At 44.1% G+C, this 57,671-nt stretch carries 56 protein-coding genes (2 of these 56 cut by a window edge); 38 read left to right on the top strand and 18 right to left on the bottom strand.

Going from position 1 to position 57,671, the window contains the following annotated elements; genetic code table 11:
- Positions 1 to 1,258 carry the 5' portion of an amino acid permease gene (locus tag DQQ10_RS21045; protein WP_112748899.1) on the bottom strand. 443 nt of this gene lie to the left of the window's left edge, so only the first 1,258 of its 1,701 coding nucleotides appear in the window; its start codon is at positions 1,256 to 1,258; its stop codon lies off the left edge, out of view.
- A 180-nt stretch (positions 1,259 to 1,438) separates the two neighbouring features.
- Between DQQ10_RS21045 and DQQ10_RS21040 the strand changes: the two genes are divergently transcribed.
- The 7 genes from DQQ10_RS21040 (at position 1,439) to DQQ10_RS21010 (ending at position 7,229) form a co-directional block, all read left to right on the top strand.
- Entirely contained in the window at positions 1,439 to 2,107 is a 669-nt protein-coding gene (locus DQQ10_RS21040) for a 3'-5' exonuclease (RefSeq protein WP_112748898.1), read from the top strand.
- Positions 2,108 to 2,312: 205 nt separating this feature from the next.
- Entirely contained in the window at positions 2,313 to 2,720 is a 408-nt protein-coding gene (locus DQQ10_RS21035; protein ID WP_112748897.1) for an endonuclease domain-containing protein, read from the top strand.
- Positions 2,721 to 2,940: 220 nt separating this feature from the next.
- Positions 2,941 to 3,750 (top strand): LiaF transmembrane domain-containing protein, encoded by an 810-nt coding sequence (locus DQQ10_RS21030; protein ID WP_112748896.1) that lies wholly within the window; start codon positions 2,941 to 2,943, stop codon positions 3,748 to 3,750.
- Between the two features lie 51 nt (positions 3,751 to 3,801).
- Positions 3,802 to 4,146, top strand: coding sequence for a DUF4288 domain-containing protein (locus DQQ10_RS21025; RefSeq protein ID WP_165824040.1), 345 nt, complete (start codon positions 3,802 to 3,804; stop codon positions 4,144 to 4,146).
- A 19-nt stretch (positions 4,147 to 4,165) separates the two neighbouring features.
- Complete coding sequence (locus DQQ10_RS21020; protein ID WP_112748894.1) at positions 4,166 to 5,212, top strand: sensor histidine kinase; 1,047 nt, start codon at positions 4,166 to 4,168, stop codon at positions 5,210 to 5,212.
- A gap of 2 nt (positions 5,213 to 5,214) precedes the next feature.
- Positions 5,215 to 5,958 (top strand): LytR/AlgR family response regulator transcription factor, encoded by a 744-nt coding sequence (locus DQQ10_RS21015; protein WP_112748893.1) that lies wholly within the window; start codon positions 5,215 to 5,217, stop codon positions 5,956 to 5,958.
- A 17-nt stretch (positions 5,959 to 5,975) separates the two neighbouring features.
- Complete coding sequence (locus DQQ10_RS21010; RefSeq protein ID WP_112748892.1) at positions 5,976 to 7,229, top strand: TCR/Tet family MFS transporter; 1,254 nt, start codon at positions 5,976 to 5,978, stop codon at positions 7,227 to 7,229.
- On the opposite strand, the gene DQQ10_RS21005 is transcribed toward DQQ10_RS21010, so the two are convergent.
- On the bottom strand, positions 7,223 to 7,840 hold the full coding sequence (locus tag DQQ10_RS21005) for an IMPACT family protein (protein WP_112748891.1): 618 nt from the start codon (positions 7,838 to 7,840) through the stop codon (positions 7,223 to 7,225). The genes DQQ10_RS21010 and DQQ10_RS21005 overlap by 7 nt on opposite strands.
- Before the next feature lie 102 nt (positions 7,841 to 7,942).
- On the opposite strand from DQQ10_RS21005, the gene DQQ10_RS21000 reads away from it, so the two are divergent.
- The gene (locus DQQ10_RS21000; protein ID WP_112748890.1) at positions 7,943 to 8,761 is read left to right on the top strand and encodes a head GIN domain-containing protein; all 819 of its coding nucleotides are present in this window, start codon (positions 7,943 to 7,945) and stop codon (positions 8,759 to 8,761) included.
- 98 nt (positions 8,762 to 8,859) lie between these two features.
- Positions 8,860 to 9,504: an MgtC/SapB family protein gene (locus DQQ10_RS20995; protein WP_112748889.1), complete on the top strand. Its 645-nt coding sequence runs from the start codon at positions 8,860 to 8,862 to the stop codon at positions 9,502 to 9,504.
- Between the two features lie 29 nt (positions 9,505 to 9,533).
- Here the strand turns inward: DQQ10_RS20995 and DQQ10_RS20990 are convergent, their stop codons facing one another.
- The 13 genes from DQQ10_RS20990 to prfB all read right to left on the bottom strand — a co-directional run bounded on the left by DQQ10_RS20990 (position 9,534) and on the right by prfB (position 26,617).
- Positions 9,534 to 10,484 (bottom strand): arabinan endo-1,5-alpha-L-arabinosidase, encoded by a 951-nt coding sequence (locus DQQ10_RS20990; RefSeq protein ID WP_262511775.1) that lies wholly within the window; start codon positions 10,482 to 10,484, stop codon positions 9,534 to 9,536.
- A 24-nt stretch (positions 10,485 to 10,508) separates the two neighbouring features.
- Positions 10,509 to 12,470, bottom strand: a complete 1,962-nt coding sequence (locus DQQ10_RS20985; RefSeq protein WP_221409765.1) for an alpha-L-arabinofuranosidase C-terminal domain-containing protein — start codon at positions 12,468 to 12,470, stop codon at positions 10,509 to 10,511.
- A gap of 29 nt (positions 12,471 to 12,499) precedes the next feature.
- Complete coding sequence (locus DQQ10_RS20980; RefSeq protein ID WP_394341993.1) at positions 12,500 to 14,059, bottom strand: alpha-N-arabinofuranosidase; 1,560 nt, start codon at positions 14,057 to 14,059, stop codon at positions 12,500 to 12,502.
- Positions 14,060 to 14,318: 259 nt separating this feature from the next.
- Complete coding sequence (locus DQQ10_RS20975) at positions 14,319 to 15,008, bottom strand: NUDIX hydrolase (RefSeq protein ID WP_112748886.1); 690 nt, start codon at positions 15,006 to 15,008, stop codon at positions 14,319 to 14,321.
- A gap of 51 nt (positions 15,009 to 15,059) precedes the next feature.
- Entirely contained in the window at positions 15,060 to 16,748 is a 1,689-nt protein-coding gene (locus tag DQQ10_RS20970; protein ID WP_112748885.1) for a sodium/sugar symporter, read from the bottom strand.
- A 40-nt stretch (positions 16,749 to 16,788) separates the two neighbouring features.
- Positions 16,789 to 18,285: an L-arabinose isomerase gene (araA, locus tag DQQ10_RS20965; RefSeq protein ID WP_112748884.1), complete on the bottom strand. Its 1,497-nt coding sequence runs from the start codon at positions 18,283 to 18,285 to the stop codon at positions 16,789 to 16,791.
- Between the two features lie 61 nt (positions 18,286 to 18,346).
- Positions 18,347 to 20,371, bottom strand: a complete 2,025-nt coding sequence (locus DQQ10_RS20960; RefSeq protein WP_112748883.1) for a glycoside hydrolase family 127 protein — start codon at positions 20,369 to 20,371, stop codon at positions 18,347 to 18,349.
- Positions 20,361 to 21,059 carry an L-ribulose-5-phosphate 4-epimerase gene (locus tag DQQ10_RS20955; RefSeq protein ID WP_112748882.1) on the bottom strand — a complete coding sequence of 233 codons (699 nt, stop codon included), beginning with the start codon at positions 21,057 to 21,059 and terminating at the stop codon, positions 20,361 to 20,363. Before DQQ10_RS20955 ends, DQQ10_RS20960 begins: the two co-directional genes overlap by 11 nt.
- Position 21,060: 1 nt before the next feature.
- The gene (locus DQQ10_RS20950; RefSeq protein ID WP_112748881.1) at positions 21,061 to 22,761 is read right to left on the bottom strand and encodes a ribulokinase; all 1,701 of its coding nucleotides are present in this window, start codon (positions 22,759 to 22,761) and stop codon (positions 21,061 to 21,063) included.
- A gap of 141 nt (positions 22,762 to 22,902) precedes the next feature.
- Positions 22,903 to 23,571 carry an HAD family hydrolase gene (locus tag DQQ10_RS20945; RefSeq protein WP_112748880.1) on the bottom strand — a complete coding sequence of 223 codons (669 nt, stop codon included), beginning with the start codon at positions 23,569 to 23,571 and terminating at the stop codon, positions 22,903 to 22,905.
- Between the two features lie 61 nt (positions 23,572 to 23,632).
- A complete protein-coding gene (locus tag DQQ10_RS20940; protein ID WP_112748879.1) occupies positions 23,633 to 24,316 on the bottom strand; it encodes a lysoplasmalogenase in 684 nt (227 codons plus the stop codon).
- A complete protein-coding gene (locus DQQ10_RS20935) occupies positions 24,313 to 25,470 on the bottom strand; it encodes an MFS transporter (protein ID WP_262511774.1) in 1,158 nt (385 codons plus the stop codon). Before DQQ10_RS20935 ends, DQQ10_RS20940 begins: the two co-directional genes overlap by 4 nt.
- Before the next feature lie 48 nt (positions 25,471 to 25,518).
- Positions 25,519 to 26,617, bottom strand: a protein-coding gene (gene prfB / locus DQQ10_RS20930; protein ID WP_112748877.1) for a peptide chain release factor 2 whose coding sequence is annotated in 2 segments (ribosomal slippage) — positions 25,519 to 26,556 and positions 26,558 to 26,617 — 1,098 coding nt in all. Because the reading frame shifts where the segments join, the coding sequence is not laid out codon by codon here.
- A 42-nt stretch (positions 26,618 to 26,659) separates the two neighbouring features.
- Between prfB and DQQ10_RS20925 the strand changes: the two genes are divergently transcribed.
- From DQQ10_RS20925 to DQQ10_RS20795, 27 genes are all read left to right on the top strand, one after another.
- Positions 26,660 to 27,475 carry an outer membrane beta-barrel protein gene (locus DQQ10_RS20925; RefSeq protein ID WP_112748876.1) on the top strand — a complete coding sequence of 272 codons (816 nt, stop codon included), beginning with the start codon at positions 26,660 to 26,662 and terminating at the stop codon, positions 27,473 to 27,475.
- A gap of 123 nt (positions 27,476 to 27,598) precedes the next feature.
- Positions 27,599 to 27,946 carry a hypothetical protein gene (locus tag DQQ10_RS20920; RefSeq protein ID WP_112748875.1) on the top strand — a complete coding sequence of 116 codons (348 nt, stop codon included), beginning with the start codon at positions 27,599 to 27,601 and terminating at the stop codon, positions 27,944 to 27,946.
- A gap of 95 nt (positions 27,947 to 28,041) precedes the next feature.
- Positions 28,042 to 28,686: a DedA family protein gene (locus tag DQQ10_RS20915; RefSeq protein ID WP_112748874.1), complete on the top strand. Its 645-nt coding sequence runs from the start codon at positions 28,042 to 28,044 to the stop codon at positions 28,684 to 28,686.
- A 97-nt stretch (positions 28,687 to 28,783) separates the two neighbouring features.
- Positions 28,784 to 29,608 (top strand): MotA/TolQ/ExbB proton channel family protein, encoded by an 825-nt coding sequence (locus DQQ10_RS20910; RefSeq protein WP_112748873.1) that lies wholly within the window; start codon positions 28,784 to 28,786, stop codon positions 29,606 to 29,608.
- A 24-nt stretch (positions 29,609 to 29,632) separates the two neighbouring features.
- Entirely contained in the window at positions 29,633 to 30,229 is a 597-nt protein-coding gene (locus DQQ10_RS20905) for an ExbD/TolR family protein (protein WP_112748872.1), read from the top strand.
- A gap of 19 nt (positions 30,230 to 30,248) precedes the next feature.
- On the top strand, positions 30,249 to 30,764 hold the full coding sequence (locus tag DQQ10_RS20900) for an ExbD/TolR family protein (protein WP_112748871.1): 516 nt from the start codon (positions 30,249 to 30,251) through the stop codon (positions 30,762 to 30,764).
- Positions 30,761 to 31,561, top strand: coding sequence for an energy transducer TonB (locus tag DQQ10_RS20895; RefSeq protein WP_112748870.1), 801 nt, complete (start codon positions 30,761 to 30,763; stop codon positions 31,559 to 31,561). Before DQQ10_RS20900 ends, DQQ10_RS20895 begins: the two co-directional genes overlap by 4 nt.
- On the top strand, positions 31,558 to 31,806 hold the full coding sequence (locus DQQ10_RS20890; RefSeq protein ID WP_112748869.1) for a hypothetical protein: 249 nt from the start codon (positions 31,558 to 31,560) through the stop codon (positions 31,804 to 31,806). Before DQQ10_RS20895 ends, DQQ10_RS20890 begins: the two co-directional genes overlap by 4 nt.
- Positions 31,799 to 32,740, top strand: a complete 942-nt coding sequence (locus DQQ10_RS20885; protein WP_165824038.1) for a PstS family phosphate ABC transporter substrate-binding protein — start codon at positions 31,799 to 31,801, stop codon at positions 32,738 to 32,740. Before DQQ10_RS20890 ends, DQQ10_RS20885 begins: the two co-directional genes overlap by 8 nt.
- Positions 32,741 to 32,771: 31 nt before the next feature.
- Positions 32,772 to 34,442 carry a tetratricopeptide repeat protein gene (locus DQQ10_RS20880; protein WP_112748867.1) on the top strand — a complete coding sequence of 557 codons (1,671 nt, stop codon included), beginning with the start codon at positions 32,772 to 32,774 and terminating at the stop codon, positions 34,440 to 34,442.
- Positions 34,443 to 34,659: 217 nt separating this feature from the next.
- Complete coding sequence (locus tag DQQ10_RS20875) at positions 34,660 to 35,364, top strand: MotA/TolQ/ExbB proton channel family protein (protein ID WP_112748866.1); 705 nt, start codon at positions 34,660 to 34,662, stop codon at positions 35,362 to 35,364.
- Positions 35,361 to 35,756, top strand: a complete 396-nt coding sequence (locus tag DQQ10_RS20870) for an ExbD/TolR family protein (protein ID WP_112748865.1) — start codon at positions 35,361 to 35,363, stop codon at positions 35,754 to 35,756. The genes DQQ10_RS20875 and DQQ10_RS20870 overlap by 4 nt, the downstream gene beginning before the upstream one ends.
- 511 nt (positions 35,757 to 36,267) lie before the next feature.
- Positions 36,268 to 36,639 carry an NADH-quinone oxidoreductase subunit A gene (locus DQQ10_RS20865; RefSeq protein ID WP_112748864.1) on the top strand — a complete coding sequence of 124 codons (372 nt, stop codon included), beginning with the start codon at positions 36,268 to 36,270 and terminating at the stop codon, positions 36,637 to 36,639.
- Positions 36,640 to 36,641: 2 nt separating this feature from the next.
- Positions 36,642 to 37,199: an NADH-quinone oxidoreductase subunit B gene (locus DQQ10_RS20860; RefSeq protein WP_112748863.1), complete on the top strand. Its 558-nt coding sequence runs from the start codon at positions 36,642 to 36,644 to the stop codon at positions 37,197 to 37,199.
- A 65-nt stretch (positions 37,200 to 37,264) separates the two neighbouring features.
- Positions 37,265 to 37,765 carry an NADH-quinone oxidoreductase subunit C gene (locus tag DQQ10_RS20855; RefSeq protein WP_112748862.1) on the top strand — a complete coding sequence of 167 codons (501 nt, stop codon included), beginning with the start codon at positions 37,265 to 37,267 and terminating at the stop codon, positions 37,763 to 37,765.
- Between the two features lie 9 nt (positions 37,766 to 37,774).
- Positions 37,775 to 38,983: an NADH-quinone oxidoreductase subunit D gene (locus tag DQQ10_RS20850; RefSeq protein WP_112748861.1), complete on the top strand. Its 1,209-nt coding sequence runs from the start codon at positions 37,775 to 37,777 to the stop codon at positions 38,981 to 38,983.
- A gap of 9 nt (positions 38,984 to 38,992) precedes the next feature.
- Positions 38,993 to 39,532: an NADH-quinone oxidoreductase subunit NuoE gene (nuoE, locus tag DQQ10_RS20845; RefSeq protein ID WP_112748860.1), complete on the top strand. Its 540-nt coding sequence runs from the start codon at positions 38,993 to 38,995 to the stop codon at positions 39,530 to 39,532.
- Between the two features lie 40 nt (positions 39,533 to 39,572).
- Complete coding sequence (gene nuoF / locus DQQ10_RS20840; RefSeq protein WP_112748859.1) at positions 39,573 to 40,931, top strand: NADH-quinone oxidoreductase subunit NuoF; 1,359 nt, start codon at positions 39,573 to 39,575, stop codon at positions 40,929 to 40,931.
- 131 nt (positions 40,932 to 41,062) lie between these two features.
- Positions 41,063 to 41,428 (top strand): four helix bundle protein, encoded by a 366-nt coding sequence (locus DQQ10_RS20835; RefSeq protein ID WP_112748858.1) that lies wholly within the window; start codon positions 41,063 to 41,065, stop codon positions 41,426 to 41,428.
- Positions 41,429 to 41,490: 62 nt separating this feature from the next.
- A complete protein-coding gene (locus tag DQQ10_RS20830; protein ID WP_112748857.1) occupies positions 41,491 to 42,495 on the top strand; it encodes a 2Fe-2S iron-sulfur cluster-binding protein in 1,005 nt (334 codons plus the stop codon).
- Positions 42,492 to 43,532 (top strand): NADH-quinone oxidoreductase subunit NuoH, encoded by a 1,041-nt coding sequence (gene nuoH / locus DQQ10_RS20825; RefSeq protein ID WP_112748856.1) that lies wholly within the window; start codon positions 42,492 to 42,494, stop codon positions 43,530 to 43,532. The genes DQQ10_RS20830 and nuoH overlap by 4 nt, the downstream gene beginning before the upstream one ends.
- A gap of 38 nt (positions 43,533 to 43,570) precedes the next feature.
- The gene (locus tag DQQ10_RS20820; RefSeq protein ID WP_112748855.1) at positions 43,571 to 44,137 is read left to right on the top strand and encodes a NuoI/complex I 23 kDa subunit family protein; all 567 of its coding nucleotides are present in this window, start codon (positions 43,571 to 43,573) and stop codon (positions 44,135 to 44,137) included.
- 62 nt (positions 44,138 to 44,199) lie between these two features.
- On the top strand, positions 44,200 to 44,652 hold the full coding sequence (locus DQQ10_RS20815; RefSeq protein ID WP_112748854.1) for an NADH-quinone oxidoreductase subunit J family protein: 453 nt from the start codon (positions 44,200 to 44,202) through the stop codon (positions 44,650 to 44,652).
- Positions 44,653 to 44,684: 32 nt separating this feature from the next.
- Positions 44,685 to 45,002, top strand: coding sequence for an NADH-quinone oxidoreductase subunit NuoK (nuoK, locus tag DQQ10_RS20810; protein WP_112748853.1), 318 nt, complete (start codon positions 44,685 to 44,687; stop codon positions 45,000 to 45,002).
- On the top strand, positions 44,996 to 46,927 hold the full coding sequence (nuoL, locus tag DQQ10_RS20805; protein WP_112748852.1) for an NADH-quinone oxidoreductase subunit L: 1,932 nt from the start codon (positions 44,996 to 44,998) through the stop codon (positions 46,925 to 46,927). The genes nuoK and nuoL overlap by 7 nt, the downstream gene beginning before the upstream one ends.
- A gap of 39 nt (positions 46,928 to 46,966) precedes the next feature.
- Positions 46,967 to 48,439, top strand: a complete 1,473-nt coding sequence (locus DQQ10_RS20800) for a complex I subunit 4 family protein (RefSeq protein ID WP_112748851.1) — start codon at positions 46,967 to 46,969, stop codon at positions 48,437 to 48,439.
- 1 nt (position 48,440) lies between these two features.
- Positions 48,441 to 49,814 (top strand): NADH-quinone oxidoreductase subunit N, encoded by a 1,374-nt coding sequence (locus DQQ10_RS20795; RefSeq protein ID WP_112748850.1) that lies wholly within the window; start codon positions 48,441 to 48,443, stop codon positions 49,812 to 49,814.
- A gap of 62 nt (positions 49,815 to 49,876) precedes the next feature.
- On the opposite strand, the gene DQQ10_RS20790 is transcribed toward DQQ10_RS20795, so the two are convergent.
- From DQQ10_RS20790 to DQQ10_RS20780, 3 genes are read right to left on the bottom strand one after another with little or no spacing between them, the layout of a single operon-like run.
- Entirely contained in the window at positions 49,877 to 50,629 is a 753-nt protein-coding gene (locus DQQ10_RS20790; RefSeq protein WP_112748849.1) for an SDR family NAD(P)-dependent oxidoreductase, read from the bottom strand.
- A 30-nt stretch (positions 50,630 to 50,659) separates the two neighbouring features.
- The gene (locus tag DQQ10_RS20785; RefSeq protein ID WP_112748848.1) at positions 50,660 to 52,828 is read right to left on the bottom strand and encodes an alpha-glucuronidase family glycosyl hydrolase; all 2,169 of its coding nucleotides are present in this window, start codon (positions 52,826 to 52,828) and stop codon (positions 50,660 to 50,662) included.
- Between the two features lie 21 nt (positions 52,829 to 52,849).
- A complete protein-coding gene (locus DQQ10_RS20780; RefSeq protein ID WP_112748950.1) occupies positions 52,850 to 53,875 on the bottom strand; it encodes a LacI family DNA-binding transcriptional regulator in 1,026 nt (341 codons plus the stop codon).
- A gap of 295 nt (positions 53,876 to 54,170) precedes the next feature.
- On the opposite strand from DQQ10_RS20780, the gene DQQ10_RS20775 reads away from it, so the two are divergent.
- Both DQQ10_RS20775 and DQQ10_RS20770 read left to right on the top strand, forming a co-directional pair.
- Complete coding sequence (locus tag DQQ10_RS20775; protein ID WP_112748847.1) at positions 54,171 to 57,296, top strand: SusC/RagA family TonB-linked outer membrane protein; 3,126 nt, start codon at positions 54,171 to 54,173, stop codon at positions 57,294 to 57,296.
- 11 nt (positions 57,297 to 57,307) lie between these two features.
- On the top strand, positions 57,308 to 57,671 hold the beginning of the coding sequence (locus tag DQQ10_RS20770) for a RagB/SusD family nutrient uptake outer membrane protein (RefSeq protein ID WP_112748846.1). It continues 1,439 nt past the right edge of the window; the window shows 364 of its 1,803 coding nt (coding positions 1–364); its start codon is at positions 57,308 to 57,310; its stop codon lies off the right edge, out of view.

The following is a 57,671-nucleotide window of genomic DNA, read 5'->3' as shown; positions in this document are numbered from 1 at the left end:
CTGTCATCAAACCAATCTCCATGAACAACGATGGTATGGCGACAATAATCCCTGTCATCAACGTAGAGAATGATGGCGTTTGAAATTTAGGATGAATCTTAGAAAATTTCTGTGGTAACAAACCATCACGACTCATGCTCATCCAAATGCGTGGCTGTCCAAGTTGAAATACCAACAACACACTCGTTGTTGCTACAACAGCACTGATCGAAATAATGTAACTGATCCAATCTTGTCCGACGAGTTCAAAAACATACGCCAATGGATCAGCAACTTTCAACGATGTGAATGGCACCATCCCTGTTAACACAAGCGTAATAAGAATGTACAACACGGTACAAATCACCAGCGAGTAAATCATCCCACGTGGTAAATCACGCTGTGGATTTTTACATTCTTCAGCCGTAGTCGAGATCGCATCAAATCCAATATACGCGTAGAACACGGCCGACACACCTTTCAACACTCCTTCAAATCCGTTGGGCAAGAATGGACTCCAGTTGCCGGGATTCACAAAGAAAAATCCGACAACGATCACAAAGAGTATCACGAGAATTTTAAAGATCACCAGGAAGTTCGTGGTCTTCTTGCTTTCCTTGATTCCAATGAATGTGAGAATACTAATGAGTACGACAACGACAAACGCAGGAACGTTAATGAAGATGTGCTTGCCTGCAATCACCGGCGCACTATGCCATGCTTCTTGCGCAAAGAGCAAACTTTTGTCCAACACTTTTCCATCGCGCAACGCTGCTTCTACTTCGGCGTAAGCATTTTTAGCAGTGGTCGGATCTGTAGTAAGCCACGCTGGTAAATGTACACCGAAGCCTTCGAGTAAATTGTTAAAGTACCCGCTCCATGAAATTGCCACCACAATATTGCCGATGGCATATTCAAGAATAAGTGCCCATCCGATAATCCAAGCGATCAGTTCTCCGAAAGAAACATAAGCGTAAGTGTACGCGCTCCCTGCGATAGGCACCCGACTGGCGAACTCCGCATAACAAAGTGCCGAGAACCCACAGGTAATGGCCGTTATAATAAAGAGGAGCGAAATGCCAGGGCCGCCGTTAAATGCAGCCGTACCAATCGTCGAAAAAATTCCGGCGCCTACTACCGCCGCGATTCCCATCGATGTTAAATCCTTGACGGTGAGTACCTTTTTTAATCCTTGCCCGCCGTGACCATGGTCCGTTTCCTGGTGAGGATCTTTGAGAATAGTATCAAGAGATTTTTTGCGAAATAGGGACTTAGACATCAGCTTAGGTTTAAGAGGGCCTCAAAATAGTAAAAAACCACAGGATTTAAACTCCTCCGCCCTCCTCTCGCTTACTTAAAAAGTTTTAATGTTATCCCAACGAGTTCACGCCATGATTTTTTCCTTAACTTCATGCATCGATGGCAATTTGATTTTTTCATCTGGTAATTGGATTTTTTAATGACTTCGACCAAGGATCATCACGATAGTGTAGACCAGCATGACCGCGCAGGGCTCAAAACGAATATTACGGCAGAAGAATTAACAGCGCTGCCCCTTAAAGCATTTTCCGGAAAGGTGCAGGTAGTTACTGATCCCACCAATTTCGCGAAAGTCGCACAAGAACTCTCCAAACACACCGTCATTGGTTTCGACACCGAAACGCGTCCGAGCTTTACAAAAGGTCAATCCTATAAAGTAGCATTGCTACAATTGGCCGTGCCTCATAAAGTTTTTTTGATCCGTCTTCATCACACCGGCATCGATGAGCACATCGTTAATATTTTCGAAAACCCCGGCATCATCAAAGCTGGCGTTGCTATCCGTGACGACATCAAGGCCCTACAAAAAATAAAACGCTTCCACCCTACCTCTTTCGTCGAACTCGCCACCATGTCGAAAGAAGCGGGCCTCCAAGTCGAAAGCGTAAAAAAACTCACTGGCCTACTACTCGGTTTTCGCATTTCAAAAAACGCGCAGACCTCCAATTGGGAAGCGCCCACACTCACAGAGAAACAAATCGAGTACGCCGCCACCGATGCCTGGGTATGTCTGGAGGTGTATAAGAAATTGTTGGCGATGGGAAAGAAGAAGCCTGGAGGTTGGAGTCAGGAGACAGAAGAGAATTAAGCAGTAAGTAGTAAGAAGTAGAATATTGGGGCGTTTCCCGCCGCGGCGGGCCGCGCTATCCGCTGCAACTCCGGCATCCCACATGCCACCACGCTTCGGGGTTTCCGCTGCTATCGCTAACGCAATAACCATCCTTACGATCCTCATACCTACCCATATTTGCCTATCTTTCAAAACCGTTAGCTGTCATTTAATCACCCGTTGCATGAAACAAAGACGTGTCATTATCCCTTATGACAAACACCTCAAGAAGTATGCGAGAAAACTGAGGAACAATTGCACTGCCTCCGAGGCTTGGCTCTGGCAATTTCTCAAAGGTCGACAAATGGAGGAGCACGATTTCCACCGCCAAAAACCAATCGACAGGTTTATCCTGGATTTTTATTGCTGTGAACTATTCCTCGGCATCGAAGTCGACGGTAGTAGCCATGATGATCCTGCTGTAAAAATCAAGGATGCGATCAAAGAATCACGGATGAATGAACTCGGCATCACATTACTTCGATTCACGGATGAGGAGGTGCTAAACAAAACCGACTTTGTGCTGAATGCAATTCGCGCGTGGGTGCGGGCAAGAGCGCAGAGCGACACTCCCCCTGCCCTCCCTCGATAGGGGGAATTGCAAGGTTAGCGTGATCACATCAGCTGCTTCGCCGAAGGTAGCCACGTTTTGCCGCAGGCAAAACTCCCCCCTCTCGAGAGGGGGCTAGGGGGTGTGTCGGCATTCACCGCCCACCATCCGCCATTCACCTACTTCCCACTGGCGGTGGCCTATCTCCCATATCCCACCCTAAAATCTCCCCGTATATTTGAATCATAAATCAAACAACAAAATGGAAACGCAAACCAACAACAACCCTTCACCCATCGGACAAGATCGCAATCCGGAATTTGGCAGAGGGGAACGTACTGGTAGAATCTTCTTAGGATTGATCATCATGACGATCGGCTCAATCTTCTTAGCAAAGCAAAGCGGTGTTGAAGTTCCAGGATGGTTGTTAAGCTGGCCGATGATATTGATCGTAGTCGGAATATTTGTTGGCGTAAAGCAGCGCTTCAAAGATTGGGCTTGGTTAATTTTGATCTTGATCGGCGGTGCATTCCTCGCCGGACGCCTTATCGAAGGTTTTAACATTGGTCACTACATGTGGCCTGTGATTATCATCGCGGTTGGCTTAATCATGATCATCAGACCTAAAAAAAAAGAATGGGAACATTGGAGAGGAAGACTAGATGAGAGAAGGCCGATCACGCCTGAACCCTATGCAACCGCTGCACAACAAGCACCGAGACGTAATGGTGAAGAATATTTCGAACTGGTAAACGTATTTGGTGGTTCAAAAAAAGTAGTTATCTCAAAAGATTTCCGCAGCGGAGAAGTCGTAACCATCTTTGGTGGCAGCGACATTAACTTTGGACAAGCAGACATGAATGGTCCTGCGACATTAGAACTCGTGCAAATTTTTGGCGGCGCAAAATTGATCGTGCCTGCAAACTGGAAAATTCAAACAGAAGAACTCGTGTGCATCTTTGGCGGCTTAGACGACAAACGTAGTCCAAGCTCGCTTAATACTGAAAGTGATAAAGTGCTCATCTTAAAAGGCACTTGCATCTTTGCAGGTATCGACATCAGAACCTACTGATGATTATTAAAAAAGGCCATGCATATAATCCTCATAATCCTCGTATTTCTTATGAACTGGTATATCGCAAAAATCGTGTTCGGCATCAAAACAGAAGCAGCACAGAAACAACAATTCGATGAGCAACTTCGACTCATTAGCGCCGACAATCAAGAAGAAGCTTTCTTGAAAGCTCGTACCATCGGATTAAACGAAGAAGATCTGTTTTTCAATGATAAGAACACCGCCGTGAAATGGGAGTTCATCAACGTTTCAGAACTCATTCCAATGAAAAATATGGAAGACGGCGTTGAAGTATATTCAAAAATTCATGAGATCGAGGAACCCGCGAACTATATTCATGTAGTACATCAAAAAGCGATTGCGATTCGTCTCAACGCTCGTCCCCTTTTTTAAGCCGTAACGATACCTGACCTTGAGCCAAAACGGAGTTTCAAAAACCAAGATCGCACTGTTCTATGCAGGATGGTGGCTTCTATTGGAAGTATTAGAAACTTATGCGCTCATCAAGACCTTCAACTTAGACTGGCATGTAGCCCTCACCGATGCATTGAACACAAACTTGTTGATTGCTACGGCGGGCTACTTCATGTTTAGTGCGCTTAATTACTACAGACCAAGTCCGAAAAATGCGATGTACTTGCTCGTGTGGAGTGTGATCATGTCGGGTGCGTGCGTACTCCTTCATAATTACCTGCTATCACATTATTGGTTCCAACACAACGAAGCATACCAACATTTTTTACAAGCATCTACGATTATGCGTGGATTGTTCTGTTGGTTGATGATCATGCTCATCGTGATCATGAGCTATATCTGGTACTATATGCGCGACCAGCAAGATGCAGAGCAACGACAAAACGATGCCTTGAAACTTGCACGTGAAGCGGAGCTCACAAATCTGCGTCAACAACTACAACCTCACTTTTTGTTCAATAGCTTAAATTCAATCAGTGCGCTGGCAGGATCGCGCCCTGAAGAAGCACGAAAAATGGTACAACAGCTTTCTGACTTTCTTCGTGGCACGATTCGTCGCGACAATAGTCAGATGGTGCCGCTATCGGAAGAGATACACCATCTCAACCTTTATCTCGAAATTGAAAAAGTTCGGTTTGGACATCGACTACGAACAGAAATCATCGCCGATGAATCCTTATCCGCCCTGCTACTTCCGCCCCTGCTCTTACAACCCATCGTAGAGAATGCAATCAAGTTTGGTTTATATGATACGGTTGGCGAAATCACGATCAGCATCAACGCATCAAAAGAAGCAGATGCCTTATCCATTAGCGTCCACAATCCTTTTGATCCCGATACGGCCTCGCCGCGACAAGGTACTGGCTTTGGATTGCAGTCCATACAACGTAGGCTATACTTGCTTTTTGCTCGTCAAGATCTACTTCAAACGAGCAAGGCTGGAAACATTTTTACAACTACCGTTAAAATTCCTCAACCACAATAACCATGATTAAAGCCATCATCATCGATGACGAACCGCTTGCGAGAAGCATCGTTCGCGAATATCTTCAGCAGCATGCGGGCATTGAAATTCTTCAAGAATGTAATGATGGTTTTGAAGGCGTCAAAGCAATTGCACAGCACAAACCTGATTTGATTTTCCTTGATATTCAGATGCCGAAGATCAATGGTTTTGAAATGCTGGAGCTTATTGAACAACCACCAGCTGTGATTTTTACAACAGCTTTCGACGAGTATGCCATGAAAGCTTTTGAAGCACACGCCATTGATTACCTCCTCAAACCCTTCAGCAAAGATCGGTTCGACAAAGCCCTTCAAAAATGGCAGCAACAAAATCAACTCACGGAAGTAAAAACGGCGCAACAAGTAGTTGTCAATGAAGAAATTCGTCAGCCTGAAGAACGAACACGCATTGTCGTGAAGGAAGGTGGGAATATCCGAATCATCCCCGTACATGAAGTCCACTATCTCGAAGCATACGACGACTACGTGAAGATCTATACAGCCAAGGAGATGTTTCTGAAAAAGAAAACGATGGGATTTTATGAACAATCGCTCGACGCTGCAACCTTCGTACGTGTTCATCGTTCCTACATGATTCAACTCAATCAACTTACACGCATTGAGCCGCTGGAGAAGGACAGTCACGTTGCGCTACTTAAAAGTGGCATACGCATTCCACTCAGCAAAAGCGGTTACACAAAGTTGAAGAGTGTATTAGGACTCTAACAGAAGCGTATTAAAGGATGGAAAAAAGAAAAGCCGCATTAGGATTTATTTTTGTTACGTTGCTTATTGACGTCATGGGATTCGGGATCATCATCCCCGTAATGCCGGAATTGATTGGCGACTTGATGCACGTGGAGGCGAATGAAGCATCCGAAATCAATGGATGGATGTTGGCAGCTTTCGGTGCAATGCAATTTCTTTTCTCACCGCTCGTTGGAAACTTGAGTGATCGCTTTGGACGGCGCCCGGTACTCCTTGCTTCGCTTTTCGGTTTTGCACTCGACTATTTACTCTTATTTTTTGCACCGACGATAGCATGGCTTTTCGTCGGTCGGATCATTGCCGGCATCATGGGCGCGAGCTTTACCACGGCGTCAGCATACATCGCTGACGTAACACCGCCCGAAAAACGCGCACAAAGTTATGGAATCATCGGCGTTGCATTCGGACTTGGATTCATACTCGGTCCGGCACTAGGTGGCGTTCTTTCGAAGTTTGGACCGCGTGCACCATTTGCTGCTGCCGCTGTACTCACGTTGCTAAATTGGCTTTACGGATTTTTCATCCTGCCGGAATCACTCGACCCTGCTCATCGAAGACCATTCGATTGGAGACGTGCTAATCCACTTGGTACATTAAAATTTTTACTGCGCTACAAAGTTATCCTCGGGCTCGTTGCCTCCATCGTACTACTCTACATGGCGTCGCATGCTATTCAAAGTACATGGTCGTTTTATACAGAATTCAAATTTGGATGGACGGGCTTCGACATTGGACTGTCACTCGCATTTGTCGGTGTACTTATCGCCGGTGTGCAAGGAGGACTCATTCGTTTTGTTATACCCAAACTCGGTGAAAGAAGAAGCGTATACATTGGCGTCTTCCTCAACGCAATTGGTTTGATCCTTCTCGGCCTTGCCACACAAGGTTGGATGATGTACGCTTTTTTAGTACCGTATTGCCTCGGCGGTATTACAGGGCCGGCGTTGCAAGGCATCATGTCTAAACAGGTACCCCCAAATGAGCAAGGAGAATTACAAGGGTCACTCACAAGTTTGATCAGCATTACATCGATCTTTGGGCCAATCATGATGAGCGAATTATTCTATTATTTTTCTAAGCCCAACCCGGTTGGATATTTTCCAGGCGCAGCGATGATTACCGGTGCCGTATTCATGATCATCAGCGCACTGATGGCGCGCGTGAGTTTAAAGAAAAATTTATTGGTAACCGAAGTAGCACCTGATCAAGTACCACCATCGCATCATTGATCAAACGTTAATACCACGGGTATACTCAATGCGTTCATCAATTTAACCTTCGCTGATAATTTTTCCTTCTCACGAAGGGGAACTTCACCGCGCATAAAGCATCGTGATTGAAAATCTTGCTCCAAAATTTTCAATTCAAATTCCTTCACCAACTTCATCACATCTGGCGTAACCGGGTAATCGTATTGAATTTGAAAGGTATGGAAGACTTCTTTGGTAATAATCACAGCATCATTCAACGCCGCTTCTGCAGAAGTTTTATATGCGCTCACAAGCCCACCAACACCAAGCTTCACGCCACCAAAATATCGCACGACCACGACAAGCACATCGGTGAGATTTTTCGAACGAATCTGTCCGATAATGGGATCGCCAGCAGAATGATTTGGTTCACCATCGTCAGCAGCGCGAAATATCTTTTTTTCAGGGCCGAGAATCCAAGCGTAACAGTGATGTCGTGCGTCGAAATAAATTTTTCTTAAGTCATTTAAGCGTTCTTTTATTTCGCCCTCGGATTGCACAGGGTAGGCAAAAGCAAGGAATTTGCTTCCCTTTTCCTTATACGTGCCTTCACACGGCTTCTCGATGGTTTGATAACTGAAAACAGGCATGTAACCTGATTGATTTTTTTTCGTCAAAGAAAGGAAATAAATGCATCTTGTATGCAACCTCCTTTAACTGTTCCTGTCTCTTAGTCCGTAATCCATTTAACTATGAAAAAACAATTATCACTCCTCAGCTTAGCGCTCATACTTTGCGTCACTACGCTTTTCGCCCAAAATCGTGAGACTCGCTCCGTTGGATCGTTCACAAAAGTCTCGTTCCGTACGCCTGGCAAATTATACATCCGCCAAGGCAGCTCGCAAAAGGTAGAGATCGAAGGTAAAAAAGATATCGTGAGTCAAATTGAAACCGAAGTAGAAGGTTCCAAACTTGTGATTGGCAAAAAAGGAAAATGGTCTGATTGGAGCTGGGGCAGTGATGACCAGATTACAGTTTACATCACAGTAACAAAACTCGAAGGATTAAATGTTGCAGGTTCCGGTGATGCCATCGGCGAAACAAAATTCACAACCGACAATGTTGAATTATCAGTAAGTGGATCTGGATCTCTAAAAATTGACGTTGCCGCTTCTGGAAGCATGGACGCTAACGTGTCGGGTTCAGGTAATATGGATTTGAAAGGAAGCGCAAAAAGTCTTGAAAGCGATGTAAGCGGATCCGGTGGCATTGATTTCACGCTTGCTATAACGGACAACGCTGACTTCGCCATTTCAGGGTCGGGTAAGATTGAAGGAAGTGGTTCAGCCAAGTATGTAAAAACATCCGTGACGGGTTCAGGAAAAATTCTGTGCCGCGATTTAGTAACAAATCGCTGCGATGTGCGCATCTCTGGTTCAGGCGACGTAGAGATTAACGTTACAAATGAGCTGGATGCAAACATTACAGGTAGTGGTACCGTTACTTATAAAGGCAACCCGAGCAAAGTGAATAGCAGCGCAACAGGTAGTGGAAAAGTAAGCAAGTTCTAAGAACATATCATTAACCGTTAAAGGCTGTCTCAAAGAATTTGGGACAGCTTTTTTTTTTGCGAGTATGTCTCGGGCATCAATTTTTCATAGCTTTCACCATGGAAATTGATTTACAATTTGATTTAGAGTCAGCTTTTAGACTATTCCTCTCTTTTGTTATTGGCACGGCCATTGGCATGGAGCGGGAATATCGTAGCAAAGCCGCTGGCCTTCGTACGATTATCATGATCTGCTTGGGCGCCACAATCTTTACGGAAATCTCCATCGCTATTGGGGGCGCATCTCCCGACCGCATCGCTTCCACCGTCGTTACAGGTATCGGATTTCTTGGCGCAGGCGTAATCTTCCGCGACGGCCTAACTGTCAGTGGAATTACTACCGCAACTACCATTTGGATTTCTGCCGCGCTGGGCATGGCGGTCGGCGCAGGGGAATATTTCATTGCACTATCGGGGTCGGTCATCGTCATCGTCGTGCTGACACTTTTCGAAAAAGTAAAATTGCAAATCTCCCGACAACATCAAGCACGAACGTATAAGATCGAGTTTGAGCGCACGCATGCACTGAAAGAACTTATCAACGTAAAACTATCATCTCTGCAACTTCGCTATCTGCAAGAACGTGATATGAAGAAAGAAGACAGCACAATACTGGTATATGAAGTATTTGGTACGGAAGCGAGGCTTGAAGCATTTAATGCGTTTTTAAAAGAAGAAGCGCGTATAAAATGTTACGAATATTGATGGGTGAAGTAGCGACGGCTCAAGTAAACTCATTCCACATACGGCCACCCGTCGTCATGCCACAATAACTTTTCGATCTTCAATTTTGGTTTGCCTTGATCCGCAGCATCGTAAGCATGAAAGACTAAATAGTCGACACCGTCAAAAGTGTAGACAGCGTTATGACCTACACCTGGCCAAGCAGCATCGCCGCCACGCAGTAGTGATCCCCCGCCCTCATCCATTCGCTTCCCATCCTTATCTACATAGGGGCCGTGAATTTTCTCAGCACGACCAACCATGATCTTATAGTTGCTGTCGACACCTTTACAACAATAATCGAACGAGACAAAGAGGTAATAATATTGCTTGTGTTTAAAAATGAACGGCGCTTCAACGGCTGCATCGCCACCATCATGATCCGCCCGTTTAAAATCACGTGAGCGCTTCGAAACCGTGTACCACTCCTGCGGATCTGCAATTTTAGTGAGCGTCTTGTCAAGCTTCACCAACTTCATTCCACTCCAAAATGATCCGAATACAAGCCATGGAATTTGTGCGTCGTCATAAATCAAATTCGGATCGATGGCATTCCAGAGATCGCGACCTGGAACAGATTGAATGACTTTGCCATGATCAACCCATTTAAAATTTTTCTCCTGAGAATTCAGTGTTTCGTTGGTTGCTACACCGATGCATGAAGTATTTTTCCCGAATGCAGAAACTGAGTAGTAGAGATAAAATTTTCCGTTGTGAAAAGAAACATCTGGTGCCCAAACATGTCCTTTAAATCCTGGCACAGCTTCCACTGCCCATGCAGGAGGTGCATTAAAAACTGGCTTCTCTTCTTTCCAGTTTTTCATATCCGTTGAAGAAAAAACGGAGATACCCTTGCCCGTACAGAACAAGTAGTATACTCCGTTTTGCTTGATCATAACCGGATCGTGTACACGAATATTCTGGGCCAACGTTTTACATTGTAGGCCACAAAAAATTATCACGACTAGCAGTACACGAACCACTGATTACTTTGTTTTAACTTTTAGCACGGTCATGGAATACGGCGCCAACGCTATCGCTACAGTTTTTCCCTTTACAGAAACTTTTTCTTCAGTCGGCTTAATATTTAGCGAGCCGAATGAATTCACAGCGTCTAGATCTTGACTCTTCAGTATTGTTAGCGTACCTGTTGAATTGATTTTTTTTCCTCCCGCAAGCTCAACGTTGTGCCTTGCCTCCTTGTCGGTAACATTCACAAGTTTCACAATGATTTCTTTCGTGGCGTTGTCCCAAGCGGCAGTTGCATAAATTCCTTTCTGCCCTGTCAATTTTTCTTTGTCTTCAAGTATAGAAAGAACGTTAGTACCCTTGTTGCTTGCGAACAACTTCTGCACATAGTAGTTGGCCGTTCCGTATGCTTCGAGGTTGTTGAACCAAATGAGATCCGGTGTCCATTGCCAACCTTCTGCATGCGCGAAGAGTGGGGCATACGATGCCATATACACCACGTCGGCGTTGCGCTCAAGGCCCGTCATGAATGCCGCTTCAGACAGTGCGCACTTCCATGAGTTTTTGTTCTCCGGACTAGCAATACCTGCGCTCTGTGCAGCATACTCACCAGCGAAAATTTTCGGTCCCTTGCGATCATAGTTGTCATAGCGTGAAGCATTTTGCTGAAACCATTCCGGATTCTTATAATAATGTTCGTCCAAAATATCGGCTTTCAACTCGCGCAATGTTGGATTTAAATAATCGAACAGCTCACCATCTGGTGAAGGTCCAACACTTGTTACCAATTTTATTTCCGGATACTTGGCTTTAATCGCTTTTGCAAAAACTTTGTAACGCTCGATGTACTGAGGTCCCCACTGCTCATTACCGATTCCTAAAAATTTCAAATTGAAAGGCGCGGGATGCCCTAAATCGGATCTTAGCTTTCCCCATGTCGTGTTAACGTCGCCATTGGCAAATTCGATCAGGTCAAGCGCATCTTGCAAGTATGGATCAAGTTCTTCCAATGGAACAACTTCACCCGTGTTGAACTGGCATGCCATACCACAATTTAAAATTGGCAGAGGTGATGCACCAATGTCTTCTGACAACTGGAAGTACTCAAAGAATCCTAAGCCGAATGTTTGATAATAGTCAGGCGTAGACCGATGTTTAAATTCTGAATTCCAGCGATTCACAATCAGTTCACGATCTTCAATTTTGCCGACAGTTTTTTTCCATTGATACCGTGTAACAAGTTCTCTCCCTTCAACGATACATCCTCCGGGGAAACGAAGAAATCCAGGTTTCATATCAGCGAGTAATTGAACGAGATCTTGTCGTAGTCCTTCAGGTCTTCCTTTCCATGTATCGTTCGGAAAAAGTGAGATCATATCGGCTTCAACAATTCCTTTGCCTTCAAACCAGATTTTGAAAGAGGCTTTCAGATCAGTACTCGTCGCAGTGAAGCTAACTTTTTGTTTTGTCCAATCTTTGCCAACCGTCAACGTCGCACTTCCAATAGATTCGTCTTCACTGTTCACTAATTCGACACGCATTTTTCCATTTCCTTCGACTGCTCTTGCCCACAATGAAAAATGATATTGTAAGTCTTTTTTGATACCCATGCCACGGAAACCTTCGTTGGAAATACCGTAGCTTCCCTTTGATGCATCGAAAGTAAAACGAGCATAGCGTGGATTATTTTTGTTTGTTGTCGTACGATTTTCGATAAGTACAGATCCTGTTGCGCCGTCTTTCTTAATTTCTTTCCAGCCCATCATCGGCGAATAAAATTCGAAAGATCGATTTTTGATAAGCTCAGCATATAATCCGCCATCAGCGCCAAGATTGATGTCTTCGAAAAAAATTCCCCACATCGTCGGTTGAATTTCCGCGATCGGCTTATCGGTATTCACCGTTATTTTCGATTGGCCATAACTATACCATGCGATCACAGAACACCCGAGCGTGATCATCAACTTCTTTAGATTCATAACTAAAATTTATCGTGACTAACCCCTACTTATTTCAATTCCAGCACCACCACTGAGAATGGCGGAAGTTTCACTTGAAGTTTTCCGTTTTTCAACTGCGCATCTTTGAATGCTGCAGGCTTAATCTTATCCGTTTGCTCGAAAGAGTTGAAGTCCTGAACTTTCGCGCTCGTTAAAATTCGGCCGCTCACCGTTTTGTATTCATTACGAGAAAGGTCTATCGTAATTTCTTGCGACTGTTTTGAATCAATATTCACCAATGAAATATGCGTTGCTCCTTTCGCATCTTTTGTAGCAGAAGCCGACACCGCAGGAAGCGACTGGTTGTTAAACTTATACTCTGCTGATTTAATCACCAACGGAACGAGCTTCGCATCCTGATGCACATTGTACATCTCCATCACGTGGTAAGTTGGCGTGAGAATCATCTTATCTTCTTTTGTAAGAATAACAGATTGCAACACATTGATTGTTTGTGCGAGGTTGGCTATTCGAACCCGCTCGGCATGGTTGTTAAATATATTTAGCGTCATGCCGGCAATCATCGCGTCGCGCATGGTATTCTGTTGGTAAAGGAATCCCGGGTTAGTACCATCTTCAACATTGTACCATCCGCCCCATTCATCAACAACCAATGCAATTTTTTTCTTCGGGTCATACTTGTCCATGATCGTCGAGTGACGGGTCACCAGTTCTTCCATCCACCAAGCAGATTTCATTGTAGCAAAATATTGCTCTTCAGTAAATGCGGTGGCTGATCCTTTATGATTCCACTCCACTGTCGAGTAATGATGCAACGCAATACCATCGAGCATGTGGTGCGGAATGTCACGCATCAATACTTCTGTCCAATGATAGTCTGCTTCGTTAGCGCCCGACGCTATACGAAATAATTTGCTGCTATTCGACCAGTCTGACATAAACGTTGCATACTGGCGATAGATATTCGCATAGTGTTCAACGCGCATGTTACCGCCGCAACCCCAAGCTTCATTTCCTACACCCCAGAACGAAACGTTCCAAGGCTTCTCTCTACCATTTGATTTTCGAAGATTCGACATCGGGCTCACACCTGGATGATTAACATATTGAACCCATTCTGCAAACTCTTGTACCGTGCCACTTCCAACATTACCAGCGAGGTACGGCTCAGTGCCGATCAACTCACACATATTTAGAAAATCGTGTGTCCCAAAACTGTTGTCTTCAGTAACACCACCCCACCACTGGTTAACGATCGTGGGTCTTTTATCTTTTGGACCAATACCGTCTTTCCAATGATATGTATCTGCAAAACATCCGCCAGGCCAACGAAGATTAGGAACTTTCAATTTCTTCAACGCATCCACTACATCGTTACGAACACCGGATGTGTGCGGGATCGTTGTATTTTTTTCACCAACATAAAATCCATCGTAAATGCATCGACCCAAATGCTCCGCGAAATGCCCGTAAATATTTTTGCTCACAACCGTCTCTTGCGCATTGGGCAAAAGTTCGATGGTATTGCTCTGCCCATACGCCATCAGCGACAGGTAGGTTGAAAAAACAACAAGTAAAAAGGATTTGGTGATTGGTCGTCTCATCATACTTTCTGGTTTATCTGGATTGCTCAAATCGGCAGTCCGTATTAGGTGATTGTTTTTTAACAACTGTCAAGATCAGAACGCTGCTGTGAAAATGCCTAATTCAGATCCTATCAATCGTTTGTAAATAATGTACAATTTACACTTATTTATTTAAAAGGTATGAACCACACTTATTATTTTTATTCACTACATAAATAATGTAGATGTGTTCCAAAAAAAATGACCGGCGCTACACCGGTCACTTTTACTTTCTTTGTGCTTAAATGAACTTCACCCCTTCATGGTGTAGTTTACTGTATTTCGCTTTATCGAATACATAATAGAATGCGCCTTTACGCGAAGATTCTTTTTCTTTTTCGTTGAGCTTATTAAGTATGCCCAATGAAAGAACCTTTCTGGTGAAGTTGCGCTTATCAAGCGGACTTTCATAAATCGCTTCGTACAGATTTTGCAACTGCGGAAGTGTAAATTTTCCTGGAAGCAATTCAAAACCAATCGGGTGATTGGCAACTTTTTGTTGAAGACGATCTTTTGCTTTTTCAAGCATGTCCTTATGATCGAATATTAAATCTGGTATTGAGTTTAGCGGAAACCAACGCGCTTCGTGCTCAAGCTGAAGTTGCTCACTATAATCTGCAATGTTGATGAGTGCATAGTAGGCTATCGAAATAACACGTCCTTCGGAATCGCGGTTAACATCACTGAAGCAATACAATTGCTCCATGTAGATGTCGTGCATTCCGGTGAGTTGATGCAAAACGCGAATAGCAGCTTCATCGGTGCTTTCATCTCTGTTGACGAAACCACCCATCAGCGACCACTTACCTTTCTCAGGTTCAAAACCTCTTTTAATTAGCAGCGCTTTCAATTGACTGCCATCAAATCCGAAGATGATGCAGTCAACGGCGACCAAAACGCGGTCGTGACTTGTGTACTTGTCAATATCCATTGCGGGTCTTTTGTTGGTTGGTTTGGGCTATACCGCTAAATATCTACAATATTACCAGAATTTAACATAGAGCGCGGCTAAAATTAGAAATGTCATAATTATCATGATCGTTGTTGAAGGCTTTACTCTAAACATTTCAGCATCGATGTCGAATGATTTCGGATTAATTTTCGGCCCGCTTAAACTCATTATGACCATAACCAACACCGTGAAGAGGAACGAAAGTCCCATGCAAATCAAGAATGGAATTTCATATCCACCTTTACCGTTGGGATATGCCGTGTATAAAAACGTTTCGTTTCCGAGTAATTGTGGCGCCATTTGATTGAAGAAAACCGATAACGCAAATCCAGTAACAACACCGGCAATCGCCGCGGCGCCCGTCGTGCGTTTCCAGAACATCCCTAAGATGAACATGGCAAACACACCTGGACTAATGAACCCTGTATATTTTTGAATGAATGTAAATCCACCTTCGCCACCAATACCGAGGAGATCTTCCCATGTAAAGATCAATGCAACAATCATAGACACCACTACAGAAAGTCGGCCTACCCATACAAGTTTCTTTTCGTTGGCTGCACCGTCGATATACTTTTTATAAATGTCTAAAGTGAAGATTGTCGAGATACTGTTTGCTTTGCCTGCGAGCGACGCAACAATTGCTGCTGTGAGCGCTGCGATTGATAACCCTTTCAATCCACTTGGCAAGAAACCTAAGATTGCTGAATACGCGCCATCTTTACTTCCGCCTTCCAATTGTGGAAGATGTCCATTTTTATACAACACATAAGCCGCAATACCTGGCAGCATCACGATGATGGGCATCATCAACTTTAAGAAACCAGCGAACAAAATTCCCGTGCGTGCAGTTTGCAGGTCGGCCCCCAGCGCACGTTGCGTGATGTACTGATTACATCCCCAGTAGTTAAGATTTACGATCCACTGTCCTGCGAAATACATCGCGATGCCAGGCAACACCAAGTACTTATTGATATGTTCTTGTGTTGAATCAGGACCTGGTTTATCGATGATCATATGAAAATGATCCGGAGCATCTTTCATCAACACTTTGAAGCCTTCTAACGCACTCGAGCCTAAGCCGAATTTCTCACTCACAATTGTCAACGCTAAATATGTTGTCGCTAATCCACCAATAATCAAAACACCCACTTGGATTACATCGGTGTAGCCGATCACTTTCATTCCGCCGAGCGTAATCACCAGCGCAAAAATGGCGAGTCCGAGCATAATCACGTGCAATGATTCGCCGCCTACCAATCCGTTGATTGCTACTGCACCCAAGTATAAAATTGATGTGAGGTTAACGAAGATGTACAAGAACAACCAGAAGCCCGCCATGATCAACGCTACCGTTTCGTTATAGCGCGTTTTCAAAAATTGCGGCATCGTGTAGATTTTGTTCTTGAGATAAATGGGAATGAACCACACCGCGATGATGATCAACGCGATGGCAGCAATCCATTCGTAGGCAGCAACAGCAATACCAACAAAAAATCCTTCACCACTCATCCCGATAAATTGCTCAGCAGAAATATTCGAGGCTATCAACGATGCACCAATGGCCCACCATGTAAGCGATCCTTCTGCGAGAAAAAAATCCTTCGTATCTGTGACAGCTTTCTTCTTTTGATTATAGACCCAAAAGCCATAGCCGGCTACGATTAAAAAGTAGATAATACAGACCAGATAGTCTGCTAAGACTAGAGAATGATTCATATAGGTTTAGGATTAGGGCGGTTGTTGTTGACGTTATTGCTTAAAGCTTGTTGTAATACATTTCATTCCATCGTAGTTCATTCCTGAACTGATGAATATTGGTTTCTTTTCCGATGTGAACACATTCGATGTCGGCCATATCGGCAAAATCCTGCAGGTGTTCAGATGTCAAGTTCTGACTGTAGCAAGTATGGTGCGCACCACCAGCTAATATCCATGCTGCGCAACCGGTGTACATGTCAGGATAAGGTTTCCACAACACGCGTGCTACCGGTAACTTCGGAAGTTCTTCTTTCGGTGCTACCGCAGAAACTTCATTCACGAGTAATCTGAATCGATTTCCCATATCAATGATCGATGCATTCAATGCTTCTCCCGCCGCACTATTAAACACGAGGCGTACCGGATCCGCTTTACCTCCAATTCCAAGTGGATGAATCTCACAAGATGGTTTACCGTCGGCGATCGATTCACAAATTTCCAACATGTGTGCGCCCAATACCATTGGGTTTGATGGATCGAAATGATATGTGTAGTCTTCCATAAATGAATTACCACCTTTCAATCCACTTCCCATCACTTTCATCGCGCGTACAAGTGTTGCTGTTTTCCAATCACCTTCGCCTCCGAAACCGTAGCCTTCCGCCATTAATCGTTGAACGGCAAGGCCAGGCAACTGCACCATACCATGAAGGTCTTCAAACGTATCTGTAAACCCTTTGAAATTTCCAGCTTGTAAAAATTGACGGAGGCCAATTTCAATACGCGCAGATTCGCGCAAAGCATATGATTGATCACCGCCTTTACGAAGCGATTTCGCTACGGTATAAAGTGACTCATATTCGGCACACAATGTATCGATCTCGGCATCGCTTACAGCACCAATCACTTTCACCAAGTCACCAACGCCATAACCATTCACCGCGTAGCCAAATTTAATCTCAGCCTCAACCTTGTCTCCTTCCGTAACAGCAACCTGACGCATGTTATCACCAAAGCGACAAAAACGCGCACCTTGTAAATCGTTCCATCCAGCAGCTGCACGCATCCATACATTAATGCGCTCTTGCACATTTCCATCTTGCCAGTGACCTACGACAACCTTGCGATTCAGTCGCATGCGACTCATGATAAATCCAAATTCACGATCACCATGTGCGCTCTGATTAAGATTCATAAAATCCATGTCGATATCTTTCCATGGAATATCACGATTGAACTGTGTATGCAAATGCAACAATGGCTTTTGCAGAATTTTCAATCCGCCGATCCACATTTTTGCAGGCGAGAAAGTGTGCATCCAGGCAATGATTCCAATACAATTTTTTGCAGCATTAGCATCTTGACATAGCTGGTAAATTTCTTCGGGTGTTTTCAGTACGGGCTTAAACACAACTGTCGTCGGAATTTTTGATGAAGAATCTAACGCCTTTGCAATCTCTTGCGAATGCGCTGCAACTTGCTTCAAAGTCTCTTCACCATATAGAAACTGACTTCCCGTTACAAACCAAACTTCAAAGTTTTTTAGCTTAATCATTTATCTAGTAGTTATCTGTTATTACTTTTTAATCCGTGATCACACACGATCTGTATTCTTATTATTTCGAATTGAGGTCAACACTGGTTACTTTCTCGGGGAACCACACCGTCATCTCACCTTTTCCACGATGCGCCCAAGCGTAGTAAGGAATTGCCACGATAGGTTGCTTCACAGTGCTTATGGTTGTTCCCAGAGCATCAACCGTGACTGCGGCAGCGTCACCTGTTAGTACAACAACGCCATTCAATAAGTCCTTTTTAAGCTCGGGTTTTAAAGCTATGCCTTGCGGCAAAATAATGTTAGCAGTTCTACCGCTGTTGTCGGGCCATTCCGCGCAATACACAAGCGGTCCGCGTTGTATGGCCACACGCCCTGCGTCGTCTTTCACATTTGCGTTGGCAACCACGCGTTGTACGTCCATTGGCAAGTTTACGCTCACGACATCGCCCTTCTTCCAAGTCCGCGTCAACACCGCGTAACCTTTTTCAATTTTGTATTCTACGGGCTTCCCATTTAATGTGAGGGATGCTTTGCTTGACGAAGGATTTGAGAATGTATAAAGATCAGACGGAATGGCCTGCTGCTGTGCCCAACCCGGAATGCGAATCATCAAACTAAATGGAAGCGATGATGCTGGGTTGATCGAAAATTTCAAGTCGCCATCCCATGGATAATTGTTGCTTTGAATCACTTCAACATTCTTCTTATTGATTGTCACTTTCGACTTACTTGACGCAAAAAGATTCACATACAACTTATCACCCTGCTGCGCATACATGTATCCCGGCACCGATGGTATGAGTCGTGTGATATTTGTCGGACAGCACGAACATGTAAACCATCCAGATCGACTTGACTCTTGATGTTGATCGTGGGAACTGTTCTTCACTTCCAACACATTGGTGTAGAAGAAAGATTTTCCATCCATGCCCACCCCTGATATTAATCCATTGTATAAGGACTTTTCAAGAATGTCGATGTATTTTGAATCACCATGCAGCATGAACATGCGATGGTTCCAATAGACGTTTGCAATCGCTGCGCAAGTTTCATTGTATGCACTTTCATTAGGAAGATAGTAGTTATCGCCAAAGCGCTCGCCGTCACCGAGTGCACCTACACCACCCTGAACATAAATTTTCTTCGACACCACATTGTTCCAAATCGCATCGATGGCTTTCAAAAATTTCTCATCGCCCGTAAGTGCGGCAACGTCTGCCATTGCAGCATACTGATAGCCTGCGCGAACGGCGTGACCTATCGCTTCATCTTGATCAACCACAGGCTTATGGTCTTGCCAATATGAACCGTTCATCCACGGGTTGTTACTCTTGGCATCGTAAGGATGATGACCACGTTGTTCGAGAAAATATTTGGCTGTTGCTAAGTATTCTTTCTTACCAGTGATTCGATACATCTTCACCAGTCCCATTTCTACAACTTGGTGGCCAGGTGCTACATGACGTTTATCACTTCCGGGGCCAAATACGCTGCATACTAGATCGGCATTGCGAATAGCAATGTCCAACAAATTTCTTTGCCCCGTTGCTAAGAAGTGCGCTACGGCAGCCTCATACAAGTGACCTGAATTATAAAGTTCGTGGCTTTTGTCGCGCTCCAGTATCCAACGCTCGGGTCCCGCCCATTCGTGTGGTGCCGACGGATTGATGGTGCGTGCTGTGTACAAGTATCCATCGGGCTCTTGCGCCGCTGCCACTTTCATAATCAGCGTGTCGATATACTGCGATAACTTTTTATCCGGATATAAACTCAATGAGAACGATGCGCCTTCTATTGTCTTGTAAATGTCAGTATCATCAAATGGATATACGGTGCAAAACTTTCCGCTCTTCGCAGCGGCCATATCGAAATTTTTCACGCGCCCCGTTTCTTCACAGCGCGCGAAAGATGCTGGTATGGTGACCTTATGATTTGTTTCTATCCGTGGCAACCAAAACTTATCGTCTAGTTTAACTTGCGTAAAAGTGACGCCTTGAATGGGATAGTCCTTTAATTGTGCGCGTACTGAAAACGATAAGCAGAGGAATAAAACAAAAATGGTATTGCGTAATTTATTGTCCATAGTAAGAATGTGGGCCATGTTTACGTTCATAATGTTTTCTGACAAGGGAATCTTTCAAGCGTGGAGCCTCTCTGTTGATTTGTTCCGTGAGATAGGCCATCTGCGCGACAGACTCTAGCACTGCGCTGTTATAAACCGCCTTGTGTGGTGTTTTACCCCAGGTAAAAGGTGCGTGATTGCCTACCAAAATCATTTCAATTTCCTCGTAAGAGAGATTTCTCTTCAACAAGCAGTTGATGATTTGGAAACCTGTTTCATATTCATAATCACCTTCGATCATCTTATCATCCATGGGAGGAGCACAAGGAATATCAACAGTGTTATGATCGGCATGCGTTGTTCCAAAGATAGGAATGTCGCGTTGTGCTTGCGCCCAAGAGGTGGCGTAGGTCGAGTGCGTGTGGACTATGCCACCGATATGCTCCCAGTGCTTATATAATACAGCGTGTGTCTTGGTATCAGAAGAAGGGCGCAATTTTCCTTCAACCACGTTGCTATCGAAATCAACGATCACCATTTTTTCCGGCGATAGTTCTTCGTAAGGAACGCCACTCGGCTTGATTGCAAATACACCCAACGCCCGGTCTACTGCGCTTACATTTCCAAATGTAAAAAGTACAAGGCCTAGTTTTGGCAACTGCATATTGGCTTCATACGCAGCTTGCTTAATATCTTGGTAGCGGCTCATCTTAATTCCTGTTTGAAACAAGTTCCGATACTTCATTTTTTTTCTGTTCGAGATGCGTACCTAGTTGCAGGTAGCGTTGATAACGCTTCGCATACAATGCAGATGCTTTTCGATCAGGGTGGTACTCCAGATCAAAACCACGCCCCATCACTTGCATCGCTTCTTCTACATCTTTATAAATACCAGCAGCAGTAGCGGCAAACATCGCGGCACCCAAAGCACAAGTTTGTTCTGAACGATGAATACGAATAGACATTCCCATGACGTCAGCCATCACTTGCATAATGTACGGCGACTTACGCGCAACACCGCCGAGTCCGATCAATCCTTTTACAGGAACCCCCTCATCATTGAAACGATCAACGATAGCCTTCGCACCGAAGCACGTTGCTTCAACAAGCGCTTTGAATAATTGAGGCGCATCACTTCCCAGATTTAAGCCAGCGAAAGCACCCTTCAACAATTGATTCGCATCCGGTGTGCGTCGTCCGTTGAGCCAATCAATCGCAAGTTCATTGTCGACATGCAACGGAAGTTGCGCCGCATGCTTAGAGAGTTCAGCAATCATGTTGTCGCTAATCTCTGCTTTCAACCGCTCAGCTACCTCCGGTGAAATCACTTTCGATGCAGGTAAGAATGTATTTAACGGCCACGATAGTACGTTCTTGAACCAGGCGTAAGAATCACCGAACGCAGATTGTCCTGCTTCTAGTCCAATCATGCCAGGGATTACCGATCCATCTACTTGGCCACAAATTCCTTTCACAAGTTTTCCCTGCATATCGGCGCGTGGCGCTACCAACATATCGCACGTGGAAGTACCCATCACTTTACTTAGATGATACGGCTCTATCTGTCCACCAACGGCACCCATATGCGCATCGAAGGCGCCGACACCAATCACAACATCAGTGGGAAGATCTAAACGCTCGGCCCATGCCTTACTGATTCTTCCTGCAGGTTTATCAGCGGTATAAGTATGTGTAAATAATCTTGCGGTGAAACCATCCAACAATGGATCTAGCGAGGAGAAGAATTGATTCGGCGGAAGGCCATCAAATTCCTCCGCCCACAATGCCTTATGTCCTGCGGAACAAACACCACGTTTCATCTCATGAACGTCGGTTCCTCCAGTCAGTAGAAAGGGAATCCAATCGCAATGTTCTACCCACGAGTAACATGCTTTCGCGACAGCAGGATCGACACGAAGGATGTGGAGCAATTTTGCCCAGAACCATTCCGATGAATATATACCACCAACATATTGCAAATAGTTTGTTTCAAACTTGTCGGCGTGATCGTTAATCTCTTGCGCCTCACGTGTTGCCGTATGGTCTTTCCAAAGCACGAACATCGCATTCGGATTTTCTGCAAACGCAGGTGTGAGTGCCAGTGGAGTGCCTGTCTTATCAACCGCTACAGGTGTCGAGCCAGTTGTGTCGACCGAAATCGCCTTGATCGCACCATTGATATTGCCGGCCTTCTTTAGGCAAGACTTTATCGTTTGCTCCAGCCCCTCTACATAATCGGAAGGGTGTTGACGAAATTGGTTTAATGAGGCATTGCAATACAAGCCGTCGCGCCACCGTGGATAATAATAAACGGCAGAGGCAATCTCCTGCCCATTGCGGGTGTCGACGATAATTGACCGAACTGAATCCGTCCCATAATCGACACCAATCACATATGCTTCATTTCCCATAAACTTTGAATATCAAAATGTTCAATCGTTTGTAATTCTTGTTAAAGGTACACTTATTTTATTATAAGTGTTAACATAACAGTTATAATTTTTAGCATAAAAAAATCCCTTGTTAGGGACTTTAAGTGCGATCTGGCCAACTTATACGATTAGGTCAGCGAATCGGGGGTCCGTATAGTCCTTCGCGAAGAAAAGAATGTTAGAATACGCCTTGAATTCCTCCTTATCATGCATCGTTGTGAGCACAACGCTCTTCATTCCAGCATTTTGTGCCGCCTCAACCCCTTTCGGAGCGTCTTCAAACACAATAGAGGTTTCCGGTTTAGCGCTTAAAAGAGCGGCTGCTTGCAAAAATGTAGAAGGATGAGGTTTGCTCTGCACTACGTCTTCGCCGCTCACAATCGCTGGAAAGTAATCGCGCAGGTTAAGATTATCCACCACGTAGTCTATATTAATAGAAGGTGCCGCTGAACCGATAGCCATCGGAATTTTCTTCTGTTGCGCCTTGTCTAGAAATAAACGCAAGCCTGGCAATAACTTTAAATGTGGCTTGTATACAGCTTGGTATTGCAGCTCTTTCTTTAAAGACAACGCACTAATTTCTTCCGTCGTAAATTTCCCTTTTCCGAAGATTCGATCAAACACTTCGTGATTTTTGCCATACATGTGGCTTCTTACAGCTTCGAGAGAAAGCCCCGCACCGAGTTCACCATTGATCAGATCGAACCACACTTTCAAATGAAAATGCATATCGTCAACCATTGTACCGTTGAGATCAAAGAGGAACGCAGTGTGTTTTGCTGATGTCATAGATTGTAAAGAGTGCAGACGTTGCTCACGCAAAAAGATCGACGACGACCATTTGCGTTTATCAACGATTAATGATTTTATACGGATGAAGTATAACGCCGCGCACAATCAAAAATTGTCCAGCGCAGTAGGTAAGCATGATCCAAAATCCAGCGTGATCGAGCGGCATCAAAAATTTGTTAATGGCAAGAATAGAATCGGACATCATGAATAGTAATGCGCCCGCGAACGCTGTGATCATGCTTTTGAAATCCGTTCTACCATAACGATAGAGTGCTGCCAGCACCATGCACATCAATATGAGTACATATACTACAACCGGAAATTTCAAAGCACCTAGCGACGGATATAACAAAATGATCAGTCCCGTACCGGCAAGTACAACCGGGAATGCCATGCGAATACTTTGAACGCCACGCAGCGGATTACCTGCGTTGTTGTCTCGAAATTGATGGAATGTAATGATGAGCATAACGTGCGTCACGAGAAATGCTGCGAGTCCGAATAGAAAGTATGCTTCATCCTTTTCTGCAACCATCAGTAAGACATCACCGATCCACGATGCAATCATGGCAACGACAAACGTACGCGAATGATTTCCTTCAGACACAAACCAATAATGTCCGCAAAGCGACAGCATAATAAGTGGCTTGCAGGTCTGGTGCAACAAATCATTTCCTAGCATGATGGCGACTAATTCTCCCACTGATGCCACAACGAATAGCGCTAGTGAAATCTTTTTCATGTTGCTAATTTTTGAGTGGGTTTACGGGTAACGACCACGACGAATGCACAGAGTGCAAGTGTACTGCACACCATGAAGGTAGGAAATAAATTGTCGAACGTGTTGTTATACAACATTCCTGAAGCAAAAGCGCCTACACCAATGCCAAGCTCCATAAAGATATATAGTGATGCAATCCCCCGTGCTTTGAAGTTTTCATCACTCAAGTCTGTAGCCCAGGCGAGTAATGTTGGCGACGTAGCACCTTGCCCAAATCCATATAAGACGATGCCGACAAAAAGTAACAACGTAGAGCTCGCCAAAGCGATGATTGCCGTAGATACAACGATAACCATCGTGGAAATGCGCAACACGGCAATTCTTCCCCAACGGTCAGATGCTTTCCCTCCCATCAATCTCACCGCGAGTGACGACAGAATGAGTGCACTGAATAACACACCTTCGTTACGAACACCTAGTGCTAGACCTACGTCGGGTAAAAGTGTGAACATGGCACCATAAGCATAACACGTGAGCAGAATCACAATACAGGGTATCAATACCAAGGGCTCTAGCCAGTCTTTTGCTGATGTCTTTAGCCTACGGAAATGAAAATGAGATTTAGCGAGCAACGACTCTTTTAAGTTCATTAACACAACAATTGAAATCAACGCCGTTGCCGACGATGTAAAGAACAATGCGTGATAACCAAATTCGTTGGCGATAAAACCGCCGACAGCTGCACCACCTGCCATGCCAACTGCGCCGGCTGTGCCCAATAATCCCATTGCCTCTCCACGTTGCTTCGCAGGAATGATATCGGCGAGATACGCAGCTTGTCCCGTGGGCGTAAAACCCGTTGAAAATCCATGCAATAATCGAAGCATGACAAACCCACTTACAGACGTTAATAGCGGATAGATTAAGCTGCATATCATGCATACAACGGAGCCAACAATAATCACCGGCACACGCCCGAAGGTATCGGCAAGTTTTCCACTGAAAGGCCGCGAAAGCAATGCTGTGAGCGTAAAGGCAGATATGATCAGCCCTTTGTAATCAGCACCACCCATCGATGATAGGTACGCAGGCAACTTGGGGATGATCATGTTGAAGCTCGCAAAAAAAAGCAATGAGCTGAGGCAAACGAGCCAAAAATTTCGAGCGTAACGCAAAGCGGGCTTGTTATCGGTGATCGGTTATCGGTTATTCGTTAACATGCCCTATGATTGCTGTGGTTGTTCTTGTGCGCCTAATAAGAACGCTTTGATGTAATCGTCAAGATCTCCATCAAGTACGTTCTGTGCATCGTGACGCTCCACTGCTGTGCGCGCATCTTTTACGAGCTTGTAGGGATGCAAAACATAATTTCTGATCTGAGAACCGAAATCAATTTTCATTTTTCCAGCTTCTATCTTGTCACGTTCTGCATGTCGTTTTTCCATCTCAAGTTGATACAACTTCGACTTGAGCATCTGCATGGCGCGCTCGCGGTTCGCATGTTGTGAACGCTCAACCTGACAAACAATCACGATTCCGGTTGGTTTATGCGTCAACTGTACTTTTGTCTCAACCTTGTTCACGTTCTGGCCGCCGGCACCTCCCGAACGTGAAGTGTGCAGTTCAATATCGGCGGGATTGATATCAATTTGAATCGAGTCGTCAACTTTCGGATAAACAAAGACTGAAGCAAATGATGTGTGACGGCGTTGATTAGAATCGAAGGGAGAAATTCTCACCAAACGATGAACTCCGATTTCTGATTTTAATTTACCGTAGGCAAATGGTCCGTCGAGTTCGAGTGTGGCAGACTTAATACCGGCAACATCACCAGATTGATAATCGATCTGCGAAACTTTGTAGCCACTTTTTTCGCCCCACATAATGTACATCCTGTTGAGCATGTCGGCCCAATCTTGACTCTCCGTTCCGCCTGCTCCAGGATTGATCTCGATCACGGCACTGAGTTGATCCTCTTCTTTGCTCAACATTTTTTTGAACTCGAGCTCTTCGATGGATTTCGCTGTGCGCGCGTATTCGCGATCAAGTTCATCGTCGCCAACATCACCGGCGTCATGGAACTCATTGAGCACTTCGAGATCGTCGAGCAACTTGGAAACGTGGTCGAATGCATCCGTCCATACTTTCTTGGAGCGGATATTTTTTAAAATAACTTCGGCTTGCTTAGGGTTATTCCAAAAATCACCTTGTTGCGTGATCAATTCTTCATCTTTTATTTCGATCGTCTTACGATCGTAGTCAAAGATACCCCCTCAAGGCGCTAACGCGAGCCTTCAAATCTTTCAATTGATCTGATGTCATGTTTGATAATTTCTTTAAATTCGGTCGCAAATATACCCCATTATGAGACAATCGTTACTGCTATTTTTCCTTTTAGGTGCATTTTCTTCATCCGCACAAATTGGCAATTTTCAAATTTCTGCCGCCTCTAATTTCACCTTTGTACCTTCAGTCACAGAGCATCAAACACTATTATACACGCCGCGTAACAGCGGATACTATGCGCTTCCTGCGGTGAGCGTCAGTTCAATCAAACAATCTTATGAAGGCAAGGCAGGCGCATCCATGTCCTTTCAAATGGACTATACATTCAATCCACGATTCTTTATTACCTCGGGTCTCGGGCTTGATTACTTTCGTTATAAAAAATCCGTCACATTGATTTCATTGAAAGGCGAAAATTTTAATGAATACTTCGGTTCTACGCGGACAGGCGTGCCTATGGGTTCCTTCTATCAAATTCAATACGGTGACGTCGCTGAAGACTTAGGTGCTACGCCATTGGCAAACCCAGATAATGTTGGCAATACTGCTTTGATTTACCTTCAATTGCCCATTCTTGCGGGCACCTCGTTCTTCAATGAAAAACTAAAGATTAGTGCAGGGCCATCGCTCTCGATGTTGCTTCGGTCATCTGAAGTAGAATCTTATTATGATTTTCAAGATCAACGTGTAAAAAGTAAAGCGGTACATGAGATTGGCAATTTCGAGCGTTTCAATGTTTCGGGGCTTGTCAATGTTTCTTTTGCTGTAACAAAGCATATCGCGATCAATGCCACCGGAACAAAGTCTTTCTCTCCGCTATATAATTCAGATGGGTCGGGTAAATCAACGACGTTGAACGCGATTTCACTCGGTGCTCGCTACTTTATAAAATAGTATTCTGCAGCTCCTGGCTTGATTTTTTAAGGCCAGCTTATAAAATTCTCCTTATTAAGAAATTGTAATATTTCGTTATTAAATACCGGTGTTCTGGAGAATTTTCGTTTAGATTTGCGGATTATGAAAATGGGGATGGTCAATATTAAACCATGGGTGGGGCTTTGTTGTGAGGCGCTGATGCTTGTTTTCATCTTTCTATGTGCACATACTGAAGGCTCTTTTGATTCACGTGCAGAAACCGATTCGTCTCCGAAAGCCAGTGCTTGTATGCAACAGATGACTTTTAGAGTTACGATTGGCACGGAGTCTATCTACCAAGCACTACCAAGAATTCCTCTTACCACGATCATAAAATCATTTGCTCCGGTTGATATCGCTGGCCTCAAAGTCACTTTAAGTGAGGCGCTTGCAATTGGACATGCTGAACGGAATTACTTCTATAATCAATTGACAGACAATGCTCCTTGAGCGTCACACGTTTTTGCTGTAACTAGCAACGCCTTTAAGTTTATTTAATCACTAATTCATCAACTGGCTAACATTCATTAGCTAATAACCATTATATGATTTTTGATCTACTATTTCTAGACTTTTTAACCAACCCAGAAGAGATCATAAAGATCGGGGGCCTCACGCTTTTGTTATTCATTATCTTCGCAGAGACAGGATTGTTCTTTGGCTTCTTTCTTCCCGGCGACTCGTTACTGTTTATTGCAGGTCTGTTCTGCAAAGAATATCTAAAGATGGATGTCTGGCTGCTGATCGTGCTTCTCGTGCTTTGCGCCATTGCCGGAACTTGTGTGGGCTATTTCTTCGGAAAACTCGCAGAGAACTACCTTCGAAATAAGAAAGAGAACTTCTTTTATAAGAAAAAGTACCTTGATATGGCTCAAGATTTCTACGCGCGTCATGGAATGATGGCCTTTATCATGGGGCGGTTCTTGCCCATTGTTCGTACCTTCGTCCCTATTCTAGCCGGGATGGTCAAAATTGAGTTTGGAAAGTTCTTATTTTTCAATATTGTAGGGGCCGCAATTTGGATTGTGGTGATGGTCATGGCTGGTTATCTTTTAGGGAAAACCTTCCCAACGATTACAGACCATTTGGAATTGATCGTCGTCGGCATGGTGCTGTTGTCAGCTGTTCCGGTGGTTGTGTCTTGGTTCCGTCACCGAAAACAAATCGCAAAAAATGATCAAAATATTTAATAACAATTGTGACTATTCAACTACTTACGCATTATTACAAACACGCAAAAACAAACTTATTCCTAAACTAAAAACCATTTAACAATTAATTCTACTTATGAAAACTTCAAATTCATCTTCTTCATCTTTATCAGAAAGCCTTAAGTCAGGTTTTGCGGCCTCTGTTATATTGATTGAACTTATCATAGGGTTTCTGATCTGGCATTTTATCTTAGGTGATCCGTCACACTTTGTTGATGGTAACGTAGAAGGCCATCCAAAAGAGGGAGATTATTTCGGTATCTTCTATAAAGGAGGTTATCTCGTACCCTTGGCTATTGGTCTTCTTTTGATGACGTTGACTTTCGCGATTGAGCGTTTCTTGACGATCAGCCGTGCCAAAGGAAAAGGTAATGTAAAGAGCTTCGTACAACGCGTTCGTTCTTTGATCGCTAACGGTAACATTACGCAAGCACTCGCAGAATGCGATAAGCAAAGAGGTTCTGTAGCCAATGTGGTAAAAGCTGGTCTTACAAAATACACTGAGCTTATTAACAACAACGAAATCGAAGCTGAAAAGAAAATTTCTATCATCCAGAAGGACATCGAAGAAACAACTTCACTTGAAATGCCAATGCTCGAAAAGAACCTTGTGATCTTGGCGACAATCGCTTCAATCGCTACACTCATTGGTCTTTTAGGTACAGTATTGGGTATGATCAAGGCGTTCGCGGGTCTTGCACAAGCTGGTGCTCCTGACTCAGTAGGTCTTGCAAACGGTATCTCTGAGGCCCTTATCAACACAGCCCTTGGTATCGGTACATCAGCTATCGCGATCATTTTCTATAACCTTTTCACGAGCAAAATCGATGCGTTGACTTACAACATCGATGAAGCTGGTTATAGCATCGTTCAGAATTTCTCTGCGAACACAAAGCACTAATTCACTTATAAACGGAAACGTGATATGGGAAAAATTAAAACACATAGAACAACGCCTTCATTGGATATGACGCCAATGGTGGATCTTGGGTTCTTGTTGGTAACGTTCTTCATGCTCACGGCCAATGCAGTTCCAGATGAACCGGTAACTGTTGATGCTCCATCGTCAGTATCGGAGATCATCATCCCGGACACCGACATTATGCTCATCACCATTTCAGATGATGGCAGAGTGTTCTTCAGTATCGATGGTAAATATCACCGTCAAGAACTGTTGGGAAATATCGGTAAGCAATACTCGGTCAACTTTACGCCCGAAGAAACATCTCGCTTTGCGGTGATGTCTAGTATTGGATTACCGATTGGCCAATTGAGAGAGTATATCAGCCTTGCGCCAGATGAGCGTAAGCACATCAAACAACCCGGTATTCCGGTTGACTCCCTACATAACGAATTGAAGGATTGGATCATTTTCTCTCGCATGGCGAACCCTAAACTTAGGATCGCTATCAAGGGAGATGGTAAAGCCAACTACCCCGTAGTAGAAAAGGTAATGAAAACGTTGACTGACAACAAGGTTAACCGCTTCAACCTCATCACGAACATGGAAAAAGGTTCATAACATTTAAAAGCACAAAGCAATGGCAGAAGTAAGTCAAGGCGGTGGTGGTGGTAAATCGGATGGTGGTAAGGTACGCGTCAAAAAAGCGTCAACGAAAATTGACATGACGCCGATGGTGGATCTTGCGTTCCTCCTGTTGACCTTCTTTATCCTCACCACAACGCTTAATAAACCTAAAACAATGCAGCTCACGCTGCCTGAGGACCCTAAACCAGAAGACAAGCTACCAGAAGTCAATGAGAAGAAGGTAGTAACGGTTATTCTCGGTCCTAATGATAAGGTGTATTGGTACCACGGGATTACAAATCCTGAAGTAAAAGTTACCAATTACGATGATGCTGGTATCCGCAAGGTACTGATCGAGAAGAATAAAGAGATTCCAGGCATGATCATTTTGATCAAACCAATGGAGGAATCTCGGTATAAGAACGTAGTCGACATCCTCGATGAAATGACCATTACAAACATGCAACGTTTTGCCATGGTCAAAATCACCGATGCTGATAAAGAACTTATTAAAGAATCGAATTTATGAAGGCAGAACAAGTGAAAGCGCCGCGGTGGGAAGACATTGTCTTCGAATATCGCAACAAAGCTTACGGAGCTTATTTCATCCGTAAGTCTTACTCTAAGCACGTTGTTCTCGGATGGTTGCTTACAATCTTGACAATCGGATTATTGGTGGCATCACCATACATTGTTGAGTTTTTAACGCCAGAAGAAGTGGTCGATGACAAACCTGCAAAAACGGTAAGATATACTGATTTGCAGCCGCCGCCACCAATCCAGAACACGCCTCCTCCTCCACAGGTGAACATTCCTCCTCCAGTAAAAACTATTATCAAGTATCTTCCACCGAAGGTTACCGATAAAGAGATTGTAGAGGAAGAACCTATGCCTACAGTAGAGGAAATTAAAAAGGTTGAAACCGGCTCTGAAGATATCGTTGGAACAGGTGAAGTAGTTTTCGATGAACCCGTTGAAGAAGTGGTTCAAGAAGCTGAAGATCCAAACCAGGTATTCGCAGTCGTAGAACAGATGCCAGAACCAGAAGGCGGTATGCAAGCTGCGATGGCATGGATCGGTAAGAATATCAAGTATCCATCAGCAGCGCGTCGTATGGGCGTTGAAGGTACGGTATTCGTAGGATTCGTTGTTGACGCAGATGGAAAAATCGCCGATGTTAAAACCGTAAAAGGTATCAGCGCGGAATGCGATAAAGAAGCAGAACGTGTAATCAAAATGATGCCGCCTTGGAAACCAGGTAAGCAAAACGGTAAAGCAGTTCGCGTGAAGTTCGTACTTCCTGTGAGATTCAAACTGGCTACATGAGTTTAGAACATAACGAGGTAAAACGATCGTCGCCTTCGATAATCAAATACCTTAGTGGAACGATGGCTGTGCTCTTTTTACTTGGCGGCACAGCCATCCTTTTTAGATACGATGCCATCGAAGCCAATCTCGGCAAAGGCAAACTCGGTCCCTACCCTATCGCATTGGGTATTGTACTGATCCTTTATGGCATCTTCAGAGGATACAGAGCCTTTCGGCAATTTTCTACAAAAGACGATGAATAAATATTGGTTTCTGGCAGCGCTGATTGTTTCCCTTTCAGCGGGATGCGGTTCACGCGAGCAACAAAATAACAAGAGAACAAGTAAGCCTACTTCCGGCTATATCAAGATTGCCGCGGATGAAGCACTGAAGCCTATTGTTGAAGCTGAAGTGAATGCTTTCACAGGGCTTTACCCATCCGCTAAAATCGACGTATTCTATGTCTCTGAACAGACTGCCATCGACACACTCCTAAAAGACAGTGTAACGGCGATCTTTATTTCTCGCAATCTGCTTGCCGATGAAAAGCAGATTCTGACCAGTCGTTCATCAAAAGCGAAAGAAGAAAAAATCGCGATTGGTGGGATTGCATTAATTGTAAACCCATCCAACCCAGACACACTACTAACGCTAGATCATTTGAAAGACATTCTGAGCGGAAAAGTTAACAACTGGAACCAGCTCAGTAAAAAGCGCGCCGCCTTACCATTGAAGGTTGTATTTGATCAACCTAAATCTGGTATGATCAAATTCCTCAATGATTCATTAATGCCGCTAACAAAACTTCCACCAAATTGCTTTGCTGTTGACAGTAACGCAGCCGTGGTTGATTATGTATCAAGGAATCCCGAAGCCATTGGTTTGATTGACATCAGCTGGATTAGCGACGAAGACGATGAAACGGTCAACGTTTTTAGAAATTCGATCAAAGTTGTCGGATTGGCTACCCAGGAAGGGGAAGATTTCAGCAAACCGTTCCAAGCCTATATCTCTATGGGCCGATATCCACTAAAAAGAAACGTTTTTATGACGGTTACCGAGTCCTATACCGGTCTGGCAACAGGTTTTAGTAGGTTTGTGGCAAGCGATAAGGGCCAGCGGATTATTTTAAAATCTGGCTTGGTTCCTGCTACTATGCCTGTACGGATAGTAGAAACTAATCGCGGAGGTTTTTAAATTTAACTTTGTTTTAAAATTGAGAATTAACATGAAGGAGTTTAATAGTGAAAGAAAAGGGCTGTTTGCCGCATTCGCCCTTGCAGCCTTGTTTGTATCAAATTTCGCGATCGCGCAAGAACAAGAAATTAAAAACGCTGTTCGATTGCTAAATCGTGAGCAGAACACCAAAGCCCTTGAAACAATCACAAAAGCTGCTCAGGCTTACCCTGATAATGCTCGCGTGTTGTACTACCAAGGCATGGTGCAGGCAAAAACTGGCGACAAGAAGTCTGCTGAAATCACTTTCCAAAAGGGTATTGAAAAAGATCCTAAGAACGCGCTCAATATTGCCGGTAAAGGTTATTTGAGAATGCTCGACAACAATGCTGCAGAAGCAAAGCAATTGTTCGATCAAGCGTTAACTGTAAGTAAGTCTAAAAATGCAGAGGTACTTCGCGCCGTCGCTGAAGGATATCTTTTGAGTGATCGCACTACTGCTGATGCCGTGGCTAATGCTACAAAGGCAAAAGCTATCAATGACACTGATGCACAAACCAATATTGTATTAGGTGACGCATTAATGAAAATGAATCCACCAAAAGGTGGTGAAGCAGTTTCTGCTTATGAGAAAGCTGCGAAGCTTGAGCCAACGGATGGTCTTGGGTTTTATAAAACTGGTTTAGTTTATTTCAGATCGAGAAACAACGCTGTTGCGGAAGAGAATTTGGTCAAGTCGACGACGGCAGATCCAACCTTCGCCCCGGCATACAAAGAACTCGGTGAGCTTTACTATCAAACAAAACAATCTTCAAAGGCTGTTACAGCTTGGGAGAATTACATGAAGAACATTGAAAATCCTGAAAAAGCAGAATCGAATTATGCTTTCTACCTTTTCATGGATAAGCAATATGATAAGGCAAACGCCATCTTCACCAAACTTTTGGCGAAGCCTGAGGTTAGTCTAACCACATACAAATACGCTTTCTATGCGGCAGTGGAAGCGAAAAAATTTGACGAAGCGAAAAGCCTATTTGCAAAGTATCAGCAGAAAGCAGGCAAAGATATTTCTGCTGCCGATTGGAACTACCACGGTGAGATGCTTCAAGAGATGAAGCAGGATTCATTAGCTGTTCGTTCTTTCGCGAAAGCATATGCTGCAGACACCTCTAAAACAGAGCTTCTTGCCAAGGTGGGGCAGCTATATTTCACTGGCAAAAAATATGATAGCGCTGTTTTCGCATATCGCGCAGTTATTGCTACAGGAAAAAAAACTAACCTGTCTCAAAATCTCTATAACCTCGGCAGAGCGGAGTATGTAATGGAAGATTACACGAGTGCCGACTCAACATTCCAAAAGCTCGCCGAGTTGCAACCTAATTCAACACTCCCCTACCTCTGGCTTGGTCGTACTAACGCACAAATAGAAGGGGAAAAAGATATGAAAAAGGGTGTTGCTAAAAAGTGGTTTGAAATGCTAATCGAAAAAGCACTAATTACTGCTGATAAAAGCAAAAAGGAGCTCATAGAGGCTTATCATTACCTAAGCGGATATGAAATTCAGGTGAATAGCAATATGAATGCAGCCGAAGCCTATCTTGATAAAGTTCTTGCCATCGATGCAAACGATCAACGTGCAAAAGACGGTAAGAAGGCGATCGCTGAAGCTAGAATTGCGCAGAAGAAAGCTGCTGCTCAACAACAGCAACTTAAGAATAACTAAGACTTTGGCCAGGGAGCGTGCAGGACAACGTGGCGGTATCCATGCGTTTTTGCAGTTAAAAGGTTTCGACATGAACGTTGATTCTTGTAATCAACAACCGCTTTGAAGCGCGTTGCTCCTGCCCCGGCCATATTTTTTTAACTAACCGCATCAAAAAATTAAAATACTGCTTCACAAAAGCAGTTATATTGGTGCAACTAAAACCAAACTGATCTCCATGCAAACAGGATTGATCGCCATTCTCGCTCAAATTACAACGCCATCCGACTCGACTTCCGTCGCTCTAAATACAACCGCTGAACAAAGCATCTCTGTCGCCGACCTGGTGATGAAAGGTGGTGCGATCATGATCCCCATCTTCCTCTTGTGGATCATCGCGACTTACCTCATCATCGAACGCTTCCTTTATCTCAAGGCAGCCACCAAGACGAAAGGCGATTTCGTACGAACCATCAGCAAGCTATTGCGTGAAGCCGACATCAAAGGCGCTTCTCTCCTCGCCGACAAAGAAGACTCTGCCGTAGGTAAAATCATCGGAACAGGAATTAGCTACATCGGTAAGCCGGTAAAAGACATCGAGTCGATGATGGAGTCTGTCGCCAATGTTGAAATCGGCGAAATGGAAAAAAATACAAACTACCTCGGCGTCATTGCGGGTATTGCTCCTATGCTGGGGTTCATCGGTACCATCTGGGGTATCATCCAAATATTCTATCAGATCTCACTGTCCGACAATATCAGTATTGGTATCATCGCCAGCGGTCTGTATGTTAAAATGGTTACCAGCGGTGCCGGGTTGATCGTCGGTGTGTATGCTTATACTGGGTACCACTTAATTCAACAACGCATTCAACATTTTACATTGACTGCCCAACGCGATTCATTGGAATTCATTCGTTCAATTGTTAGCCCTGCACGATGAAGATCCGGAGAAAAAATCACTTTCAAGCAGAGGTCTCTACCTCTTCCCTGAATGACATCATGTTCTTCTTGCTGTTGTTCTTTTTGATCATCTCTACGGTGACCAACCCGAACGTGATTAAAGTACTTCTCCCGCAGTCCAAAGCAACACAAGCGCTCAACAAACAACCCGTAATCCTTACGGTAACAGAAAGCAAACAGTACTACATCAACAAGCGCCCTGTCCCTTCTGCCAACCTTGAGCAAGAACTCGCCAAAGCTTGTGAAGGTCTTGACGAACCCACGGTGGTGATCCATATGCCTTACAATCACGAAATACAAGAACTCGTGGACATCATGCAAGTCGGTACCAGCCAGAAGATCAAGATGGTCCTCGCAACCAAAAAGAAATAAGCCCTAAGTTTACTGTCCTCAGTTTTATCTTAACGCTATCAGTCATCATCAAGCGATAAGCGTTGTTCATCTTTTTTCTGCCAAGGCTTTTCTTCCAAGGCCAATCTCCTCCTCTTCCTCCTTCTCAGGCATTATTCATTTGCATTTCCTAATACGCAACACCTAATTCCTAATACCCAATAACCGAACGCCTAATACCTAATAACTAATACCCAATACCCAATAACCGAACGCCCAATTCCTAATACCCAATACCCACCTCCCACCCCAAGTATTTCTCACTGCCGCTGGAACATCAGCGCTATGACGTGTGTTAATATCGAGTAATCCAGAGTCATTTAGAACGATTAAAAATAAGCAAGCGCCTTTTGTTGTGTTGAAAATTAGAACAGCATTAAAATGCAGTAGAACGCGCTTAGAAGTAATATTTTTTGAAGAATAACCGCAAATTTCTCCATTGGTTAGTGGTGTTTAAGCAATAAAAAATGAAATTTGCACTGCCTGAAATACTATGGAAAATCCAAACTTAGCCGAGTATCTACCCATCGCCCTCATGTTCATTTTTGCATTGGGCTTTGTGGTAACAACCATGATCGCGACACACGTGTTGGGTCCGAAGCGGAAGAGCAAAATCAAGTTAGATACTTTTGAATGCGGCATCGAGTCTAAAGGAAATGCACGCATACCATTTAACATTAAGTACTTCTTGGTTGCGATACTCTTCGTATTGTTCGATGTGGAAGTGATCTTTATGTATCCTTGGGCCGTGAACTTTAAGAGTCTTCATTGGGAAGGCTTCATTCAAATGACCGTATTCATTTCCCTGTTGCTCGTGGGATTTTTCTATATCTTAAAAAAGGGAGCTTTAAAGTGGGAGGAGTAATCATGGAAACAACAACTGCAAATAAAGTAACACTCGTCGAGAAACCTGAAGGCATTGAAGGTGCCGGATTCTTCGCGACAAGTCTTGATAAGGTAGTCGGTATGGCCCGTAAGAATTCGATCTGGCCATTGCCTTTTGCAACCTCTTGCTGTGGTATAGAATTCATGGCAACGATGGGCGCACATTACGACTTGGCGCGTTTTGGATCGGAGCGATTGAGCTTCTCTCCTCGCCAAGCAGATTTATTGATGGTGATGGGAACCATCGCGAAGAAAATGGGACCGATCTTGCGTCAAGTGTATGAACAGATGGCCGAGCCACGTTGGGTGCTTTCTGTTGGTGCTTGTGCGAGTAGTGGTGGTATCTTCGATACATACAGTGTTCTTCAGGGAATCGACAGAATCATTCCCGTAGATGTATACGTGCCTGGATGCCCACCGCGTCCGGAGCAAATTATCGATGGCATTTTAAAAATTCAGCACCTTGTAGAAACAGAGTCTGTTCGCAGAAGAGATTCAGAAGAGTACAAGGCAATGTTGAACAAATATGGCATAGAGTAACCGAACGGAAAGATCAGCCAGCAATGATGAACCTATTGCCGACGATCTTTCGCTAAGCATCTAAAATGGAAATATCGGAACAGGAAAAAATCACCGCTGCGCTCAACGAAAAATATGAAGATCAAATTCTTCGTATTGAAACACTCTACGATTTTCTAACCATCACGGTAAAATCAGAGAAAATCATTGAGGTAATCCAGCATCTTTACAAACATCCCCATACAAAATTTCAATTCCTCACCACCATGTGTGCGGTACACTATCCGGATCTAAATCAGATCGCCGTAGTGTATCAACTTCACAACTTGGTATCGAATAACAGACTTCGCCTGAAGATATACTTACCGGCCGAGAATCCTGTAACGCCTACGCTTACAACGGTATTCCCAGCCGCCAATTGGATGGAGCGCGAAACATACGACTTCTACGGCGTTACTTTTACCGGGCATCCTCAGTTGAAACGAATTTTGAATGTAGAAGATATGATCATCTTCCCCCTTCGAAAAGAATATCCGCTGGAAGATCAAACCCGCGAAGATAAGAACGATACCATGTTTGGACGATAATTGAATACTATGCAAGCGAATCAACCGGTCATCGATCAAAATCCAAAAGAGGAAAAACAGTATTCTTATCTCAACTTAGGTCCTACCCACCCGGCAACACACGGTATATTCCAGAATGTGTTGAAAATGGATGGTGAGATCATCGTTGAAGCTGAACCTACTATTGGCTATATCCATCGCGCATTCGAAAAACTAGCGGAGCGCAGACCATACAACCAAATTACACCAATCACCGATCGTCTTAACTACTGCTCGGCCCCGATCAACAACATCGGCTGGCACATGACGGTAGAAAAACTTCTCGGTGTAGAAATCCCAAAGCGTGTTCAATACTTGCGCGTAATCGTGATGGAGCTCGCACGCATTAGCGATCACATCATTTGTAATGCCGTTATCGGTGTGGACACGGGTGCACTTACGGGCTTCGTGTATCTCTTCCAACAACGCGAATTGATCTACGAGATTTACGAAGAAATTTGTGGCGCGCGTTTGACAACAAACGTCGGACGTATCGGTGGATTTGAACGCGACTTCTCGCCTAAAGCTTGGGCGAAGATCGATCAATTCATCAAAGAGTTTCCGCTTGTATTGCAAGAGTTTGCAAACCTACTGGAGCGCAATAGAATTTTCATGGATCGTACCATCAAGTGTGGTGGTATTACAGCCGAGAAAGCGTTAAGCTACTCGTTCACGGGACCAAACTTGCGAGCTGCTGGCGTTGACTATGACGTTCGTGTTGCTAACCCGTATACATCTTACGACGAATTTGATTTCGTTATCCCGGTAGGAACCAATGGCGATGTATACGATCGCTTCATGGTTCGTCAAGAAGAAATGTGGCAGAGCTTGAGCATCATCAAACAAGCCATTGCCAAGCTGCCGGAAGGACCTCACTACGCGAAGGTTCCAGAATTTTACCTTCCGCCGAAAGAAGAAGTTTACAACAACATGGAAGCACTCATCTATCACTTCAAAATTGTGATGGGTGAAACTGATGTTCCTGTTGGTGAAGTATATCACAGTGTTGAAGGTGGTAACGGCGAGCTCGGCTACTATCTCATCAGCGATGGTGGTCGTACACCTTTCCGCTTACACTTCAGAAGACCATGTTTTATTTACTATCAAGCATATCCTGAGATGATCAAAGGCTCGATGTTGTCGGATGCTATTCTGACGATGAGTAGCATGAACGTGATCGCTGGTGAGCTTGATGCTTAAGTTAGAATTATGAGCGAGACCAAAACGATACAGTTTTCGGAAGAGACGATGGCCACGGTTCAGCGTCTCATTAAAAGATATCCTGAGGGAAGACAGAAGTCTGCACTCCTTCCACTACTTCACATTGCTCAAGCTGAATTCGATGGTTGGCTAAGTCCGGCTGTTATGGATTATGTTGCTGTTATACTCAGCATCAAGCCAATTGAAGTTTACGAAGTCGCTTCATTTTATACGATGTACAACCTCAATCCGGTTGGCAAATGCTTGATTGAAGTTTGTCAAACCGGTCCATGCTGGTCAAGAGGTTCCGACGACATCGTGGAGCATTTCGAGAAGAAGCTTGGAATTAAAGTTGGCGAGACAACGTCAGATGGTCAATTCACGCTGAAGACAGTTGAATGTCTTGGTTCGTGTGGCACAGCGCCGATGCTTCAATGCGGCGGCGATTTCTATGAGAATCTCACAAACGACAAAGTTGATACGCTTATTGAAAAGCTTCGCGCAAATGGTCAGCGTAGTACATACATGAAAGATAACCGTGTGATGTAGTCTTACTGCATTACGCATAACGGATAACGATAACGAACCTATGGGCAAGAAGTTACTACTGGAACACATCAATGTACCTGGAATTGAAACCTTCGAGGTCTACCGTAAGCAAGGCGGCTATGCTTCTGTCGAGAAGGCATTGAAGACGATGACGCCAGATGCTGTGACCGAAGAAGTGAAGAAGTCTGGACTTCGTGGTAGAGGTGGTGCCGGTTTTCCAGCCGGTATGAAGTGGAGCTTCCTCGATCGTAAGAGCGAAAAACCGCGTTACCTCGTATGCAATGCCGATGAAAGCGAACCTGGAACATTTAAGGATCGCTATCTCATGGAGAAAATTCCGCACATTCTCGTGGAAGGCATGATCACCAGTAGTTTTGCCTTGGGTGCACGAACTTCGTACATCTACGTACGCGGCGAGTACATGTATGTTATTCGTATCCTCGAAAAAGCAATTGCCGAAGCTTATGCAAACGGCTTCCTTGGAAAAAATATTCTCGGTACCGACTACTCCCTGGATCTGTATGTCCAACCTGGTGCAGGTGCCTATATCTGCGGCGAAGAAACAGCGCTCTTAGAATCATTAGAAGGAAAGCGTGGTAATCCACGTCTTAAACCTCCATTCCCTGCGATTGCTGGTTTGTACGCTAGCCCAACCGTTGTTAACAATGTTGAGACCATTGCCGCAGTGGTTCCTATCGTTAACATGGGTGGCGATGAATACGCAAAGATCGGTATTGGCAAGAGCACTGGAACGAAATTGATTTCCGCTAGCGGACACATCAACAAGCCAGGTGTTTATGAAATCGAATTAGGGCTTCCAGTTGAAGAATTTATTTATAGTGACGAATACTGCGGTGGTATCTGGAAAGGAAGAAAACTTAAGGCATGCGTGCCTGGAGGTTCTTCCGTACCAATTCTGCCAGGCGAACTTTTATTAAAAACTGCGAAAGGTGAGCAGCGGCTGATGACTTATGAATCACTCTCCGATGGTGGTTTTGTAAGTGGATCAATGCTCGGATCTGGTGGTTTCATTGTATATGATGAAACGGCTTGTATCGTTCGCAACCTTTGGACCTTTGCACGCTTCTATCATCACGAATCATGTGGACAATGCAGTCCCTGTCGTGAAGGTACTGGCTGGATGGAGAAAGTACTTCACCGCATCGAACACGGCCATGGACAAGCAAGTGACATCGACCTATTGGTAGACGTCGCTAAGAAAATCGAAGGAAACACAATCTGTCCGTTGGGAGACGCAGCAGCATGGCCCGTAGCCAGTGCTATCCGCCACTTCCGCGAAGAGTTTGAATTCCATGTGAAGCACCCGGAGAAGGTTGTTAATCCGAAGCATTTTGAGATAACTCCTTTTGTTTCCGAGCGTGTAGCTGTGATAGGTTAATCGTTAATCGTTAATCGTTAATCGTTAATCGTTAATCGTTAATCGTTAAAAAAGAAAAAATATTTTGAATTATATGCTGCGGTCTTATTGATTTCAGCGCCGTTGTTTGAGCCATCTTAAATCGTTGTGTTATGGAGACATTCCAGGAGTTGGACTGCTGGAAAAAATCTGCCCTTCTTCGGAGGAAGATTTTGAAGATAGTCCAGACGTTTCCAAAAGAGGAAAGGTATAGATTGGTTGATCAGATCATTCGAGCTTCGAGATCGGTCACAGCAAATATTGCCGAGGGCTATGGAAGATTCCATTATCAGGAATATATTCAGTTCTGCAGGCAAGCACGGGGTTCTCTTTATGAATTGCTCGATCATTTGATCGTATCCCATGAAGAGAATTTTATTGACGAAGCTCAATTGAAAGAGTTGAAGACGGATATCATGAATTGCATCGCTGTTTTGAATGGATTCATTAATTATCTACAAAAAGCGAAAACGTCGTAATAGCGCACTTTGAAATGCATTTTACGATTAACGTATAACGTATAACGATTAACGCCCAAAAAATGGCTAAAGTAACGATAGACGGAATTGAAGTAGAAGTAGCGGATGGCACAACGATCCTGAATGCTGCCAGACAAATTGGTGGCGATGTTGTTCCTCCAGCAATGTGCTACTACTCGTCATTGAAAGAAACAGGTGGTAAGTGCCGCGTGTGCTTAGTGAAGGTAACACAAGGATCCGCGAAAGATCCACGCCCGATGCCTAAGCTCGTAGCTTCTTGCCGTACACCTGTGATGGATGGCATGGTCGTTCAAAATATTTCGTCGGCAGAAGTGCTCGAAGCTAGAAAGGGCGTAGTAGAATTTCTATTACTTAACCACCCTCTTGATTGCCCTATTTGTGATCAAGCGGGAGAATGTGATCTTCAAAATCTTGCGTACGAACACGGCGCTGCAAAGACACGCTATGAAGAAGAGCGCAGAACATTCGAGAAGATCGATATCGGCGATAAGATCAAGTTGCACATGACACGATGCATCCTTTGTTATCGCTGTACCTTCGTTGCAGATCAACTTACCAATAACCGCGTGCACGGTGTATTAAACCGCGGTGATGCCTCTGAAATCAGTACCTATATTGAAAAAGCAGTCGACAATGACTTCTCTGGAAATATGATCGATGTTTGTCCTGTGGGCGCATTGACCGATAAAACGTTTCGTTTCAAAAGCCGCGTTTGGTTTACAAAGCCACTCGATGCCCATCGCGACTGCCCTACATGCTCCGGCAAAGTAGTACTCTGGACAAAAGGAGAAGAAGTGTTACGCGTGTCGGCGCGCAAAGATCAGTACGGCGAAGTGAAAGAGTTCATCTGTAACGAGTGCCGCTACGATCACAAGAACATGAAAGACTGGGTAGTTGAAGGACCACGTCATATAGAAAGAAACTCAGTGATCTCACAGAATCACTATGAAAAAATTGATCTTCAAAAGTTGAAGCTTGAAGTCGACAGGCAGCTCACCTTTCAAAAAGGAAAACAACTTCCACAATCTAATACATCACAAGCATGATCACTTTTTTAACATTTAAAATCATTCTTGTTGCGTTAGTATTCGTGATCACGCTGTTGGTCGCAGCTTATTCGACATATGCTGAACGAAAAGTGGCAGCGTTCCTTCAAGACCGGATTGGTCCTAACCGCGCGGGCCCTTTCGGTATTCTTCAGCCACTTGCAGACGGATTGAAGTTCATCATGAAGGAAGAAATCATTCCAGTAGTATCGAATAAATTTTTATTCATACTCGGTCCGTGTATTGCCATGATGACAGCATTGATGGCGGGCGTTCTGATTCCCTGGGGCGGAACACTTACAATCGGTGGTGAAACATACGCGCTACAGATTGCAGAACTTGACAACGGGATACTGTACGTTTTCGCAGTTGTATCCATCGGTGTTTATGGTATCATGATCGGAGGCTGGGCATCAAATAATAAATTCTCATTGTTGGGCGCTATTCGCGCTTCTGCACAGATGATTAGCTATGAAATCGCCATGGGCCTTTCTATCATCGCTCTTGTCGCTATTACAGGTACACTCAGTCTTTCGGAGATTAGCGCACAACAAGCCGGTGGTACTGGCGGTGACTGGAATTTTTGGAATGTAGTCTATCATCCTCTCGGATGCCTCATCTTTATAATTTGTGCATTCGCTGAATGTAACCGTACGCCGTTCGACTTGCCAGAATGTGAAACTGAACTCGTCGGTGGATACCATACCGAATACAGCAGTATGAAACTTGGTTTCTACTTGTTCGCCGAATATATCAACATGTTCATTTCATCGGCGGTGATTTCGACACTCTATTTTGGCGGATACAACTTCCCATTCATGAACGATTTGGGACTTGATCAAAACATGATCACGATAATCGGTACAGTCGTGATGTTTGCTAAAGTAGCGTTTTTCATCTTCTTCTTCATGTGGATTCGCTGGACTATTCCACGTTTCCGCTACGATCAGCTGATGAACTTAGGGTGGAAGATTTTAATTCCACTGGCCGTAGCCAATGTTTTCATTACCGTAGCGTCGTATTTGATTTTCAAATAAGTAGTTGACCCCAAAGGTCACAAGAAAAATATAAGCGTATGCAATTAACCAACAGGTCGAAATTAGTTGTCAAGAAGGAAATGAATTTCTGGGAAAGAATGTATCTACCAGCAATTCTTGGTGGTGTGATGATTACGATCAGGCACTTGTTCCGCAGAAAGTCAACGGTGAAGTACCCAGAAAAAACGCGCGAGATCAGTTCTATCTGGAGAGGACAACACGTGTTAAAACGCGATGACAAAGGCGCAGAAAGATGTACCGCTTGTGGACTTTGTGCTGTTGCTTGTCCTGCAGAAGCTATTACCATGACCGCTGCGGAACGTAAGAAAGGCGAAGAGAATTTGTACCGCGAAGAAAAGTACGCGTCTACTTATGAGATCAACATGTTACGTTGCATCTTCTGTGGATTGTGCGAAGAAGCATGTCCGAAAGAAGCAATCTTCCTTACCGACCGTATTGTAACAACTGACTATTCTAGAACCGGCTTTGTATATGGCAAGGATAAACTTGTTGAAAAAGTGGACGATCGCATTGACGTTACTAAGCGTCAAACACTTGCGGTTCAAGAATTCAAACAGCAAAAACAATTAAGTCATAATAAATAATACGCCCCGTGACGCTCAACTTGTTTTATTTTCTTTCATTTCTCGCCGTGCTCTCTGCATTGATGGTAGTCTTCTCGAAGAACCCCGTGTATAGCGTACTGTATTTGATTATCACATTCTTTACCATCGCAGGCCACTACATCTTACTGGATGCGCAGTTCCTCGCGGTTGTACACGTGATTGTATATGCCGGCGCAATCATGGTATTGTTCCTGTATGTAATCATGCTTTTAAATTTGAACCGTGAGTCGGAACCGCATAAGAGCAACATTTTAAAATTCGCAGCAGTGATTTGCGCTGGGTTACTGCTCGTTGTACTTGTTGGTTCCTTGAAAGGTACAGAAGCTATTGTTCAACAATCTGGTAAAGCTGGAATCGGTTATGTAAAAACATTAGGAGAAGTAATGTTCAAAGAGTTTTTGTTGCCCTTTGAAATTACCTCGATCCTTCTTCTCGCGGCAATGGTTGGAGCTGTAATGCTCGGTAAGTCAGAGAAGACAAATGATACAATTTAATTTAAGAAGCCTGGAATAAATTTTTACAGCGAATGCAACCACAGAACGGGATTCCGATAGACTACTACATCTGGCTCGCAGCTGCGCTCTTCACCATTGGGGTGTTGGGTGTGCTCTATCGCCGGAACGCCATCATCATTTTCATGTGCATCGAATTGATGTTAAATGCGGTGAACGTGTTGCTTGTTGCGTTCTCCACTTATCTAAACGATGCTGCTGGACAGGTTTTCGTTTTCTTCATTATGGCTGTGGCTGCTGCCGAAGTAGCTGTAGGCCTTGCGATCTTGATCATGATGTATCGCAATACAAAAACTACAGACATTAATATTCTGAATCGTTTAAAATGGTAAATACAGAATTTCTCATCAGCCTTGTTCCGCTATTTCCGTTACTGGGCTTTTTGATTGTTGCACTGAACGTTCGCAGGCTTTCCCATGGCGTCACTGCCTTCATCGCCTGTGGTGCTATCTTACTGTCATTTATCACGTCGGTAGTACTTTTCACAAAACTACTCAGCGCTCCAGAAGCTGAGCGTTCTATTACGGTAACACTCTATCAATGGTTTGCTGCAGGTAGTTTTTCTGCCAACATCAGCTTCCTACTCGATCCGCTGTCGTCACTGTTCTTGCTCATCATTACCGGTGTTGGCTTTTTAATTCACGTGTATTCCATTGGTTACATGCACGACGACAAAGGCTTCAACCGTTTCTTCTCCTATCTCAATCTATTCGTGTTCTTCATGCTCCTCCTCGTGATGGGATCAAACTACTTACTCATGTTTGTAGGATGGGAAGGCGTGGGACTCTGCTCTTATCTCTTGATTGGATTTTGGTTCAAGAATCAAAATTATAATGATGCTGCGAACAAAGCATTCATCATGAACCGCGTCGGTGATCTTGGTTTGCTCATCGGTATCGTTTTGATCGCTTGGAAATTTGGAAGCATTTCATACCCAGATGTATTTGCAAATGCCTTACAAAATTCCGAAGCACTAAAAAGTCATGGCATTTTAATCACTTGGATTACCATGTTACTCTTCGTTGGTGCAATGGGAAAAAGCGCGCAAATCCCACTGTATACTTGGCTTCCCGATGCCATGGCGGGTCCGACACCTGTATCTGCACTTATCCACGCTGCAACGATGGTTACCGCGGGTATCTACATGATTGCACGAAATAACGTACTTTATGCGATGGCACCTGCTACATTAACGGTTGTCATGATCGTTGGTTTAGCAACGGCAATCTTCGCAGCAACGATCGCACTCAAGCAAAACGATATTAAGAAAGTTCTAGCCTACTCTACTGTCAGTCAACTTGGATTGATGTTTCTCGCGCTCGGCCTTGGCGCATTTACAGCGGGTATTTTTCATATGGCAACGCACGCCTTCTTTAAAGCATTATTGTTCCTTGGCGCGGGTAGCGTAATCCACGCCCTCGGCAACGAGCAGGATATACGCAATATGGGTGGATTGAAAAAGTATCTTCCTGTAACGTATATGACGTTCCTCATTGGCGTGTTGGCGATCTCCGGAATCCCTCCATTTGCAGGCTTTTTCTCGAAAGATGAAATTCTAGCGAACGCTTTCGCACAAAACAAAATTGTATGGGTACTTGCCGTCGGTGCATCCCTCCTCACCGCATTTTACATGTTCCGCTTGTTCTTCCTGACGTTCTTCGGAAAGGAAAGAGCAAGTCATGAAAAAATGCATCACATACACGAGTCACCAAAAAGCATTTTAATTCCGTTGATCGTGTTGGCTATTCTTTCTCTTGCGGGTGGATTTATGGGCGTGCCTGAAGTACTCCATGGATCGCATTGGCTGAGTCACTATCTCGCGCCCGTGTTTGCTTCGTCAACACAATTTCTAGCGCACCACGATCACTTAAGTCATGCAACAGAATACGCTTTGATGGGCGGTATTGTAGGCGCTACTATCATCTTAATCATTTTCGCTTACAGTCGCTATGCAAAGAACAACCATGTTCCCGCGACAGACGAAACAACGACTGGATTGCAACGTGTACTCATGAACAAATACTACATCGATGAATTGTACAACGCAATCATCGTGAAGCCACTGTATCATATCTCTGCGGTATTCGAAGCATTCATTGAAAGATTGGGGATCGACAAACTTGTAAACGCCTCGGGAAGCTTCGTGGTATGGGGTAGTCGTACGGCACGTTTGTTACAGAATGGAAGTATCGGGTACTACATCTTCATTATGGTGATCGGCATCGTGCTGATCTTGGTCGCTAACAATTTGAAATAATCAGATCGACACATTTGTGCTGATCAAAACGATAGACATATGCTTACGGTATTTTTAATTTTCTTTCCGCTACTAATCTCTGTATTGCTGTTGGTTTTAAAACCCGCGCATGCAAAGGTGTGGGCACTTGCCGCATCAATAATCGAATTGGCCGCGTCTCTTTTCGTTGCTTACAGTTTTGATAAAAATGGCGGATTGCAATACTTTGTCAACGTTCCTTGGATTGATTCACTTGGACTTAGCTTTTATGTAGCCATCGACGGCATCAGTCTTTTGCTCGTGCTACTCACTACCGTTCTTGTTCCTTTCATCATTCTCTCATCATTTGGACATCAATACGAAAAGCCTTCTACGTTCTATGGCTTAATACTGATGATGCAAATGGCGCTTGTGGGTGTTTTTACGGCGCGTGATGGACTACTTTTCTATCTCTTCTGGGAAGCCGCATTGATTCCAATTTATTTCATCTGCTTGATTTGGGGTGGTGCAGAGCGCGGAAGAATCACGTTGAAGTTTTTCATCTATACGCTCGCGGGAAGTTTGTTCATGCTAGTAGCCTTGGTGTACCTCTATTTCCTTACACCTGGTGAGCACACATTTAATATTTACGCATTGTATGATGCAGGCGCAGCACTTGGCCCTTACCCGCAAGCACTAATTTTCTGGGCGATGTTTGTTGCTTTCGCTATTAAAATGCCGGTGTTCCCATTCCACACATGGCAACCCGACACCTACACAAACGCGCCAACACAAGGCACCATGTTGTTGTCTGGCATTATGTTGAAGATGGGTATTTACGGCGTGATTCGCTGGCTCCTACCGCTGGTTCCTCTCGGTGTGAAGGAATGGGGATTAACGGCCGTGATCATCTCGGTGATCGGTATCATCTATGCGTCGTGTATCGCCATTGTGCAAAAAGATTTAAAGCGATTGATTGCTTATTCTTCTATTGCCCACGTCGGACTGATTTCCGCTGGTATCTTCACCTTGAGCGAAACAGGTATTCAAGGCGCCATGATTCAAATGATCAGTCACGGTATTTTGGTTGTTGCGTTATTCTTCATTGTTGATATTATACAGAGAAGAACACAAACATCTGAACTGATTAAGCTTGGTGGCATTCGTAACGCTGCACCTATTTTCACTACTGTTTTCATCATTGTAATGCTAGGTAGCGTAGCGCTCCCATCAACCAGCGGCTTTGTTGGTGAGTTCTTACTGATCAATTCACTTGTGCAATACAAGTTTGCCTTGGGTATTGTTGCAGGTTTGACGATTATCCTCGGCGCTGTATACATGCTGCGTTCGTTCCAGCAGTCTATGTCGGGCGAAGCGAATGCGATAACAGCGACATTCACAGATCTCACGGGGCATGAGAAATTGGTATTATATCCAATTGTTCTGATGATCATTGTGATCGGTGTGTATCCAGCACCATTGCTGGACATCTCTGAATCGGCCGTAAAAAATATTGTAGAAATCTATTCGAACTACTCAGCTTCTGTAAAGTAATATGAACGCACTGTTTGTCATTTGTGGTCTTGGTATCATTTCGCTGATCGCAGAAATCGCCAACTTTAGAAAGTGGTTAATCTCGATCATTGTGCTCGGACTCCTCGGCGCGGCAGCACTTGTTGTCGCCGACTGGAATACTGCTGTAGCTTATTACCACGACATGCTCGTGTTTGATAATTTTTCCCTTGCCTTTACAGGACTAATTATCGGATCAAGTCTACTCTGGTTTTGGACGGCCAGTGATTTCTTCGAAGCACTGTTCCACAAAACTGATAAGTCAGCTTTAATTCTCTTTGCCATCGCTGGTGGTGTGTTAATGACTTCCTTCAATAACATGGCGATGTTGTTTCTGGGCATTGAGATCTTGTCGATTTCCTTGTACGTTCTCGCGGGCTCACGCAAAGAAGATCTTGGATCGAACGAAGCTGCTTTCAAGTATTTCTTGATGGGATCTTTTGCAACAGGATTTCTCCTATTTGGTATTACACTTGTCTATGGCGCAACAGGAACATTTCAAATCAACACCATTGCAAACTACGTGCTCACACACGCCGGTGAACTTCCAAGTTTCTTTTATGCTGGCGCATTGCTGATGTTGATTGGTCTTGCTTTTAAAATTTCCGCTGTACCATTTCACTTTTGGGCACCTGATGTGTACGAAGGATCGCCTACTGCTGTAACCGGTTTTATGTCTACTGTGGTGAAAATTGCCGCGATCGCATCATTCTTTAAAATATTTGCGACTTGCTTTTCAACGATTGCACCAGTTTGGTATACGATCTTACTGGTGATCATGGTGCTTACATTGGTGATCGCGAACATCACTGCTGTTTATCAAAATAGCGTTAAAAGAATGCTCGCGTACTCAAGCGTAGGTCACGTTGGATATATCCTCCTCGCATTCCTCGCTGACCACAAGGAATCAGATGGGACCATTTTCTTTTACCTTGCTGCTTATGCTGTATCCTCATTGGCGGCATTCGGTGCATTGATTCTTGTCGGTGGTAAAGAAGAGAACACGTTGGTAGAACGATTCAACGGCTTGTTTAAACGCAATCCCATCGTGGCTGTCGGATTAACCATTGCATTACTATCACTGGCAGGTATTCCGCCGCTACCAGGATTTTTCGGAAAATACCTTGTCTTCGCCATGGCCATCAACAACGGCATGATCCCTTATGTAATCGTCGCTATTGTGACTTCATTGATCGGCGTGTACTACTATTTCCGCGTGATCATCGCGATGTATTTTAAAGACGCTGTTGCTGAACCTTTGAAAGTATCGACTTCAAAAGAAGTGCTTATAGTCGTTTTGATTCTCATTACGTTGGCGCTGGGCATATTCCCAGATTTCCTCATCCAGCTTCTGTAAAGCTCTATGAGCTATGACATCGAGCTGAGTAGAGATCGGCTCGATGTTCTGCGCTTTGTTCATCAAAATCCAATAGAGTTTCCACCGTCGACAGGAAGTACTGCTCCTGTAATAAATGATGCTTCGTCTGACGTGAGGAAATACACTGCATTGGCAACGTCCTGAGGTACGCCAAGTTTTCCCATCGGTGTTCGTGCCAGTACTCTATTTTTCCTTTCAGGGTCGCTATTTAAAGCCGCTGCTGACATATTCGTTTCAATGAATCCTGGCGCAACACAATTCACGCGTATGCCTAAAGGTGATAAATCAACGGCAAGGCTACGCGTCATCCCTTCTATTGCCGATTTTGAAGCTGTGTACGCGACTACCTTCGGGATACCATAGTGAGCCGCCATCGAACTAATATTCACAATGTTTCCCTCACCTGCGCGAATCATGTGCTTCGATACCTCGCGTGATAATGTAAACACACTGGTCAGATTCGTTTGAATGATCTGCTGAAATTCCAGATCGGTGACTTCTGTAGTCGGTTTCTTCATATTGATTCCTGCATTGTTGACCAACACATCAATCTTACCAAATTCGTTCACGATCATTTCTACCCATGCGGGTATTGCCTCGAGCGTTGTAAGATCTGCCACCCGTATGTGACAAAATTCGCCTAGCTGCGATTTTGCTTCCTGTAATTTTTGTGCATTACGTCCTACAATGATGGTCGTAATTTTTTTACACACTAGCTTTTGCGCAATTGCAAATCCCAATCCTGAAGCACCACCCGTCACGATGGCTATCTTTTGAGTTCCTTTATCGTTCATTATCTTATCTCGCTTTGTAAATATTTTTTTTCACCACTTCGGTTTTATACCTGGTGCAAATGGAAATTCTAGTTGTTGATAATATTCTAATGTATGTGCCGGTTTAAAATCACCGTACATCGGTTTCTTACTAAAGGTTTGGAAATACAGTAGGCATGCATCGCGCCACCAGACCGCTTCTTGATATTGAATCTCGAGCAGTTGCTTAACAGCATTGTAACGTTCCTCGTCAACCTGTGCTCGAGTCTTGTCCCACAACGTTTTCATATTGTTAACACCGATAACACCAGCCTGGTATTTGTAACACATCTCTTCCCAAAGCGTTCGCCCCGACGTCATCTTGTGATTCCAAGAAACATGATGAAACCACAACAGTAATTCGTCAGGACATTTATCTAGCGATTCATAAAGATCGCGCACAGGTTGTTGATACTGCTCCAATGCATTACTTCCCGTTGATGTCCGATTAAAACCAATGCCCATGCTGTCGGCGCGATGGTAATACACCGACGTCCAATCGACTCGTGGTTTATCTTTAATCCACGGTGCTGGACCGTAATGATGATTCCATCCCATCAAGTGGTGCAGTCCGAGCGGTGTCATATAGCTTACAACCAATTCACGTGACGGCAGCATCATCGATTTAATATTCTGAATGGTATTCTGATCGTTTGAAAAAGTCATGCGTGCCCACTCATCAGCGATTTGCGATGAATTAGAAAAAGGATCCCAGGCCAATCTTCCAAATGCATACCAATTGGATTGTGCAAATGGATGTCCACACCAATTTCTATCATTGCCAATATTTGCAACACCAGCGATCGCCGTTGATTGATACTGCCTGCTCTCATCGGAAATAATTTCAGCAACCGTGGAAGGTTTATCATGCGCAAATGTTTTTGACTTCAAACATTCTTCCCACATTGGAGAAAGGAATGCAAGATGTGTAGCAAAGCCGAGATACTCTTGTGTGAGTTGAAACTCCATCATCAACGGCGTCTTCTCCATCGCACCAAACAACGGATGAAAAGGCTCACGTGGCTGAAAGTCTAACGGACCATTTTTAACTTGTACGATTACATTTTTTCGAAACAATCCATCCAACGGTTTGAATTCGTTATACGCTTGTTTAGTCCTGTCAACGGGAACTTCGTTGTCGTATACAAATGCGCGCCACATCACGATGCCCCCAAATGGAGCAAGCGCATCAGCGAGCATATTCGCGCCATCAGCATGTGTTCGTTTATAATTCTGTGGACCTGGCTGTCCTTCGGAATTTGCTTTCACGAGAAAACCACCAAAGTCTGGTACATGTCGATAAATTTCTTTCACCTTATCATTCCACCATTGCTGAACATTTTTTTCAGATGGATCGGCTGTAGATAAACCGCCTATTTCCATGGGCGCACTGAATCTCGCCGTGAGATAAACTTTTATCCCATAAGGTCGAAACACATCAGCGAGCGCTTTTACTTTTTCCAAATAAAAAGGTGTTAGCACTTGTGCATTAGCATTCACGTTGGTAAGCACCGTACCATTTATACCGATGGACGAATTGGCGCGTGCATAATCGTGATAACGTTGATCAACATATGCCGGTAAGCGATGCCAATCCCACAATGAAAAGCCAGCATAACCGCGTTCTACAGTACGATCAAGATTATCCCAATGATTAAGAATACGATTTGCAATTGCCGGACTGTTCACAACATCTCGCCCATCAATACGCTGTTGTGTTTGGAGCAATCGGATAAAATAAAAAACACCGTAAAGTACGCCGCGATCTGATCTGCTCGTAATCACAATACAGCGCTTACCTTTGACGATCATATTTTTGATCAGATAAGCTTCTTCAGACTTCTGAAGTAATGATCTATCAAACTGCAAAGAAGCAATGGACGAAGCATTTATATTTCCGATCACCAACGTCCCGTTCTTTTCGATGCGATTGATGAATGGAATTTTGGATTGAAGCAGACCCGATGTGGCCATCGCCAACTCGCGTTTAATGACGTCAATCGTTTCTGAATTTCCGTCAACCAAAATCGAAGTGATCGACGATTGATAATGTTTAACAATTGCACGATCCGTTAATGGATCATATTTAAGCCAGAGCCGATAACCATCATCGGCAATGCTAATCGTCGTTACCAATAGGCAACACAAAAAATATCCAATACGGCAAGCCAGGTTGTTCATAACAAAATAGTGGATTGAATATTAACCCTTCTTCAATGAAGATTCACGCACAATAAGATCATGACGAAGGACCATCGTATTGAGGTTGGCTCCTTCTAATCTGTCGAGACGTCGTATCAATGTCGACGCTGCGAGCTCGCCCATTTCTTGTCCTGGGTAATTTACCGTAGTAAGATTCGGTTCTATAACTTTTGAAAGTGGGTCGTTATTAAATCCGGCTACGGCGATATCGGTAGGAACTTTTAATCCGGCGAGTTTCAGTTGTCGAATGCAACTTACCGCACACGCATCGTTCGAAGAAAATATTCCATCGGGACGCTGCTCCATTTTCAGAATAGCTTCGGAAACTTCGATTCCGGCTTGGTCACTGAGGTTATTAAAGAATACCAACTTCTCGTCGTAAGGAATATTGTGATCCAATAACGCGGCTTTATATCCGCGAAGACGATCCGTATATACGTTACGTTTGAGATTAGCGGAGATGTGAACAATACGTTTGCATCCTTGACTAATTAAATGTGTTGTTACTTCATAGGCAGCTTTGAAGTTATCGATCACAATTGAAATACATTTTGGATGTTCAAATACACGATCGAAAAATATCAAGGGAATATTTTTGTCGAGCACCATATCAAAATGCGATAAGTCTTCCGTATCGTAAGCAAGGGAAACAAGAAAACCATCCACCCTACTGTTAAAGAGCGTTTTCACGTTGGCAACTTCTTTGTCAACAGACTCCATCGATTGGCTGATGATGAGATTATATCCTCCAGCATTGGCGACTTTTTCCATCCCCGCAATAACGGTTGACATAAAGTAGCTATTGAGTCGCGGCACAATTACGCCGATGGTGTTGGTTTTATTTCTTCTGAGGTTTGATGCAAACGAGTTATGCTGATAACCGAGTTCCCGTGCTTTTTCGACAATACGTTTCCGCGTGTCTTTGCGGATTGCCGGATGATCTTTAAGTCCCCTGCTGACAGTCGCCGGCGAAAGATCGAGGGCTTCGGCAATGTCGTATATGGTGACTTCCTTCTGAGTGGTCATGAACTGCTTTTCCATTTGCAAAATACGGTGTGCGTTTGACATCCAACGCGCAAACCAACCTAAATAACCAAAATATTTAATCGGTTACAATAGGTTTAAGCGTTGTTTAAGCACAAAAATAAGCCATAATTAAAATATTTTTTGCAATCGGTTGCATTTTTTATTTCTATCGCTGACCTTAGTTGAACGATTCGCGAATTTCTCCTAAACCACAGGTGATGCGCTGCTTAGGAGGTGGACTTTTTTTGCCTTAAGGAATGCAAACGATTTCGATACACAAACCAATTATCTCTTTATGAAATTAAAAACTCTACTATTCTATCCAGACCGGTGGCGCGTACTAACCCCGACTGCTTTCCTAGTCTTATTCACTTTCATAACATTTCAGGTCTCGGCTCAGCAAGTCATTACCGGAAAAGTATCGGATGAAAACAATGTGGGAATGCCCGGTGTGAACGTCTTGGTGAAGGGAACCTCTGCAGGTACGACTTCCGACTCTGACGGAAACTATTCACTCACTGTATCCGATCCCAATCAGGTTACACTTGTATTCTCCTTCATCGGTTACACTTCACAAGAAGTTCCCATCGGTGGACGTACTACGGTAGACATCACTATGCAACCTAGTCTTGCTACGCTTTCAGAAGTAGTCGTGGTTGGATATGGTACGCAAAAGAAAAGCGACATCACCGGCGCAGTAGCTTCGCTTAGCCAATCTGCATTAACAGAAGTTTCCAATGCGAACGTTGTGCAGGCATTGCAAGGACGAATTGCAGGCGTAGACATTGCACGCACTGGATCAAGACCTGGTGCCGGTGGACAAATCAGAATTCGTGGTAATCGTTCTCTTAGCGGAAGCAACGATCCTTTGATTGTATTAGATGGTATTCCTTATCAGGGAAGTATTAACGACATCAATTCTGATGACATTGCCAGTGTTGATGTACTCAAAGATGCATCTGCTACCGCGATTTACGGATCTCGTGGATCGAATGGTGTAATCATTCTTACAACCAAAAGAGGTAAGTCAGGCACACCACAAATTTACTATAATGGCTATGTTGGTATCAGCAAAGCACTTGGAAAGTATGATCTCTTCAATGCAAAAGAGTTCAAAGCTTTTCGTGATTACTCAGGTTATACTGCAGGATATTCTCCAATGGAACTCGAAGGTATTGCCAATGGTACCGATAGCGACTGGCAGGATGTTGCTTTCCGAAATGGTCACGTCAGCAATCATGAGCTTGGAATTTCTGGCGGATCAAATGATGTCACGTATGGCTTCTCTGCCGGATATTTCAAAGAGCAAGGTATTCTTGATCCGCAGTCTTTCGAAAGATTTTCACTTCGATCAACCATCGATGCAAAAATCGGAAGTCGTATTCGTGTTGGATTAAACAGTTTAAATACACTCAACTACACGAATGGTGAAGGCGTCAATCCAATGTACGCCATTGCGCGTATCACACCGCTTGCCCCGGTTTACAATGCAAACGGAACACCCAATCTTTATCCGCAAGCAGGAACCGTTGACGAAACGGCAACCATGAATCCTCTCACGCTTTGGAATGATACCGACATTGTCGATCGGCGAAGAAGACTTCGCACATTTAACAGCTTGTATGGTGAGGTATCTATTGTCGACGGACTAAAGTATCGCCTTAACGTCGGTGTTGATTTTCGTCAGGACAATCGCGGAACATACACCGGACCAAACACCATCATGAACGCTGCAGCGGGTACAACAAAACAAGCCAGCGCTACTGTTGCCAACGGAGAAGCCTGGACATACGTTTTGGAAAATCTCCTGACATATGAAAAAACTTTTGCCGATGTACATCGCTTATCATTCACGGGATTATTCAGTGTACAAAAGGACAGAAACTTTAACACACAAATGAACGGAAGTAATTTCCCGTTCGGAGAAGTTCAGTATTACAACTTCAGTCTCGCCGATAGAAATTCCATTACACTTCCTGGAAACAACAACAATTTCACGACCTCTGGTTTGATGTCGTACATGGGAAGGGTGAACTACGCATTCAATGACAAGTATCTGCTAACAGCTACCTTCAGACGAGACGGTTCCTCTGTATTCCCAAAAAATCAATTTTTGAATTATCCTGCATTCGCCTTGGGATGGAATGTATCAAAAGAAGATTTTATGAGTGGAATCAAACCGATTAACAATCTGAAAGTTCGTTTAGGATATGGTGTAACAGGGAATCAGGGTATTCCCGCAAATGCAACGCGTGGTTCACTGGCACAAAACCGATACAATTATTCCACTACAAACGTGTTTGGATATTTTGTAAGCACGTTACCAAACATCGATCTGCGATGGGAAGATACCAAGCAATATAATCTTGGTATAGACTTCGGATTATTCAACAACAGAATTTCGGGATCTATCGAATTGTATCGTCAAACCACGGACAATCTGCTTGTTCAGAAGTCACTTCCCCGGAGCAATGGCGCCAACAGCTACTGGACCAACGCAGCGTCTACACGCAGCAAAGGGATGGAAATCAACCTGAGCACCGTAAACATCGAAACGCCAAGCGGGTTCAGTTGGACCTCCGATTTCAACATTTCACTTAATCGTGAAGAAATCACAAGACTTGCCGACCCAACGATCAAGAACGACATTGGAAATGGTTGGTTTGTTGGACAACCTATTAACGTCATTTATGACTTCACGAAAGAAGGAATCTGGCAAATTGAAGATGCTGTCGAAGCTGCAACATACAGTCGCAAGCCGGGAGAAATTCGCATCAAAGATATCAGCGGGCCTGACGGAACACCTGATGGAAAAATTACAGATCTCGATCGTTCTGTGATTGGTACATTTCAACCGAAATGGATTGGTGGGATGACGCATCGCTTTGCATTCAAAAACTTTGAGCTATCGACGGTATGGTTTGCACGTATGGGCGGAACACTGGTGGCAACATATCTCGCAACCAACGGTGGTGGCGACCAGGGATATTTTGGCTTCAACAGCGCGAGACCTAATCAATATAAAGTAGACTACTGGACACCGAACAATCCTACAAATGCATTTCCTGCACCAACAGGAGGTGTTACCAATCTACCATACTCTTCAACACTCAGTTACTACGACGCTTCTTTTGTGAAGGTGAGGAATATCACACTTGGTTACAATTTACCTTCTGAACTGCTTGAACGCATCCGTGTTACATCGTTTAAAGTTTATGTATCGATACAAAATCCCTTCATAGTTTATTCTCCATTTGTGCGTGATGGTCTTGGATTCGATCCGGAAGGAACAGGTACAGGCGGCGCGGTGCAAACACAGGGTGGAGAAACAAATCAAGGTGTCAGCGCCAGAGCCATTACAGTAGGTTTAAATACTCCATCCGTCAGATGGTATACCCTTGGCGTTAACATTAAACTCTAAGTCAATCGATTATGAAAATTCATCAACGTATAAAGATTATATCATTTCTCGTGATATCACTTGCGGCGGCACCAATCAGTTGCAGTGATATTCTTGAATCAGAGTACCGTTCAGATCTTGGTCCTGAATTTTTTTCAACACCTGATGGTCTACAGGCTGGCGTACATGCATCATACGCTATTACAAGATACTTCTGGGGTAGCGAAGGTTTTACAACATCAAGTGTAACAGGCACTGATGAAGTGACGCGTGGTGGAGATGGTGGTCCTGAGTTTCATGAATACACTATTCTTCCCAACAACGGAACATTGTCATCCATCTGGAACAATAGCTACACCGCGATAAACAACCTCAATGGTGTGTTGCAATACGGTC

The sequence above is a fragment of the Pseudochryseolinea flava genome (assembly GCF_003286915.1).
Lineage (GTDB): Bacteria > Bacteroidota > Bacteroidia > Cytophagales > Cyclobacteriaceae > Ohtaekwangia > Ohtaekwangia flava.
This window is presented reverse-complemented; position numbering and strand designations above follow the sequence as displayed.

Excerpts from the sequence above, each read along its gene's own strand:
- DQQ10_RS20880 (WP_112748867.1), top strand. The coding sequence starts at position 32,772 with ATGAAGGAGTTTAATAGTGAAAGAAAAGGGCTGTTTGCCGCATTCGCC.
- DQQ10_RS20945 (WP_112748880.1), bottom strand. The coding sequence starts at position 23,571 with ATGACATCAGCAAAACACACTGCGTTCCTCTTTGATCTCAACGGTACA.
- DQQ10_RS20925 (WP_112748876.1), top strand. The coding sequence starts at position 26,660 with ATGAGACAATCGTTACTGCTATTTTTCCTTTTAGGTGCATTTTCTTCA.
- DQQ10_RS20815 (WP_112748854.1), top strand. The coding sequence starts at position 44,200 with ATGGTAGTCTTCTCGAAGAACCCCGTGTATAGCGTACTGTATTTGATT.
- DQQ10_RS20870 (WP_112748865.1), top strand. The coding sequence starts at position 35,361 with ATGAAGATCCGGAGAAAAAATCACTTTCAAGCAGAGGTCTCTACCTCT.
- DQQ10_RS20830 (WP_112748857.1), top strand. The coding sequence starts at position 41,491 with ATGGCTAAAGTAACGATAGACGGAATTGAAGTAGAAGTAGCGGATGGC.
- nuoK (WP_112748853.1), top strand. The coding sequence starts at position 44,685 with ATGCAACCACAGAACGGGATTCCGATAGACTACTACATCTGGCTCGCA.
- DQQ10_RS21000 (WP_112748890.1), top strand. The coding sequence starts at position 7,943 with ATGAAAAAACAATTATCACTCCTCAGCTTAGCGCTCATACTTTGCGTC.
- DQQ10_RS21025 (WP_165824040.1), top strand. The coding sequence starts at position 3,802 with ATGAACTGGTATATCGCAAAAATCGTGTTCGGCATCAAAACAGAAGCA.
- DQQ10_RS20780 (WP_112748950.1), bottom strand. The coding sequence starts at position 53,875 with ATGACCACTCAGAAGGAAGTCACCATATACGACATTGCCGAAGCCCTC.
- DQQ10_RS20955 (WP_112748882.1), bottom strand. The coding sequence starts at position 21,059 with ATGAGCCGCTACCAAGATATTAAGCAAGCTGCGTATGAAGCCAATATG.
- DQQ10_RS20905 (WP_112748872.1), top strand. The coding sequence starts at position 29,633 with ATGGGAAAAATTAAAACACATAGAACAACGCCTTCATTGGATATGACG.
- DQQ10_RS21010 (WP_112748892.1), top strand. The coding sequence starts at position 5,976 with ATGGAAAAAAGAAAAGCCGCATTAGGATTTATTTTTGTTACGTTGCTT.
- DQQ10_RS20850 (WP_112748861.1), top strand. The coding sequence starts at position 37,775 with ATGCAAGCGAATCAACCGGTCATCGATCAAAATCCAAAAGAGGAAAAA.
- DQQ10_RS20835 (WP_112748858.1), top strand. The coding sequence starts at position 41,063 with ATGGAGACATTCCAGGAGTTGGACTGCTGGAAAAAATCTGCCCTTCTT.
- DQQ10_RS20940 (WP_112748879.1), bottom strand. The coding sequence starts at position 24,316 with ATGAAAAAGATTTCACTAGCGCTATTCGTTGTGGCATCAGTGGGAGAA.
- DQQ10_RS20820 (WP_112748855.1), top strand. The coding sequence starts at position 43,571 with ATGCAATTAACCAACAGGTCGAAATTAGTTGTCAAGAAGGAAATGAAT.
- DQQ10_RS20885 (WP_165824038.1), top strand. The coding sequence starts at position 31,799 with ATGAATAAATATTGGTTTCTGGCAGCGCTGATTGTTTCCCTTTCAGCG.
- DQQ10_RS21005 (WP_112748891.1), bottom strand. The coding sequence starts at position 7,840 with ATGCCTGTTTTCAGTTATCAAACCATCGAGAAGCCGTGTGAAGGCACG.
- DQQ10_RS20775 (WP_112748847.1), top strand. The coding sequence starts at position 54,171 with ATGAAATTAAAAACTCTACTATTCTATCCAGACCGGTGGCGCGTACTA.
- nuoL (WP_112748852.1), top strand. The coding sequence starts at position 44,996 with ATGGTAAATACAGAATTTCTCATCAGCCTTGTTCCGCTATTTCCGTTA.
- nuoF (WP_112748859.1), top strand. The coding sequence starts at position 39,573 with ATGGGCAAGAAGTTACTACTGGAACACATCAATGTACCTGGAATTGAA.
- DQQ10_RS20920 (WP_112748875.1), top strand. The coding sequence starts at position 27,599 with ATGAAAATGGGGATGGTCAATATTAAACCATGGGTGGGGCTTTGTTGT.
- nuoH (WP_112748856.1), top strand. The coding sequence starts at position 42,492 with ATGATCACTTTTTTAACATTTAAAATCATTCTTGTTGCGTTAGTATTC.
- DQQ10_RS21040 (WP_112748898.1), top strand. The coding sequence starts at position 1,439 with ATGACTTCGACCAAGGATCATCACGATAGTGTAGACCAGCATGACCGC.
- DQQ10_RS20985 (WP_221409765.1), bottom strand. The coding sequence starts at position 12,470 with ATGAATCTAAAGAAGTTGATGATCACGCTCGGGTGTTCTGTGATCGCA.
- DQQ10_RS20970 (WP_112748885.1), bottom strand. The coding sequence starts at position 16,748 with ATGAATCATTCTCTAGTCTTAGCAGACTATCTGGTCTGTATTATCTAC.
- DQQ10_RS20910 (WP_112748873.1), top strand. The coding sequence starts at position 28,784 with ATGAAAACTTCAAATTCATCTTCTTCATCTTTATCAGAAAGCCTTAAG.
- DQQ10_RS20900 (WP_112748871.1), top strand. The coding sequence starts at position 30,249 with ATGGCAGAAGTAAGTCAAGGCGGTGGTGGTGGTAAATCGGATGGTGGT.
- DQQ10_RS20960 (WP_112748883.1), bottom strand. The coding sequence starts at position 20,371 with ATGGACAATAAATTACGCAATACCATTTTTGTTTTATTCCTCTGCTTA.
- DQQ10_RS20785 (WP_112748848.1), bottom strand. The coding sequence starts at position 52,828 with ATGAACAACCTGGCTTGCCGTATTGGATATTTTTTGTGTTGCCTATTG.
- DQQ10_RS20790 (WP_112748849.1), bottom strand. The coding sequence starts at position 50,629 with ATGAACGATAAAGGAACTCAAAAGATAGCCATCGTGACGGGTGGTGCT.
- DQQ10_RS20915 (WP_112748874.1), top strand. The coding sequence starts at position 28,042 with ATGATTTTTGATCTACTATTTCTAGACTTTTTAACCAACCCAGAAGAG.
- DQQ10_RS21015 (WP_112748893.1), top strand. The coding sequence starts at position 5,215 with ATGATTAAAGCCATCATCATCGATGACGAACCGCTTGCGAGAAGCATC.
- araA (WP_112748884.1), bottom strand. The coding sequence starts at position 18,285 with ATGATTAAGCTAAAAAACTTTGAAGTTTGGTTTGTAACGGGAAGTCAG.
- DQQ10_RS20895 (WP_112748870.1), top strand. The coding sequence starts at position 30,761 with ATGAAGGCAGAACAAGTGAAAGCGCCGCGGTGGGAAGACATTGTCTTC.
- DQQ10_RS20855 (WP_112748862.1), top strand. The coding sequence starts at position 37,265 with ATGGAAATATCGGAACAGGAAAAAATCACCGCTGCGCTCAACGAAAAA.
- DQQ10_RS20950 (WP_112748881.1), bottom strand. The coding sequence starts at position 22,761 with ATGGGAAATGAAGCATATGTGATTGGTGTCGATTATGGGACGGATTCA.
- DQQ10_RS20865 (WP_112748864.1), top strand. The coding sequence starts at position 36,268 with ATGGAAAATCCAAACTTAGCCGAGTATCTACCCATCGCCCTCATGTTC.
- DQQ10_RS20995 (WP_112748889.1), top strand. The coding sequence starts at position 8,860 with ATGGAAATTGATTTACAATTTGATTTAGAGTCAGCTTTTAGACTATTC.
- DQQ10_RS20800 (WP_112748851.1), top strand. The coding sequence starts at position 46,967 with ATGCTTACGGTATTTTTAATTTTCTTTCCGCTACTAATCTCTGTATTG.
- DQQ10_RS20980 (WP_394341993.1), bottom strand. The coding sequence starts at position 14,059 with ATGATGAGACGACCAATCACCAAATCCTTTTTACTTGTTGTTTTTTCA.
- nuoE (WP_112748860.1), top strand. The coding sequence starts at position 38,993 with ATGAGCGAGACCAAAACGATACAGTTTTCGGAAGAGACGATGGCCACG.
- DQQ10_RS20875 (WP_112748866.1), top strand. The coding sequence starts at position 34,660 with ATGCAAACAGGATTGATCGCCATTCTCGCTCAAATTACAACGCCATCC.
- DQQ10_RS20860 (WP_112748863.1), top strand. The coding sequence starts at position 36,642 with ATGGAAACAACAACTGCAAATAAAGTAACACTCGTCGAGAAACCTGAA.
- DQQ10_RS21035 (WP_112748897.1), top strand. The coding sequence starts at position 2,313 with ATGAAACAAAGACGTGTCATTATCCCTTATGACAAACACCTCAAGAAG.
- DQQ10_RS20890 (WP_112748869.1), top strand. The coding sequence starts at position 31,558 with ATGAGTTTAGAACATAACGAGGTAAAACGATCGTCGCCTTCGATAATC.
- DQQ10_RS21030 (WP_112748896.1), top strand. The coding sequence starts at position 2,941 with ATGGAAACGCAAACCAACAACAACCCTTCACCCATCGGACAAGATCGC.
- DQQ10_RS20795 (WP_112748850.1), top strand. The coding sequence starts at position 48,441 with ATGAACGCACTGTTTGTCATTTGTGGTCTTGGTATCATTTCGCTGATC.
- DQQ10_RS20975 (WP_112748886.1), bottom strand. The coding sequence starts at position 15,008 with ATGGATATTGACAAGTACACAAGTCACGACCGCGTTTTGGTCGCCGTT.